Raw genomic sequence first — 57,671 nt, 5'->3', positions numbered from 1 at the left:
TAATCTTACTCTCAACATCTCTATAGAGGCATACCCCGCACATCCTATGTCCTGAGGATCTATCTAGATATATAGCTTTTCTAAAACCACATCTGCTACATAGAATCTGATCCAATAATATCCCCGATCTTTTTTGAGTCAGACCTCACACGGCTCTTCACATTTCCAGACCGAAGTCGCTCATCATCCCATAACATGTTACACAGCCGGGATTATTAAATTAAGCCTACTACTCTAACACCCTCTCCCACATCTCTCTAGCTAGCCTGCCCTCGTATTTGAACACGTGAACTAGTTCTCTAGCTTTCTCCCTCTTCTCTCTATGCTTCTCTAGAAATTCATTTATCCTCTCCACCAGAATCTCCTTCAGTTCACCTGTTAGAAGTCTACCGGATCTATATTCTTCTTCTATTCTTCTTATCTCCCTATCATCATTCTCGAAATACATGTAAAGCCATTGAAATGACACATCTATATCAGGATTACCTCCTAGTTTTCTGTGAAGTTCTATAGTAGGCTGTCCTCCTGAGAATGCGTATCTCATGATCTTATATCTAACAGTCTTAGGATCATCATGAAGATATATAGCTGTCTCGGGTTTAGAAGAACTCATCTTACCTTCGAAACCTGTGAGTGGAGGAAGGAATTTAGAGTGTATTGCAGCTGCTTTATAGTACCCCATTCTCTCCGCTAGATCTCTCTGGATTCTCCAGTAAGGATCCTGATCTATTGCAGCAGGTATCAGACATCTTCTCTTCTCAAAGAATGTTGGCACTATCTGTAGTGCAGGGTAGAATAGAAGTCCTACATTGGTACTTGTATCAAAACCGAATACCGATCTCGCCAGGTTAAAGTTTATCTTCTTAGCTATCTTGAGAGCCATTGGATACATGTTTCTGATATACTCCGTGTCTTGGAAGATAAAAGTCCTCTCAGGATCAAACCCTACCGCTATTATGTCAAGAATATTCTCATAAGCCCATCTCCTAACGTCATTAAGCTCCATACTCTCCTCATGAAGAAACTTCTCGTCATCTGTTATCATTATATACACATTAACTCTGAAGATCTTCTGAAGCCATTGCGTCATTATAAATGGTATTAGATGCCCTATATGCATAGGACCTGAAGGACCTCTCCCTGTGTATAGAAAGAAGCCTTTACCACTCTCGATATCATCAAGAACTTTATCGAAGTCTCTGTGAGAGAAGAAAACACCTCTTCTGAGAAATAGGTGGAGCTCCTCATTAGATACCTTCTTCAGCCTTTCTATTAGATCTTCTGTGATAGGCTGTGTACCAAAGATCTCTATAAGCCTCCTATAATCTACTCTACCTTTAACCTCCCAAGGTGTTACCTTGAACTCCTCTACTCTCTCCCCCTCATCAGCCACAAAAATACATCAACCCATAGAATGTGAGATAGAAGAGCTTAAATATCTTTAAATGAGCTGTGTCATGCTATGCTGACTCTAGATTATGTAGATCTTCTGTATGCTCTTCTTGAAATTCCTCACATGATATATTCATTGCTTTCATCATGTATTCCTTGAGATCATGAGATCCCACATGATACACACCTCCCACATCTCTGAGTAGACCTTCTCTTATGAGAGCTCTAACACATGTATCAGGATCCGATCTATGGTAGGCGCATGCAAAAATCACAAGCTCCTTAGCTTGAGATGTTAGATCTCTTCTCTTCAGATTCTTTATACACATACTAACCAGCACTCCCACCTCTATCAGAATCTCGTGGGGAGCGTCTGTGATAATTCTATCTTTACCATGCTCAGCCTTGTAACCCTGGATCCTTAATATCTCACAGAGAATCGATGGTATTATAGGTCCTTCTACAGCTTTCTGAATTCTTCTCAGCTCTATCTCTCTCAATGCTCCAGAACGAGATCGAGATCTAAGTTCAGAGTATATCTTTCTAATTTCTTCAATCTCTCTCTCAGGATTTATTATATCATCTGAGAATATGATTCTCATCACTCCTCCTGAGACCTCTACAGAGCTGAATTCGATACCCTCCTCACTCATTCTATCTATAAGTTCTTCACATAGATTCTCGCATTTGATCACAAAACTCTTCTTCATAGCATCTCCTTCTTCAGTTCAGACAGCTTATATAGATAACTTCCAATAGGTTTTCTAATCTCACTATAACCACATCGAGGGCATTCTAGCTTCTCCCTGAATCTTCCCATGAAAGAACCGCATCTAGGACATAGAGATACTACTATGCTGGTTTTCTGACTTCTCAATGAAAGAAAATAAGGTTGGTTCTTCGAGATAATCTTAGCGTAGATCACATCGCCTACTCTTATGAGATCTTCAATGAATCTAGTTTTAATCTCGCTAGGTATCTGAGACACGTGAAGAATTCCTGTAAGATTATTCCTGATAGGATTCACTAAACTGAATCCAAGTATTCTGCTCATTGCTATCTCTCCTCTAGTTGATGTTACTATAGCATATACAAAGGATCCCTGGGTGATCCTTTTAATCTCTTTAGAAGGTTTCACATATGCTATCCTACTCTTCATGTCTATGATCAGACTACCTACAATGCTAGATATGAGATAACCATCTCTCTCATATATATTCTCGCCCGGCATGAATTCTTCTATCACACCTATCACACTTCCAGGAGCTACGAGATCTTTTCTGATAATATTTTCCTCCAATTAATACACTCAAGATAAAGATTACATGTGAAATTATAATAATTCTCTTCCTATAGATCTTTATACAATTGTATAAGTTAATTTACATAGATGGCTAAAATTTAAATACGTTGTAAGATAGTATATTCGGTGATATTATACGACGATCAAATCAGGGATTACAGGCTGGGGAGCTTACATACCTCCATATAGAGTGAAAGCAAGTGACATAGCCTCGTTATGGGGTATAGATCCTTACACGCCGAAGGCTATATGGATTGAAGAGAAAGCCGTAGGAGGATTGGATGAGGATACAATCACTATAGGATGGAGAGCTTCTAAATACGCTATACAGAGAGCCGGGATCAGCCCTAGCGATATAGGAGCAGTATTCGTAGGAACAGAATCTAAACCATATTCCGTCAAGCCATCAGCAACAGTAATAGGAGACGCGCTAGGGATCCCAGCATCAAAACTCGCCTCGGATCTCGAATTCGCGTGTAGAGCTGCATCAGAAGCTATTAGAATCAGTATGTCCCTAGTAAACACAGGAGTTGCGAGATACACTCTAGTTATAGGCGCCGACACAGCTCAAGCTTCTCCAGGTGATGTTCTCGAGCTCACAGCTAGCAGTGGTGGTGTTGCTCTCATCATAGGAGGTGTTGAAGATGCTGCAGCAGTTATAGAAGATGCGTATTCTTATATTACAGACACTCCTGATTTCTGGAGAAGATCTCTTGCTCCCTATCCTGAGCATGGTGAAGCTTTCACTGGCGAGCCAGCCTACTTCGATCATATTATAAACGCTGTTAAAGGCTTGTTCTCTAAAGGTTATAAGCCTGCAGATTTTGACTACGCAGTATTCCATCAGCCTAATGGTAAGTTTCCTCTTCAGGTAGGAGCTAAGCTAGGATTCCAGAAAGAGAAGATCCTTCCAGGTCTGGTCACACCATATATAGGAAATACATATAATGGATCTGCTTTAATGGGTCTGGCTAAGGTTCTTGAGGAGGCTAAGCCCGGATCTAGAATTCTTCTAGCACCATTCGGCAGTGGCGCAGGTGCTGATGCCTATGCTATAGTAGTGACAGAGAAAGCTGTTGAGAAAAGAGATAAAGCTCCTAAGGTTTCCGACATGATCTCGAGGAAGATCTATATAGACTATGGTAGGTATGCTAAGATGAGAGAAAAGATCTTGAAATACGAGAGGTGATCAGATGAAAAGCTTCATAGCAGCCTCAGGAGTTATAAAGATCGATAGATATTATGAGAAGAATCTCAAGACATTAGCTAGAGAAGCTCTTGAATCTATTGAGAAAAGCTATGCAGAAGATCTGGTTCCGGATACTCTCATCATATCTTCAATGACCCCGGAACTTGTAGATTATCAGAGTTCTATAGCTGATCTAATAGCAGATCATCTTGGACTCAGAAAGATCAGAGTCTACAGAGTTGAAGCAGGAGAAGCTTCAGGTCTTGCAGCAGTGCAACTAGCATACTCTCTCACAACTTCTAAAGCTAGTAAAAGAGTTCTCGTCATAGGAGTTGACAAAGGATCTGAAATGTCTGTGTCTAGAATGGCTGGTGTCTATGGTTCTATAAAGGATTCAGAGTATATGCAGCTTCAAGGAATCACACCACTAGCTGAAGCTGCTATACTTGCTAAGCTTTATATGAAGAAGTATAACTACTCTTATGAGGATCTATTTATATGGCCTTATACAATGCATCAAAACTCGCTCGAGACATCGCATGCACAGCTTAGATTCAGGATTTCTCCTGATAGCTACAAGGATTCGCCAGTACTAGCCGAGCCTTTGAGATTGCTAGATTCATATCCTCTGGGAGACGGTGCTGCAGCTTTATACATAGTTTCCGAGGATGCTATAGAGAGATCTTCTGATGCCATAGTTTCTATAGAAGGTTTTGGAGGTTCTGTAGATTCTAAAGACATCGCATCAAGAGAAGATCCTCTCTTATTTAGATCTGTTAGAGAAAGCTGGGAGGAAGCTCTATCAATGGCTGGAATTGAGAGAAGAAAGATCAAATATATAGAGATACATGACAACTACACTCCAAACGCCTTCATAATATTAGAATCCATGGGATTAGCTGAGAGAGGTGAAGCTCCTGAGAGATTAGAAAACTCATCAATTGAAGGAGTACACGTCAATCTAAGTGGAGGTCTTAAAGCTAGAGGGAATCCATGGGGTGCTACCGGGATATATCAGATCCATGAGGTCTTCCAAGCACTACTAGGATCTTTTAAGAGCTCTATTCTAGGAGAGATAGAATATGGAGCGGTGCATAATATGAATGGAACAGGAGATTCAAGTTATGTCATTATATTGAAGAGGGTGAGATAAGATGCTCAGGAGATCTCCTGCTAAGATCTGGAGAAGTAGAGATATCCTCTACAGACTTAAGTATGCCACGTGCAAGTCTTGCGGGAAGGCTTTCTATCCTCCACGAGCTAGATGCGTGTATTGCGGATCTCAGGATGTGGAGTATAGATATTCTAGTGGTAGAGGTGTTGTTAAAGAGTACACGATACTATATCAAACTCCCTCAGGATTTGGAGATCTTTCTCCTCTGATCATAGGCTTAGTAGAGTTGGAAGAAGGGTTCAGCATGCTAGCTCAGATAGTTGATGTAGAACCAGATAAGATAACTCCTGGAATGCGTGTTGAAGCAGTTCTAAGAAGACTTGTAGTAGACGGATCTACAGGATTGATCTATTATGGTATAAAATTCGCACCTGCAGAGGGTATGAGATAAGCTATGTCTAATGAGAATATTGATATAGAAAAGATCTCTAATGAGATTCATGAAAAACTTGAGAAAGGAGAGATTAGATTCAGCGAAATCGATGATATTGTTAGAAGCAAGAATCTAGGAACTCTAATCAGGAGGAGATATATTGAGAAGAAGTATGGAGTATCTCTTCCAAGCATAGGACATAACATCCTAGATTTCGAAGAGATCATAGGAAGAAATATTGAGAATGCTATTGGAGCAGTTCAAATACCTCTAGGAGTTGCAGGACCTCTCAAGATCAATGGTGAGAATGCTATTGGAGAATACTATATACCTATGGCAACAACTGAGGGAGCTCTTGTAGCTAGTGTATCGAGAGGAGCTAAGGCTATAACCTTAAGCGGTGGTGCTCATTCTATTGTTCTAAGAGATGGAATGACCAGAGCTCCTCTCTTTAAGCTTCCTAGCGCGAGTAAAGCTAGAGAATTCATAGCTTGGGTTAGAGAGAATTTTAACGAGATTAAGAAGATTGCTGAAAGCACTACAAAACATGGGAAACTTCAATCTATAGAACCTTTCATTATCGGGAATAATGTGTGGCTTAGATTCAGATTTACAACGGGAGATGCTATGGGTATGAATATGGTCACTATAGCAACTGATGTAGCTTGTAGATTTATAGAACAGAGTTTTCCGGAAGCAGATCTGATTGCTCTCAGTGGTAATATGTGTACTGATAAGAAGCCTACATACATAAACACTCTCCTGGGTAGGGGTAAGACTGTTATCTCAGAAGCTGTTATAAGATCTGATGTGGTTGAAAAGATTCTCAAGACAGATGTCAGATCAATGATAGAGGTAAATCTGAGGAAGAACATGCTAGGAACCTCTCTAGCAGGAGGGATCGGGCAGAACGCTCATGCAGCTAATATTATAGCAGCAGTATTCATAGCCACAGGACAAGATGTGGCTCAGGTTGTTGAGAGCAGCATAACATATACATGGATGGAGGAGAGAGAAAACGGAGATCTATATGTCTCAGTAACGCTTCCAAGTCTGGAGGTGGGAACCGTGGGAGGAGGAACATGGCTTCCTACTCAGAGAGAGGCTCTAAGCATTCTAGGAGTAGCAGGTCCTGGAAATCCTCCGGGTTCTAATGCAGTGAAATTTGCCGAGATAATAGCTGCAGCAGTACTAGCTGGAGAAGTGAATCTGATTGCAGCAATAGCAGCAGGACACCTAGCTAGAGCTCATGAAAAGCTTGGTAGAAAGAAGAGTTAGAAGATCTGCTTCAAAAGTTTTCAATAACACTCTATCGGATCATCTTAGTTCTAGTAAAACTTTATCTGATCTATTTCTTCACAAGAATTGAAGTAGTTGAAATACTTCTCTTATTCTCGAGAAAACCTGATCTTATTAGAAGCTCGCAGGATTTACAGATACTCCTTCCAGGATTAGTAGGTTCTCCACATATCTTGCACGTGTCAAGTCTAATATGAGACTCCATAACTCTTCTAGTGTAGAGTTCATCGAATTCTTCCAGCATTTTAAGAAGTATGCCAGGTTTCTCTTCTTCGAGTTTATATAAGATCTCTCTGATTCTAGCTCTTAATGAAGGCATGTGAGATATATACGGGCATTCAATCTCCTGAGGCTTGTATCCTCTGATGAAAGCGTATAATGCTGTTTCATACTCATAGATCTTTCTCAAGGGTTTCACTCTCGGTATGAAGAGATCTGAGGGATTTCTCCTCATAGGATGAATAGATACTATTCTGATCTCATCACCTCTGAGAATATTAATGATGAGAGTCTGAACCTCGTCATCGAGATTATGAGCTGTGGCTACCTTATCATATCCTAGTTCTCTGGCTACGGTATTAATTCCTCTTCTTCTATAGAGTCCGCAGAAGGTGCATGGAGATATTTTCAAACCTTTCTCTCTAGATCCTATTACAAGCTCATCCACGGTATATCCTGCTAGATCTTTAACTCTTACAATATTCAGCTCAACTCCTCTCTCTCTAGCTAAGATCTTTAATCTCTCTAGATCTTCTTCTCTATTATATCCTTTTATACCTTCAATAATCGTGACTCCTCCCAACTTCGAGGGATCATGATTTCTAGATAGAATATCTAGAAGGACAAAACTATCTTTACCTCCTGAGAGAGCTAGCAAAACTCTGTCTCTCTCAGAGATCATGTTATACTTCTTAATCTCTTTCACAACTCTAAATTCTATATCTCTTAGAAAGCATTCTCTACAGAGCTTCAAACCACTATGTCTCTGAAGTATCGATGCCTCACGAGTTCTACATATATCGCATAATACCATTAAAAGCTCATCTATCTACTTTATACAGTCTCTGAGCTATATAATCTTTTTAGGAGAACACCTTGAAAGAAGATCTTTTGATAATGAAGATCGAGAGTCTAATAGATGGAGTTATAATCAGGAGAGTGAATAGATTCATAGTAGAAATCAGTAGAAATAGAGAGAGTATTCTCGCACACAATACTAATACAGGAAGACTTCTCGACTTCATAAGACCTGGCAGAAGAGCTCTACTTAAGATGATTAATGGTGAGAAAATCAAGTACAGACTTATAGCTATAGAAGATCTGGAAGGTTCATTTAGTATAGTAGATACCCTCACCCAAGGAATAGTATTTGAAGAACTTGTGAGAAGAGGATTCATATATTATTTAAGAGGGTGTAGGATCTCTAGGAGGAATCCTAGAGCTATAGATAGTGTTTTAGACTACCAGATAGAGTGTGACAATAATACGATCTATGTAGAGACTAAAAGCGCTGTTTTTAGAGGTCCTGAAGGTGAGGCTATGTACCCTGATGCTCCTACTAAGAGAGGTGAGAGACATGTGAAAACTCTAATAGAGCTTAAGGATAAAGGATTTGACACAGCTCTTATTTTTATAGCTGCTATGAAAAACGTAAAATGTTTCAAACCTTTCGAAGAAGTAGATCCTCTTCTAAGCAATCTAATATATCAGGCTTTGAAGAAGAATGTTCTAGTGAAAAGCCTCTCAATATATATGAGAGAAGATGGATCTATATATCTCGAGAACCCAGATATACCTCTATGCACGAATTGGATCGAGAGTATGAGAAGAAGAGAATTTGAAGAAATCTAGATATGTGATCTTCTGCAAAGACTACAAAAACCTACAACTCTCTCCAACACCTGCTAATAGCCTCTCCCCATCTCTCCCTTTTTATAGAGGTAAATACCTCTATACGCTAATAGATCCTCATCTGAAGATCTTTTCAAGACCTACCCAAGGAAAACTGATTCTCTGACTCTGCACAAGATCGCGAGAGCTTTCAAAATCTTTCTACGATGCTATTCTCAGACGGCAAGAGTGGATCACGAGATTCTCTACGGCTACGGATAGATTATTCCTTCTCTTTCTCAGCTTTTAATCTCTCCTCATAATATCTCTTAAAATCATCTTCACTATAGCTTTTATAGGGTTCTGCAAGAATACCTCTGACATCTTTATACTTCATGAAATAATATACTGAGTAAGAGCATATAGGTATTATCTCTAATCCTTTCTCTCTAGCGATCTCAATAGCTTTATCAACTAGCTTCTTAGCAACACCTTTCCCTCTATGTTGAGGAGGTGTATAGGTTGACTCAAGGATCATTTTACCATTATCTATTTTATAAGTTAGATAGGCTTTTGAACCATCTGAAAACTTTACATATATAACTTCTGAGGTGTATCTAACCTCCAGATTTTCTTCGCTAGACATCTTAGATGAAGCCTCCATCAGATTATAACTCTCTCTCCTGCTTATAAATTTAATATAATTCTTCGATATAATTGTTTTAAATCAACTAAACAAATAGTAAAACATACTTTCTATATAAAAGAAAAATATCTGATCTATAGGCAGAAAATATATTTATTATATGCTACCACTAAGAATTACAGGAGGATCATGATAATACCTCAAACCATAGTTAGCAGGGTTATCGAGACACCTGTCAAAGCTATTCTAGCAAGAAAACTCTCTGAGAAGGGTTTTTCTCAGCCTAGGATTGCCAGGATTCTAGGAGTCTCTCAACCTACTGTAAATATGTATCTCAGAGATCCTGAGTATTCTGAGGAGAGTATTCTTAGAAGAATCAGTAAAATAGGTATTGATGAGAGAGAGATAGTAAGTCTAGTAGATGAGGTTCTAGAGCTTATAATCTCCGGAGATATTATAGGAGGGCTTAGAAGGATCACCTTGTATGGAAACAGTCTTCTAGCAGATCTAAAGCTGTGTAAATATCATAGAAGAATAGATCCTGAGATTCCCGAGAGCTGTAACATATGTTCAGAAATGTTCAGACCTCACGAAGATCTTGAGATGATATTCGAGTTAGAGAGATTCATACAGATCATATCAAGATTCCATGGTATTCATAATCTCATACCCGAGGTAGGTATGAACATAGCGTATGCGAGAAGAGATGCAAGAGATCTTAATGATATAATAGCTTATCCAGGTAGAATTATAAAGGTTAATGAAGCTATAATAGCTGTAGGAAAACCTAGCTGGGGTGCTAGCAGGCATTTAGGAAGTATCCTACTAAAGATCCGTGTTGAAAGACCTGAACTTAGAGCTCTTGCATCTGTAAGAGTTCATGAATGTCTTGATCGATGGATGAAGAACAGTGATATATCGCTTGAGATCTCTGATGATAGAGATAATATTAGGGAGAGTGATATCATAGAGAGAGTATCTAGAGCTTTCACGAGCAGCAGTAAGATATATATAGTAGAAGACCCTGGAGGGAGAGGTTTCGAACCCATAGTATATATAGCAGGTGAAAATCCTCTTAGAATAGCCTTGATTCTAGAGAAGATTCTTAAAACATGTTAATAGTTAGCATATATCTCCTAGAGATGCTACTTCTCAGCTATCTTACTATAACTATGTTAGCAGGAGCATTGATCACTATACTTAGAGCAACACTTCCCAGATTCAGATCCTCATTAATACTCTTACCTCTAGCTCCTAGAACTACAGCATCATAACCTCCTTCGATCAGTGTTTTAAGAATCTCGGTAGAAACACTACTGGTATTAGGATCATACTTTTTATGTATAAAAGATATCTGAACTCTTCTCTCTGAAGCTCTTTTGATGACCTCGCCTCTGATTCCTAGATCCTCTTCACCTTCTCTAGATACATATATAACATCAATCTTAGAACCGTATCTCAACGCGAAGTCTAGAGCTAGTTCTAAAGCTTTATAACTATTCTCACTACCATCTACAGGAACCAGTACTCTTCTAAACATGAAGCTTATTTCATATCTCTTCTCTACAGCCATCTTCCCCTCATCACCCCCAAGTTTTTATCTGTTTTCTCAATACTCTTCATGGGATCTCTCTCTAGCTCTGCTACAGCTCTTACTCCATCAATATTCTCAGGTATAACAATAGCTTCTTGATGTACTGCTTGAACCAGCATAAGCTCTCTACCTCCACCATCAATATGTATAGTATCTTCCCACACTATATTCTCATAAACATCATATCTGCTTCTCCCAAGATCTCTTGAGAACTCCACTATCTCAGCAGTCGATCTTATATCAGAATTTCTGGAGCTTACCAAGAGAATCCGAGGTGTTTCAAGAATCGCTCTCAGCACATCTTCTCTTGATACAGGTGTCTTAAACCTGATCAGGAGGGTGTGGAGATGCATTAGAGTTGTTGGAGATGCTACAGCAATGGTTACAATATCTAGATCTCCGATCACGCTTTTCACATCATATGCATGATGACTCGGGATAGAAGGAGGATCTAGTACGAGACTATTTAAAGGACCTCTCTCTATCTCCTTAGGATCAGATCCTCTTCTCATGATCACAGCTCTCACACTCTCAATACTACCTATCTGTGAGAGACTCCATATAATTCTCACGAGAGCTGTCGTATTACAGCTGACAACTCTTATAAATCTCCTGCCAAGAGCCTTAGTATAGCTAGCAAGAGCGTTGAAACTAGTCTCAGCTACTGAAGCTTTCTCACCACCTTGAAAGATGGCTTTGATGTTATGCTTTTGATAGAGTTCTTTATTTCTAGCTCCAACACCGCCTGGTGATGCGTCTATGGCTATATCTATGTTATCTAGAAGATCTTCGAGAAAACCTTTGAACTTTATTCCTCTCTCATTGAAATCCTTCTCCCTCTCTCTAGGTATATAGAGATCATAACCTCTTCTCAGAGCTATATAGCTTTCATAGTTTGGTCTTGTTTTAAATACTCCTACTAGTCTCATGTCATCTTGTCTGGCTATGGCGTCTGCAACTCTCTTGCCGATTGTTCCAAAACCCACTACTCCAACCCTGATCATTTTGATTCACTCTCCCAGAACTTCTTATATGAGATCTCCAGCGCACTTATAGCTGGAAGATCTGATCCTGATAGAAATTCCAGAAGAGCTCCTCCACCACTTGATACATGAATTCTACCGGAAGATTCCTCTGATATCTCTCCTGCAAACATGTTCAAATGCCCTCCGCCGATTATAACGTATGCATTACTACTGACAGCTGCTTCAACAAGTTTTCTAGTTCCCACAGCAAATCTAGGATCCTCTACATATCCTGCAGGACCTCTCATAACTATCAGATTAGCTTCTCTCATGATAGATATATACATGTCCACAGTTTCATCACCTATGTCAAGCGGAGATCCCGAGATCATGTATGAAGGCTCGTTCGCGATCTCACCATTATCACGAAGAACTCTATAATCTATAGGAGTCTCTATAGGAGCTCCTTGCATCAGCATTCTCCTGGCTCTTGGTATGAGTGATAGAAGACCTCTGCTCTCTAGGAATTTAGTAAGCTTAGAACTTGTTCTAATACCTTTAGCAACTTGAAATACCAATCCCAGCAGTCCTGAGGTGAGTATTCTATCAGCTATTCTTCTTCTAGTTATATTCTCTACTACTCTGAGAGAATCAAGAATCTTAGCACCTCCGAGAACAAAAACTCTAGGAGGCTGAGTCTCCTCACTAATCCTAGAGATAGCTCTGATCTCTCTCATCATAATAGGACCTGCACATGATCTAACCACGGGTGGGAAGCCTACTATGCTTGGCTGAGATCTATGAGCTGTTGCAAATGCATCATTAACATAGTAATCTATCAGAGGAGAGAGCTTTCTAACTAGATATGTTCTAGCTTGAACCTCTGGAGGTGCTTCAATAAGCTCTTCTGAAAGGAATCTAATATTATCAAGCATTATAACCTCTCCAGGCTTTAGATCTCTTATCTCTCTAAGAGCTGTCGGACCGATCACATCTTCAATAAATCTAACACTAACACCACTATACCTTGAGAGAAGCTCTGCATGTTGAGAAAGATCTGTGAAATCCTTATCTCCAGGTCTGCCTTGATGAGATATGATCACGAGACCTGCACCTCTCTTTGATAACTCTCTAACAGTCTCAGAGTGAAATTTGATCCTTGAGTCATCTAGAATCTTTTTCGTCTCAGGATCTATAGGTGAATTAAGATCAACTCTCACTAGAAGTTTTCTACCTCCAATATCTAGGTTATTCACATCTACTACATACCTCATTAAACCACCTAATAATCTTTAATACCAAGTCTTAAAAATATACCCAATATAATATGTATATCATATTATACTTGAGTAAACCTATAATACCTGTTATTATATTATTTTAACGATTTTTCAAAAGCTTTTACATAGTTAAATTCAGAGTGATGAAAAGAAAGTAATGCATACAGACAATATAATCTTAGGATACTAGATCAACTATTTCCTTCGATATATAACCCATCTCAATAAGCTTCTTCTTCTCATCTTTCTCATATCTATATATGACGTCAGCTTTATTCTTCTGATAATCCCAAGGAGCTGCTAGAACAAGATCTCCTGGGGCTATCCAGATCTTTCTCCTAAACTTACCCGGTATTCTACCCATCTTTTCACTACCATCAGCACACACCATCTTAATCCAGTCAGCTCCTACAATCTCGGATACAACGCATATTATCTGACCCTCCGAAGGTAGGAGAAGCTCTCTAGATTTCTCTTCTTTTTTACTCACTCAACCAACCCTATTATCTAAAAGCTTCAAAGCTAATAATGATATGATGCTTACAATCACTGGAAAATACTTCTCTCGAGATATTATCGGTTGAAACTCTACACAAGATATTCTACCCATACATCATCAACATGTCCAAGATTTGGGATGCGGAGAGCAGAGATGAGGCAATGAAATTAATTTACATAAAACTATATCAGAGTTGAACCCCTATGCCAGCAGTTTCGGTTGGATAACTTCTATCTCTTTATTTCTCTGGCTTGAAGAGTTTTCAAGTACATCTCTTTGATCATGTTGATCCTAGACGCGATCTTATTTCTCTCACTAGATTCTATTCTTCTGCTGATCTCTAGAGCTTCTCTTCTGATCATCTCTCTAAAATCTTTTGAAGCATCATACCAGAGAGCCTTATCTCCATTGGTTTTTACAAGGATTCTGATCATCATAGCAGTAGACCTAGCTAGATTTCCCAGATCTAGTAAAAACTTCTCGTCTTTAAGAGGGTCATCTTCACCTGTATAGTATGCGAGAGCCCAAGGAGGTATTATCATACCCATGCTATTTGCTATAGCCATTAGATTCTGTATCACTGCTATAGATCCAACATCATTACCTATGACAACTGCTCCGAAGACCTTACCCTCAAGCCTGCTCCTACCCTCTGTGAATATAGAGTTCTCCATCACTGTAAGACGATCTATCAGATTCTTGAGAGGTCCTGGAATATTATACCAGTATATTGGAGAAACTATTATAAGACCATGACTCTTGTCGAGATACTCATATATAGATCTCGCATCATCATTAATAACACATGGGAATCTGCAGAGTTCTACATTATCAGACACACACCCCATACATGGCTCGATTCTCATTTCATATGTATTGAAAGTTCTCACCTCAAAATCCTCTCCTCTGAGAAGTTCTGCTAATAACTCTGAAATCTTCCTACTACTTCCATAGGATCTAGGTGATGAATAGATTATTGAAATCCTTAGCTTCTCAAGTCTTTCAGCCAACACAAACACCCATTCAAATACGATCTTCTAGAGATTTCCTTAAGATATCTTAGAAATCTATCTTAAAAGTATTATGAGATCCAATACTAATATCATTAGTATGAGAATCACAGCTATATATCTTAAGTCGGTCACCACCCTTACGATCCTCTTCAGAGACGCTCTCACTCTCCACCTACCCACACCCGCTACTCTTCCAATCTCTCTAGCTCCACGTCTCATAGCTTCAGAATGTTTTTTCAAAACCTTTTCTAAAGCTATGGATAAGGTTACATCTCCTGAGACTTTAAATGATTCTCTATAGACTTCTGAACCGCCTTTGAGAAGTCTGAGTTTGTAGGATCCTGTTGGCATCTCTATAAGATTTCTAGATGATGAAATAGTAAAACTCTCATAATACCCTCCTAATCCTGAGATCTCTAGGTGGAGTTTCTCTCTCTTATCTATACCTGGTTTGAATACTATCTCAACTCTATGCATAGAAGGTTTCTCCAGCTTACTACTATAAGAAAAGCCGGTTATAGATCTGGTTCTCAGATAATCTTCGATCTCTGAGAGTATCTTCAGAAGAATCTCATAAACCCTTAGCTTAATCTCATAAGCATATGCTGTCTCGTATAGAAATCTCTCATATGATCTAAGAAGATCTTCTATAGAGCTATTAAGTACGTCCACCGAGCAGAGACCTGAAGGATTCTGACATAACTTCCAAAGCTTTTCACGAAACCGAATCAGCCATTCTCTAACATTACCTTCACCAGCTTCATCACTTAACACAGCTATATACCTATTCACAATCCTTGAAACCACATGATGAACATCCACTCTACCAGTATCAGAGTTCATTCCCATGCCAGAATTCTATTATTCTATGCAAGAAAAAATTTAAAAAGATCCTCATATTAGGAGCCTCTTCCTCCTACTGTGGTGGGCCCGGAGGGATTTGAACCCCCGACCTGCGGGTCTCTCCAGCTCCAGTCCCACATCATCCCTCATCTAGAGGTCTTAAGACCCGCAGAGGACTGGAGCCCGCCGCTCTGCCTTGCTGAGCTACGGGCCCACTATAGGGCATCTACTCTCAATATTATTATTAAGAGTTCAGCTCTTATATTATTATACGTCGATTGATCTCATTGTTCTATCTCTATCCTCCTGAATTAATCTCCTACCTATGTCTCTCGAGGGTGTTCAAAGAAGTGTTGAAACTCTACGTCTATTTCTATCTCTAGTCTGACCTCCTCCCCATCCTGAAGTACGAAGCTCTCATGAGGTGAGGAAGGTTGTCATGATTTTAGCTGAAATAGCTGAAACATGCAATGCAAAAATCTTAGAGAGATACTCTCGCACTACTATCAGTAGGATGATTCTAAGAGATGATATGGATTTAATCTCATAATTTCATTTCACATGCATTGTGATTCAGCGAAGAGCGCGTTAATCATCTCTCATCTTTTGCACCCTTCATCATCTTGTGAATACTCCTACAATGTTATTATCCAGGCTTCTTATAACTTATAAGGTGTGTGGCTTTGAGGAAGAGATACCCTGCTGTAGCCGGATCTTTTTATGAGAGTTCTAGAGACAGACTTCTCAGGAGAATTGAATGGGCTTATACTCATCCGCTAGGTGTTGGAAAACTTCCCGTGGTTGCTGAAAAGAGAGATCCTAGATCAAGACTCTTCATAGCACCTCACGCCGGCTACATGTATAGTGGGCCTGTAGCCTCTCATACCTACTATAGAATCGCAGGAGGAGGAACTCCTCAGGTAGCGATCATAGCAGGACCTAATCATACTGGTATGGGATCTCTCGTAGCCACATCTCTAAACTATGTATGGGAGACACCACTAGGATCTCTTGAAGTTGATAATGAATTCGCGAAAGAGATTATCCGCGAGAGCAGCTATCTCGATGATGATATATCAGCTCATTATATGGAGCACTCTGTAGAAGTTCAACTACCATTCTTACAACATCTCTTCGGAGACTATATAAAGATAGTTCCTATTGTTATAATGCTTCAGAAACCTGATGTTGCGAAAGACCTGGCTAAGGCTATTGTTAAAGCTCATGAGAAGACTGGGAGAGATTTCATATACATAGCATCGAGTGATTGGACTCATTATGAGTCTTATGAAGAAGCATATGCTAAAGATTCTGAAGCTCTGAAATTTGTTCAAAACCTAGATCTAGAAGGATTCTATAGCTATATAGAGAGAGTAGGACACACAGCATGTGGACCGGGTCCTGTGATGATCTTTATAGAACTTGCTAGGCTTATGGGCTTTACGAGAGCTGAAGTGCTTAAATACGCTACATCAGGAGATGTGACAGGCGAAAGAGACATGGTTGTAGGATATGCTTCTGTGACTGCTGTATAGATCTTAAGGTTTTTCAGATGACAGAAGAAGATATCTTAGATCTGAGAGAAGTATATAGGATACCTATACCTATCATAGGTGTTCCAATACCTGGGAGGAACAATCCTATAGCCGTGATAAACTCTAATAATACTATCGATATATATGGAAAGATTGGTATAGGGAGAAGATGTGATCTTAGAATCGAGGGAGGTGTAAGAGTTAGAAGAGATATCATCAGAACTCTGATAAGATTTTTCGAGAGACTTTCTGAAGAGCTTGGAGTGGATATGTGTATCAGAATTTCACTCTCATACGATACGAGAGAAATCCTTTATCTACCTCTGTACATGATTATAACAACAGCCGTGACTTCTCGCATAGTTGGAGAAGTAGATCCCATAGATCTTGCTAAATCTATGATTGTCATAGACAGATCCTTAGGTTTAAACTCTTCACACGCTGAAGGAGTTAGATTCTCAATAGCTGAAAGAATGAGCATAGCTTTCAGAAGAGGTGATGAGATTATCAAGCTACCAGATCCGGGAACTCTCTCTCTTACAATGAAGTTGGTGAGACATGTGAAACTTCGTGAGATCCCTTCCACTCTTCTCGAGAACGAGATCGGAGATCTTGTAACAAAACTAGTCGGGTACACAGCTTTGAAGAGTATCCAGAGTATTAGAGAAGGAGATCTAGATAGATTTATGAGATATCTCGAGATAGAGAGAAGACTATGGACTCTTCTATATGATATGCCTAGAAGCAGATGCTACTATGTGTACGATGAGTGGGGTAGAGCAGCATGTATATCTATATCTTCTCAAAAACACTAGCTATATAATCTATATCATCCTCTGTAAGAGCTGGATGAATTGGAAGACTTAAAATCCTTCGCGAGATCTCTCTAGATACAGGACAGCACTCGCTTGAATACCCGAGTTTTCTATAGAGAGGCTGTTCATTTATAGGTGCTGGGTAGTGTATCGCTGTTTCAATACCGTTTCTAAGTAGATATTCTCTCAATGCATCTCTGGATATAGGAGGATCCTCTTTAAGAACTATTACATACTGATGATAAACATGGTAAGCCCATTCTCTCTCTACAGGAGTTTTAATCCACTCAATCTTTTTCAATCTCTCTGTAAGCATTCTAGCATTGCGTCTGCGAATGTTATTGAATAAATCTAATTTCTCAAGTTGTTTAAGAGCTATAGCTCCTTGGATTGAGGTGATTCTATAGTTTGTTCCAAGTATCTCATGATTATACTTTCCACTCTGACCCTGATCTCTGAATAATCTCATGAACCTAGCTCTTCTAGAGTCGTTAGTGGTAATTATACCACCTTCACCACTAGTTATATTCTTAGTTGCATAGAGACTGAAAATCCCTATATCTCCTAAACATCCTACAGGTCTTCCTCTGTATAAAGCTCCATGGGCTTGAGCTGCATCTTCTAGAACATAGACGTTGGAATCTCTCGCTATCTTAAGAATAGGCTCCATATCTGCTGGATGTCCAAAGAGATGGACTGGTATTATAACTCTAGTATTCCTTCTCACATTATTCTCAACACACCTAGGATCTAATGTGAGTATATCAGGATCTATATCACAGAGCACAGGTCTCGCACCGAGCATCATAGCTGCGTTAGCTGTTGCTATGAATGTGAATGCTGGAACTATAACCTCATCTCCGAAGCCTACGCCAATACTTCTCAAGGCTGTTTCAAGAGCTACGGTTCCGTTGGCTACTGCTATGCCCTCAGAACAAGCGTGCTTCTCTGCGAATCTTCTTTCAAATTCTTCTACTATTCTCCCATGTACTAAGTGTTTTGATCTTATCACCTCTTCAATAGATCTTAATTCTTCTTCTCCTATCATAGGCTCAGCAATCTTAATTCTTCTCATAATCCCTCCTTCCTACTAAAATCATAAGGAGTATAAATATCCTCCCCCTCTTAAGAGTATGTGGATGAAGAGTATATGAAGGATTCTATAGAGGATTTGTACAAGGATATATATAGGATCGCTAGAGAGGCTTCTAGAATAGCATTTGAAAGAGCTAGAGATCCTTCTGAGATCCTTGTAAAAGGCTTAAACAAATCTGGAGACGAATCTAGAGAGATAGATCTAGAGCTTGAAAGTTTTATAGTAGAAGAAATTAGAAGAATTCATCCTAAGGCTATGATTGTCACCGAGGAGAGCGGTGTTTTAGGAGATTTAAAAGAAAACATGATCTTTATAATAGATCCTCTTGATGGAAGCATAAACTATGCTACAGATACACCATATTGTTCTGTTAGCATAGCTGTAGCTATTAGATCGAGTTCTGAAAACAAGCCTGATATTGTTGCAGGAGTTGTTTCCGAGATATTTAGAGAGAGAGTTTACGGATTTGCAAGAGGATTAGGAGCTTATATAAATAATTCTCGTGTAAGGAAGAGAGAGAATCCTGAGAAGGTTGTAATATCATACTTCGAAGATCTTGATACAATAAAGTTATTCTACGATCTATGGATAGCACTTGAAAAACCCAAGATAAGATCCCTAGGATCTGCGGCATTAGATATTGTTAAAGCATCGATCGGAGACTACATGGCATTCATAGATCTAAGGCGGAGACTAAGAAACGTTGATATAGCCGCAGCATATGGCTTCGGAAGATCTATAGGAGCTTTCATAACAGATCACAAAGGTGGAGAGTTAGATCTTGATTTATCAAATGTTTCAAGGATTGGTACGATCATCGTATCCTCAAACAAAGAAGTACACAGGATTATAATAGACAAGCTGAAAAACCTTCATAGCGAGACATAGTAAGAAATAGAATTTTAACCATCCCTTCTCTCGATAGATAGCTGAGAGGCTGGATATAAAAAGCGTGAAAACTATGAACAGCTATCTATCGAGAGAAGGAAACAGAGATGAGGCGATAAAAACAACCGATACAAACCTGCGTAAGAGCTGAACCTCATTACCTACATGAAGGAGAAACTAATAAATTATAAAGCTTGTATCTGCGTATTCCTTGAAGACTATCCAAATAATGCTGAAAGTCCTTCAGCAATCTGCTCCTCAGATACCTCTTCTTTCTTCTCTTCAGCTTTTTCCTCAGCTTTCTTCTCAGACTCTTTCTGCGTAGAAGGCTGTGGAGAGGTTGAGGCTACAGGAGCAGCGACCATAGGTACTCCCATAGCTTGTTTAAGAACATCGTCTATATTGATCTGTTTTACCGCTGCAACAACTTTCTTAAGTTCTACTTCATCTACTGCTACTCCTGCAGCTTCTAGAACTTTTCTAATACTCTCTTCACTAATCTCTTTACCTGCTGAGTGAAGGAGTAGTGTTGCATATATGTACTCCGTTTCAATCACCTACTAATGATGTCTTTTTCTAGTTATATAAGCATTTCTTTCTCTTAAGATCAACAGATCAGGTCGTGCTCAAATATTCTCTTGAATGCTTCGCAACCTGTTATAGATTGTATTCTTCTCTAGATCCTTGTAGCAGATCAGTGTGAAACTGAATTGAGATCTTCTACTCTTACTGTTTTAATGGTAGCCGATAGCATATTAATCAGATCTCATTTTCATCGGGTATGTGCTGGATCACTAGATTATTAAGAGTACTTGCACTCCATCTGAGAAGCTGTTGTTCTGAAGCTCTAGCATTTGGATCTATCTTAAATCTCTTTCGAGCCCATTCAAGCGATTCTATATCTATGCGTCCTTCACCCTTGGAAAGAATCATTCTAATTAGAGAATCTATTTCTGCACTACTGAACCATCTGGTTCTTCTCACGATCTCTTCTACTATATCTTCAGAGTAGTTCTCAACACCATAGTTCTTAAGAACGTTCTCAACTATCATTCTTCTACTCTCTCTATCAGGGTATCCTAATACTATGGTCACATCTATTCTACCAGGTCTTAGCAAGGCTTGATCTATTAGTGCTGGCGTGTTTGATGTAAGAAGAACTATAGGTCTGCTAGGGTTCTGAAGATAGTTAAGAAGTATAGATATCTCGCTTATATGAACTTCGTGTATAGCCAAGGATCTTCCGACTAGAAATTCTGCATCATCTATCAGAAGAGCTATGTCTCTTCTAGATGTGATACTTCTAAGTATTCTATCAAGGATCTTTTCTGTCATTCCATACCACATAGATCTATACACTGAAGGTTTCAGATCCAATATTTTTCTACCTATGCTAGATGCCACAGCTTCTGCCAGAACACTCTTACCAACGCCTGGAGGTCCTATCAGAAGAACTCCTCTAGGTGCAAATTTATAATTCTTTTTTATAGGGTTGACAACAAGTGTTTCAATTTCTGATGCTATCTTCCTTGGGAACATAAGTAGATCCCATGTAGGCTTCCTCAGATCAAGTTTTATAACCAGGTTATCAAAACCTTCTCTAATAACAACCTCAACAGCTTCGCTCTCGCTTTTCTTAAGCCTAATCCACTTGATGGAGAAAGCTTCAGCAGGATATGAGATCTTCTCTAGACCGAGTAATTCTATTAATCTTCTCTCAAGAGCTGTAAGTTGTTCTACGAAGTTTTCGAATAGATCTATCTCTAGATCCTGAAGTCTATCACTTAGATCCTCCTCAGATATTATTGCTATCAAAGGTCTTATCCTTCCACTCTTACAACTAGCACTCTCACATATTCTACCTCCACAGACTCCTGTTATCTCTCTATACATACCGCCTTGAACATAGTATGCCGATAAGCATATTATCTCGTTGCTTAGAAAACTTTCGAAGGTTTTAAGAATCATAGGAAGATCTACATAGGCTATCTTAAGAATCGAGCTATACACAGAGATGAATATATCTCTTCTCCTATATTGTTCTCTAACTGTTAAGACTCTGATCCTTCTTAAAGTTCCCTGATCACTTTCATCCTCGTTAAGATTCTCACTAGAAAGCATGCTTAGAATACTCTCATAAATTCTATTAGCAAGATTTGTGGAGATAGAAATACTCTTGAAATCTCTACCCGTCCACAGAAGAGCTCTATACTTTCTATCAACACTACTACTTATCTCTCTCACATTGCTCGACATCTTCTCAGGACTCATCTCCAAGACCTTGAATTAACCTCCACTCAAATCTGAATTACTACCCTGAATTTATATGTTACTGAGGTTAGAATAGATCAGCAGCATAGGTGTGGAATCTGGCTACTGGAAGCATAGGATCAGTCTTTTGAGAGTGATTGAGTGTGTAGGTATTAGATATTCAATCTTTTGGATTCTTGACCAAGCTCTCTAGTATTTTAAGTGTTTTCAGGAGCAGGGGTTTTTCTAATCCTATGCTCAGAAGGATTCTATCTATAAAACTTATTCTTATTCTAGCTCCAGCAGCTTTCACATGACCTCCTCCTCCTAATGCTTTTGCTATCTCTCTTACATTATAATTCTTAGATCTGAAGCTTATAGAACCATTAGATCTGAGGACTGCAACTATCTCGGCATCATATAGAGAGAGAAGATAATGAGCTAGACTGCTCACTCCAGCTGCTGACGAGCTCTTCTTAACCACAACTACTATCTTGATCCCGTTGACATTTCTTATAATACTCTTCTTCGCATACTGATTATATTCTCTAAGCTCTCTATCAATGGTTTTCTCAACATATGCTCTACCCCATTCAATCAGATCCTCTACTCTATCTGCTTTAATCAAGATCTCCGCAATCCTATTCCTCCATTCATCTCTATCCTCGTATGATATAATCCTCATAAACCAAGGAGCTCTAGGATCTTCGAATTTCCACAGATCTATTGAACATATAACCCTCTCAAGATCTATTGTAAAAAGATCTTGAGAATTAAAGAATGCTCTTACAACACCTGTCGCGCAGGTGTTAGGATCATGATATACTTCAACTCCAGATCTTCTAAGAAGATCAAACCAAGCACCATCCCATACATGATGATCCATCCAGAAAATCTTAATATCAGATCTCTTTAAAATATTAATCTCTTGAACTATATATTCTATAGAATCTTTATTTGGAGCCAGATCCATTATAAAAATCCTTTTGATTCTACCACTAAGTTTTCTTCTAATAAAATTAATAATCCTCCCGAGATCTTCGGGATTCACATATAGCACTCTAGGATTCTCTAGATCTCCTAACCTCATAAGATTAACCAGTGCACCAACACCATCGGCGTCTCTATGAGTTATGATTATATCTTCAGCTTCTATAGTCTTTTCTCTGTCTCTCATCCTCGTGTCTATCATCAACGTAGTTTCTCTCAGCAATATATTGTATCAAAGGTTTTAAATCTCATAGAAAGAACTTAAATCATTTTAGGAACACTAGATCTATTTTATCAAGTCTTCTGAGATATAATAGCAGCATAAAAAGATTAATGTAGAGTACTAGGATCTAGATTATGAAGTTCTCATCTATTCTAATCTCTTTCTAAGAGTAAGTATCTTAGCCGAGATCTCTATGATAATTCTAGAGCCTAACATCGCTGTCACCTCCGAAGGATCGTTAAGAGGATTTAGCTCCATTAGATCGGAGCCTACAACCCTTTGATCTATGATCTCGTCTAACAAGTCTAGAAGCTCCCATGTCATAAGACCTTCAGGTTCCGGCGTTCCAACTCCTGGAGCTACTGAGGGATCTAAAGAATCAATATCTATAGACAGGTATATTCTCTTAAACCTCTCAGACCATCTTACAAATCTCTTAACAATCTCTCTAACACCCTGTCTTCTAAGAGATATAGAGCTCACATACTCGTGCCCAAGTCTTGATAGCTCGTTTAATTCCTCTCTAGATACAGCTCTAACACCTATATAGAAGATACTTCCAGGATCGAGGATCTCGGAGATCCTCTTCATAACCGAAGCATGTGAATATTTTAATCCCAGATAGTTATCTCTCAGATCTAGGTGTGCATCAAAAACCACTAAACCTAGATCACGTCTTGACAAGGCTTTAACTACTGCATAAGTTATGGTATGCTCTCCGCCGACCACTATAGGAAATCTACCCTCTTTGAAGAGTTCTCCTAAAACCTTCTCAACTCTTTCAAGAGTTTTCTCTACATCTCCATGAATCACAGCTATATCTCCTTCATCGTATACCCCATGCTCTTCTACATCGATCTGTTTTCTCATGCTGTAGAGCTCTATATTTCTAGAGGCTATACGGATAGAATCTGGTGCAAATCTAGCTCCAGGCTTGTAGCTTACAGTACTATCGAAAGGAACACCTATGAAGCTTATAGGAGTTTTATCTCTCCTCCAAGACACTCCTCCAAAAATATTAGGTCTGGGGTTTAGATAAAGCTCTTTATAGCTCATCCTAATCTCTCAGATTATCTCTCTATTCTTACTACCCCTCCAGCTTTCTGAATAGCTTCAACAGCTTTCTTGCTGGCACTAGGAGTTATAACCTCAAGAGCGTACTCGATCTTTCCTCCTCCTAATAACTTGTTGAAACCTAGCTCCCTGAGATCTATTCTGATTCTTCCTTCGCTAGTATAGGTAATCTTATTCTCTAATCTGAGTCTTTCAACGAGATCTGATAGATCTCTTAGAGAGATTTCTCTAACCTCTTCTTCATAAGAAGGATTCCTAGGTGTAAAACCTCTCTTACCATACCAATCAGGATAATACTTGACAACCCAAATCCACTTATGCTTATGAAAACCTACAGCACCCCTACCTCCTCTACTCCCCGACTTTCTATGCTGCCCGATCCTCCCCCAACCCATGGTTCGAGTTCTTCCTCTAAGCTTTCTAGATTTCCTCTTCTTCCTCACAACCATTCACATCATCCTCCTAAGCAGCTCGTTTATAGCCTTACCTCTGTAACCTAACTCTCCACCTTCTTTTATAGGCTTTTTAATACTCCCTCTAAAACCTCCCTTAGGAGGGTGTAATCTAAAAACAGGTTTTATAATTCCGCCTAGTTTGTGAAGAAGTATTCTTCCTTCATAAAGCTCTCTAGCGAGGTCTTCAACACTGTTAAGAGAGAGTCTTTCTCTAACGTACTCATCACTAATCCTCCCCCCTCCAGGTATCTCGCCTCTTCTTACGAGCAGCTCTTTAAGAGTATCAAGATCTATTTCACCCCAAGTCGTCCAATGCTGTACTTTTTCAAGCATCCCCTCAAAGCCTGGAAGTTCTCTAGGGTATAATGTTGCGTGAAACTTTCTATAAAGTCTTAAAAGTCTTAGAGTATACTCTACATCGGGATCTACATCAACTCTACCCCTGAGTCTTACTATAGCCACTAGAACCATCATCACTCACCTACTCCAGTCACTCACCGTAGTAAACCTATATGAGTTCTTAAGAGCATTATACACGGCTCTAGCAAAGTTCAGAGATGTAGAAGTCTTTCCCCTAGACCACGTCCATATATCTCTTATACCAGCATATCTGAGAACTATCTTAGCTATATCACCTGCCACAAGACCTGTACCCTTAGGAGCTGGCTTGAGAACCACTCTTACACTCCCCTCCTTTCCAGAGATCATGAAAGGTATGGAGTGAGGCTCTCCACACCTGCACTCCCAGCTTCCACAACCTCTTCTAACAGGTATTATATTAAGCTTCGCATTCTTAATAGCTTTGTCAATAGCTTCTCTAAGCTGAGAAGCTTTACCCACTCCTAATCCCACGTATCCATTCATATTTCCAACTACAACAACAACTCTGAACTTAGTCCTTCTCCCCGCATCGGTCATTTTCTGAACAATATCAATGCTTATGATCTCATGCTTGAGCTCAGGACCTATCAGATAATCTATTATCTCAGGTTCTTTAATGATCTCATTCTTCTCATATATCTCTTTCAGGGAAACTATCTTACCTTCTTTAACAAGTCTTCCGATATGTGTTCTAGGAATCCACTCACTAGTCTCCCTAGCCGTAGGCTCAGAGAATTCACTCACCAACTCTCACCTCTACACCTAACTTCTCACTGTAAGACACGATCTTATTAAAAACATCATTAAAATGATCTGGAAGCTGTCTAGGATCAAGACCTCTTCTAAGATACTCTGAGAAAAGTCTATTAAATCTCTCCACATCTTCTGAGTAGAGCTTTGAAGCATATGAAGCTAGAACCAAGCCTTTAATCCTCTCCTCAGAAGGTATCATATCCTCATCCACGGGAATCTTCAGACCAGCATCTCTAAAAGCTCTGGCAACAGCGAATACTTTAGAGCCTTTAGTAGGTCTCTTCAAACCTATATCGAGAACACAATCATTCACACCCATGAACCTAGCTCTTACTGCTGCGAGAAAACCTGTTAGATAAGATGCTGATGTATTCTTACCGCCAGCTTTCCAGCCAAAGTACTTGTAAAGCTCTCTGCTATGAGCTGCAGCAACTACTACATCTCCTAGTATAGTAGGCTTTACTATCTGAACGCTAACATATTTATTCGAGAATCTCACTACAGCTATATATCTTCCAGAGCTGACAAACCTATATCTCCTGTAATAGTTTGTCTTACCTTCTCTTCTTCTTCTTCTAGGAACCTTGTAAGAAGCATCTCTAGCCATGAACTTCACCCTCTAGATCTTATGATCCCTTCAGCCTCTAGATATTGCTTTAGCGATGCAAGACTTCTAAAATGCCCTCCCTTAGCCATTCTATAGAGTCTCCTGAAAGTCTTCGAATCTATTATCTCAGAGTTCTTAAGATACTTTAGATATCTTCTGATTTTTCTAATTCTGTTAACCCATACCTCTTCTTCATCAGCTCTTGCTCCTCTAGCACCCTTCCTACTACCCTGACCTCTCCTCCTACCTTTTCTCTTCTTCTCTTTAAGAATATTAATTCTGCCTCTGCTATTTCTATGGGGCTTTACATAGTATATGGCTCCATCCTCTATCAAAGCCTTGATCTCTTCTCTTCTGAAGGCTCTTGATATATCTTCTAATCTCTCAAGATTGAATCTGATATTATTCTCTCCCACGCCTAGGATCTCTGCAGCAAGTCTTCTTTGAATACTCAGATCCAATCTAGCCACCACCGCCTCTGTTAGCTATTCTAAACCCTCTCTCCTCAAGAAGCTTAATAAGCTCAATTCTTTTTCTCATACCAACGCTAGAGCTTATATATACAATATGCTTGGAAGGATCTAGTTTTTCAATTTCTTTCATCGAAGATACAACCACAGGTTTCAGACCTGAGGGGTGTAAACCTCTGATTTCTCTGCTACTTCTAAACCCTACCTCAACGATAGGAGGATAACCTTTAAGTCTTAACCTTAGCTTATTATCATTACCCTTAGGCTTTCTCCATGAGGGGTTATTCTTGAATTTTGGAAACTTCCACCATAGATATCTTATAAACTCAGGCTTCTTCTTCATCTTGATAAGCTTTCGTATTCTGCTTCTCTTCTTCAGAACTTCTCTAGAGCTGACACTTGTGCTAGTGCTCAACCTTCTATCACCTCCCTCTTATATATGTATATGCCGTCCATAACAACTCTCTTATCAAATCCTGTGATTCTTGCAGCTCTCTCAATATTTGCAGCGGTCTGGGAAACAGCTTCTAGATCTACTCCTTCAACGATTATATCTCTGTCTTTTATCTCTACCTTAACGCCTTCGAGTATTTTAGCTATTCTAACATCACTACCTCCCAGAATTCTTCTTATAACAACCTTGCCATCTTCTACCGAAACATTCATTGGAAAGTGTGTGAATATTATCTTAAGATAGTATCTGTATCCTCCTCTCACACCTCTCACCATATTTCTTATGCGAGAAGCTATGGTTCTTACAATAGCTTTTTCTCTAGATCTTCCCAGATAGCTTTTCACAATAATCTCATTACCACTCTTCTCAATGATAACACTTCTAGCGAAGCTGAAATCTTTTTCTATAGAACCTTTAGGACCTGAAACCTTTACCCTCCTCCCAGAGATCTCAACACTGACGTTTTCAGGGATCTCGATTCTCTCTTCAAGATAGAGAAATCTAGATGTGCTTCCACCCATTATCATCACCTTTAATACACATATGCTATAGCTATACCTCCAATTCTCGCCTCAACAGCCTCTCTATGAGACATAACACCTTTAGATGTGGAGAGAATTATAATACCTATATCTCTCGAGGGAAGGTATCTCCTGAGGTAGTGAGGCATTTTAAGAAGCTCGAGATATGTAACAGGTGTTCTAGGCTTTATAGCACCTGCATTGTTGATTCTCCCGAGAAGCTGTATCTTAAACTTACCCTGTCTCCCATCGTCTATATACTCAAATTCTCCTATATAGCCATATCTCTGCATAACTCTTAAAGTCATAGCTATAAGCTTTGACGCAGGCCATACTACTACGTTCTCATGAGCTCTTCTCTCTGCATTCACTATAGCTTTAAGAGCGTTTGCAAGAGGATCCATTAGAGTCGTAGAAGACCACCTCAACTATAGATCCTGAAACCTAGGGTTCTTGCAACCTCTCTGAAGCACTGCCTACATAGATAGAGACCATACTTCTGAATAACAGCATCTCTAGAACCACATCTTCTGCAAACCTGCACTCCTCTTCCATATCTTCTCTCTACTCTAGACTTATACTTGCCCATGGAATCAGCCTCTTATGTTTTCCTACTACTAGGTATAATATTTAGATTGAATTTAAGCGCTAGCAGAAGAATGCCCTCCTCTCTGGAGACTCTATGTCTTCTGGGAATTCTAGATCTTGCTCTAATTCTTCTAGCGATTCTATAACCTTTTCTCTCAAGAGTTATACACACATCCATACCAAATATACCTATCTCAGGATCATATCTAGCTCCTGGAAGTATGAGATGCTCTCTAATACCGATAGAGAGATTCCCATGATCATCGAAGGATTCTTCCTTAACTCTATAACCTATAGCTGAGAATAATTTCTTGAGAAATGCTTCAGCCAAGCTACCTCTTAGAGTTACCTTCACACCTATGTTCTCTCCTCTCCTCACATTAAACTCCCTAATAGTTCTTCTAGCCCTCCTAGGCACAGGTCTCGCGCCTGTTAACTCTTCGAGAAGTTTCTGAGCTTTTGAAAGTTTTTCTCCACCTTCTCCAACTCCTATGTTAACTGTGACCTTACTTATGAAAGGAACCAGCATCGGATTGCTCTTCCATCTCTCTAGAACAGTTTTAATCTTCTCTTCGCCAAGCAATCTCAACAGATCCTCGGAAACCTCTATTTTCTCCAGCTCCTCTCTAGATAATGTGATTATCTTCATAGCTTGACACCTATGAGATCCTTATTACAGGCTTTTCCCTACCTATAACATATACATAGTTTAAAGTTGTCTGAAACAGATGTTTGTTATAATCTTCGAGTGTCACAAGAGTTCTATAAGCTCTCATTCCTCTTACTATCTTCACTATTCTTCCAAGCCTCCCTATATTCCTGCCTCCTATTACTAGTGCTAAAACTCCTTCTTCTAAAGGTATGTAATCTTTCACGCTCATATCCCTGAGATCTACTATTACCGTTCCAAAAGTCTTATACTCTATTCCTTCATTTTTCTCGGAATTCTTAGATGATCCCACTAGTATGTTATAGCCTCCATAGAGATTCAGCTGTGTAGCTCCGCCTTTCACTGTTGTCTTATTATCGATCCTGAGAGGCTTTATATAACTTTCATCCTCGTTTATCTCGATATAATCGATAAATCTAACAGGTTTCGGTATGATTCTATAATGCTTTCCAATAGAAATCAGAGATATCACATCGAAGAAGCCTACAGGATACTTGTAGTTTCTCCTAACTCTTCTATCAACCATCACAACACCACTACTAATAATTCTTCTAGCTTCTCTCGATGTATCAGCTATCCTAAGAAGATCTCTTAATATTAACATTAGCGGTAATGAGGAATATATAGAGTGAGGTCCTGGAGAAGGTTTTACAACCCACTTATGCTCCTTCCTATGAATCGGGTAGAAGAAAGGTGCAGCTAAACTCTTTAAATGTCTGCTACCACCCATTCTAGCCACTCTTACTCACCCTCCTCTCAATAATCTTTCTTCTAACATCATCTATCTCACCAAGCTTTGTTATGATAACCTTAGAAGGATGTATAGGATAGTAAACAGGAGTTCCATCAGCTTTCTTTATGGTGACACCCTCAACATGAATCCGCACACGCTTTAGATCCACATCAACAACCTTACCCTCATGACCTTTCCAATCACCTCTCAAGATCTTAACAGTATCACCAGTCCTTACAGGAAGTCTTTTAACACCATATTCCTTCCTAAGATCTTCGGAAAGCTTAGCCGTTAGAAACTTCCACCTGACATGGAGCGGCGCGTTGAAAAATCTCTTTCTAATCTTTCTAGGCTGCCTGCTCAACATGAAGCTCACCTCTAAACTATGAGCGTGGCTAGATTAGCTATGGAACTCCACCTCTCAGCAGCTTCTCTGGCAACAGGCCCTCTGATCTCAGTACCTTTAGGAAGCCCTTCTGGTGTTATTATCACCACAGCGTTATCCTCGAAAACCACTCTAGTTCCATCAGGTCTTCTATAAGGCATTCTCTGTCTAATCACTACTGCCGGCATCACTTGACCTAGCATTTCTGGGTTACCCTTCTTAACACTGACCATCACAAGATCTCCAACACTTGCTGATGGTATCCTTCTAAGTCTTGACTTAACCTCTGGAACACCTATTATCATCGCTATCTTAGCACCACTATTATCAGCTACATTTACTTTAGCACCCAGAGGAAGTCCTCTAGAATAACCTCTTCTAGGATGAGCAGCAGAAGATCTGAGAGTTTTCTTAGCCACTTCCACCACCTCTTCTTATAACTCCTAGAACAACAAACGAAACACTTTTAGCGAGAGGTCTTGTCTCGCCTATAAGTACTCTATCTCCTACTTTCACATCAATACAAGGAGGTAGTCTAGCATGATATTTACTTCTTCTCCTCTCATACCTCATATACTTAGAAGAATATCTCACATACTCTCTCACAACAACAACAGTCTTCTGCATTCTATTCTTCTCAACAACACCTTCAATAAGCTGACCTCTAACACTAAGCCTTCCATGCCAGGGGCATTCAGGATCTTCACATGTTCTTGAGGGTGGTTGTAAGCCTTCATATCTTATACCTATATTTCTAGTTTCAACTCCCATCAGACTCTCACCAGTCTCTTAGCTCTATCAGATGGTCTACCGATTATCTTGTCGCCCATCACGACTACTTCCTCTCCTGTCTCAGGTATTCTGAATTTAAATACACTGCCTAACTTAAATACTGTTCTAATCTTTCCATCACCGCCTAAAATCTTGAGAGTTTTCATAGTCTCATCTACTACGACGCCTTCCAAACCTTCTACACCGGGATCTGTAGATGATAGGATTCTTGCTTCCAGTCCTAGAAGCTCGTGGTATAATATGTTGTCAGCTTTTCTTCTCACTCTCGCCACCTGCTTTTAAAGCTTCTTCTCTTTCAATAGTAAGTATTCTGGCGATATTCTTTCTAACGATTTTAATCCTATGAGGCTTATCTAGAGTACCTGCTGAAGCCTGAGCTCTTAATCTGAGAAGCTCTGTTCTAAGCTCTCTCAAAAGCTTCAGCCTATCTTCTTTGCTCATAGATCTTATCTCGTCAGGGGATAAGACCACTAGCCGCCACCTCCCTCACTTCTCTCTCCACCAACTTCTGTCAAGCTATTCTCGCTACTTCCAGAAGAAGTCTCTATCTTTTCTTCTAAAATGCCTAGCTCTTCAGGAGATTTCTTAAGAATTTCAAGATGATCAGCTGGAGGAGAAGGTTTTACTATGAGAACCTCGATACCATATATCCCTGGGATGAGCAGTGTTGAGAACGTAGCTCTATCAACTATATAATTCACATGATCTCCTGTCTTATAAACCTTGCCAGCTCTAACCTTCTCATACCTAGCTCTCTCAGAAACTATCTTCCCACTTACAACAATCTCAGCACCTACAGCACCTGCAGCCATAACTCTTCTAAGAGCTATGAATATAGCTCTCCTGAAGTGATATCCTCTCTCAAGAGCTTGAGCTATTCTCGATGCTACTACTCTTGCATTAAGTTCGGGATTTTCTATACTTGATACTGTTATCTGAGGATTCTCTATTTTGAAGTGCTTCTCGAATATCATCTGGAGTTTTTTAATAGTCTCACCTCTTCTCCCTATAATCAGAGAAGGTCTATCAGCGTAGATTATAATCCTTGTACCCAGAGGACTGCTTATGATCTCAACCCCTGCAAATTCAGCTCTATAGAATGCTGATGCTAGATATTCTTCAATCATTAGCTTTTTCATGGAGGTGTCAAGAAAGATCTTCTTTTTATCTACTATCTCACTCCACCTCCTTCACAACAACCTCAAAATTAGTATAGGATCTGAACTTAGGCGTAGCTCTACCAAAAGCTCTGGGCATGTATCTTTTAAGATACCTACCTCTATGAGCCGCTGCATGAACTATTACAAGAGCCTCAGGATTTAAACCTTTCTCCTCAGCATTATTCCTAGCGTTCCTGAGAACTCTAAGAATATATCGGGCGGCTTTAACAGGATATCTTCCCACGGGAATCCTCCATCTAGGAAATCTCTCAGAAACACCCCTATGATGCGCGAGCTGCTTGTTATGTCTACTCATGGGAACATAATCTCTAAGCTGTATGACTCTCTCAAGATATTCTATAGCTTTATCAAGCTTCATACCCTTGATAACCTTTGCTATCTCCTCCGACTCTTTAAAGGATATAGGAAGCTCTCTTCCCAAAGCTTTTGCAGTTCTCTCCTTCTCAGCTATCTCTGGATACACCCACTTAGACGGCAATTTTTTCTAGACACCGACTGAATAAAGTTTCATACGGCAATTTAAAAACTTTTTAGGATCTCTTCTCAAGAACCTATGCTCTCGCATGATGAAGAAAATATCTTCACAGAAGATCTATATATTCAATCCATAGAATCTTCTTATAATCTGTTTGATTATCGTTAGCTTTTGTATCTCTGTAGTTCCCTCATAGATCTTAAGGATCTGAGAATCTCTTAGAAGCCTTTCAACCCCAGATTCAGCCATTAGACCAAGACCTCCATGAATATCTATAGCTTTGATAGAAAGCTCCTGCGCAACCTCTGTAGCAAGTATCTTCGCGATCGAAGCAGCTATTATAAAATCTCTCGAGTTTCTATCAGCAAGATATGCCGCCCAATATGTCACAAGCCTTGCAGCCTCAAGCTTTGCAATCATATCAGCTAGGTAGAATTGAATCCCCTGAAACTCTATTATCTTCCTCTCGAAAGCCTCTCTCTTCACAGCATAATCAACGCTCTTCTCGAGAGCAGCTCTAGCAACTCCAAGAGCTTGCCCCGCAATCCCTATCCTAGCTCTATCATAGGTTTCTACAACTACTTTAAACCCGTATCCAGGTTCTCCTATGATATTCTCTTCAGGAACCTTAACATCTTCAAGAACAAGTTCTGCTACGTGAGATCCTCTCAATCCGTACTTCTCAAGAGATCTATTTATTTTAAATCCAGGCCGATCTCTTTCTACAATAAATGTTGTGATACCCCACCACCTTCTTCCTTCTTGAGGAGGATGTGTTCTCGCAGATACTATGAATACATCTGCTACATCTCCTAGAGATATGAATGTTTTAACTCCTGAGATAAGATAGTGATCGTTAACCTTCCTAGCTCTAGATCTAATTCCCGCCACATCACTGCCAGCTCCAGGCTCTGTATTAGCATGTGCAGCGATTATATCTCCAGAAGCTATCTTAGGAAGAAATCTTCTCTTCTGATCTTCTGTTCCGTATAGTAGAAGAGGGTATATGAAGAGATTTTGAACCGCAAATACAACGTACACAGCTGGTGAGATTCTACTGATCTCCTCAGCAAATATCACCTGACTTCTATAATCACCACCCTGACCGCCGTACTCCTGAGGTATTGAGAGACCTAGATAACCACTCTTCCTTATAGAATCCCAGAGATCATCTGGTATTCTATCTTCTCTATCTATTCTATCTGCATAAGGTTGTATGAATGTGGTAGCATAATTTTCAACAGATCTTCTAAATAACTCGTGTTCTTCTTCTAAAACAACTAAGTGATCCAGAATTGACGAGAGAGGATAGACCATGTAAACCCCCTATACATATAAACTAATAGAAAAATATGTATGAATTATCATGAGGAATACAAATTCCAAGAAGATTTGGATTAGATAAAATAATATCTTTAAAGATTTCATCTCGCTACAACCTCGGAAGCAGGAGATAGAGAGTGTAAGATTAATTAATCCTATATGAAGATCGGGATTTTTAGAGGTAAAAAGATGAAGAAGGATTTATTTCTTAAAGACCTTGGCAGCCAGATCTGCGATCTGCATTGGAGTTGAAGCTACAGGTATTCCTATGCTTTCAAAGGCTCGAATCTTTGATTCAGCAGATCCCATTCCCATAGTTATTATAGCTCCTGCATGACCCATTCTCTTCCCGGGTGGAGCTGTTTTTCCTGCTATAAATGCTATTATAGGCTTTCTAAGTCCTGTGCTTCTAATGTATGATGCCAGTCTCTCCTCAGCATCACCGCCTATCTCTCCTATGACTATAATCCCTTTAGTCTGAGGATCTTTAAAGAACATCTCAACAACTTCTATGAAATCCATGCCTGTCACAGGATCTCCTCCTATGCCTACCACCGTGCTATGTCCAAGACCTACTCTAGTTATAGCTTCTGAAATCTCGTATGTGAGTGTACCACTTCTAGAGACTATTCCTATACTACCTGGTGTAAATGATCTCTCAGGCATTATACCCACCTTAGTCTTCTCTCCAGGAGATATCACGCCAGGACAGTTAGGACCTACAACAGTCACTCCCTTAGCTCTTGCATACATTATCATCTTAATCTCATCATGCACCGGGATCCCTTCGGTAATCACTACGATAGTTTTTATACCTGCGTCGACGGCTTCGTAGAATGCATCAGGAGCGAACTGAGCTGGTACGAATATTATAGATGTATTTATCTCAGGATGTTTTCTAACAGCTTCATCAACAGTGTTATATACAGGTACACCTGCTACACTTGTTCCTCCCTTACCAGGTGTGACTCCCGCAACAATCCTTGTTCCATATCTTAGCATAGCCTCTGTATGATAGCTACCTTCTCTACCTGTTATACCCTGAACCAGAACCACTGTATTTCTATCAACTATTATAGCCATCCAACCCCACCTCATCTAGATCTGCTTGCAAGTTCTACAGCGTATTTTGCTGCATCTTCATCACTTGTGAAATAACTGATTCCATTCTCCTCCAAGATCTTCCTACCCTCTTCCTCTCTTGTTCCTACTAATCTTACTGAGAGAGGTTTTTTAATTCCTGACTCTTTTAAAGCTTCTACGATTCCTCTAGCAACTTCATCGCATCTTGTGATCCCTCCATAGACGTTGATAAACACCACCTTGATTCTGGGATCTCTGAGTAGCAGTAAAAGTGCTGCTTTAACTCTCTCAGCCCTAGCGCCACCGCCTATATCCAGGAAGTTAGCAGGTTTACCTCCGTAGTGTGCCACAAGATCTAGTGATGCCATTGTAAGTCCAGCGCCATTACCGATAACTCCTATATCACCGTCTAGAGATACATAGCTGAAACCATATTCTCTTGCTATAACCTCCTCCTCGGTAAACTCTCTAGGATCTGATTTCAGGCTTTCAGCTAATTCTTTGTGTCTGAATAGAGCATTATCATCTAGAGTTATCTTCGAGTCCAAGGCTATAAGACCTTTATCCGTGAGTGCTAGAGGATTTATCTCTACCAGATCTGCGTCGTATGAAAGCATTATCTTGTATAGCGCTTCAGCGATATTCTGAAGAGTTTTAGAAGAATCTTGATCCATACCTAGTTTATCGGCTAAGGCTCTTAGATGATATGATCTAAGACCTATCACAGGGTCTATATAGATTCTTATAATAGCTTCAGGCTTCCTAGCAGCGATCTCTTCAATATCAACTCCACCTTCTGCAGACGCTAGGTAGACATACTTTCTAGCAGATCTATCGATAGTTATTGATAGATAGTACTCTTTCACTATATTAACAGCTTCTTCGACAAGAATCTTTCTAACAGGAACGTTTTTAACTCCTTCTGAGAACATTCTAGAAGCTATTTCGCGAGCCTCCTCTAGAGATCTAGCAATTCTAATACCACCAGCCTTACCTCTCCCTCCGATCAATACCTGAGCCTTGAGAACTGATGGCAGACCTATCTCTCTAACTCTATACTCTACCTCTTCTAGAGAACTCGCTATACCACCCCTAGGCACAGGTATCTTATACTCAGAGAATATTCTCTTACCTTCATACTCGTATAATCTCATGCAAATCTCCAAAGAGTAATTCATAGCCAGGATTTTAAATTAAAATTATATTAGCAAAAACGATCTCTCCAATCTTCGATATCCCTATGAAGATTAGAGGTAGGTTCAGCTGAAAAACTCTTTAAATTAATGTGGAAATACATAGTATCCCGAGAGTGTTAACACTCCTAGAACCAGAAATACTATTCCTAGTATGAAGAGTATGGGTGTCGCGATCTTCCCAGCTCTAGGAGATAGCTCGTATATTATAACTCTCAAACCATTAAACCCGTGGAATAATGCTACTGCTAGAAGAATTGAGAGAACACCTCTATAGAATATGTCTGAGTAGTTGGCTCTAACCTGCTCATAGCTCAGACTCGACTCATAGCTTCCTGGTAGCAGTCTATATATGATGTGGATCGTTAGAACAACTATGAGAGCTAGGGCTGTCCAGTACTGCCACTTCATAATAGAACTATATCTTATCCTCATAATCTCACCCCAGGGTTATCACTCCAAAGAGATATAGAGTTCCTAGTACTGTTAATATGAGAGACAGTGTAAATGTTATGATCAGCATAGTCTTCTGGCATGATGACAGTGACAGAGGTTTTTCGATATATAGTGATGAGGGTATCTTCCTAGGCATACACACATTGAAATACTCTACTAGAAGCAATCTGATCCCGTTTAAACCGTGGAAGAATATTGAGAATACTAGAAAGATCTCTCCGACCTTGATCGGTAGAGAGCTGTAGAGTTGTAATTCGGCTGCCCAAGCTACAGGATTCAATGTATTATGAGTTGATATTATATGAAGCGGTAGATATACTGCCAGGAAGAACCCTGTTATTCTATGAAGCGTGTACGCTATTCTCTCAATATTAATCCACGGATATATCCATCCGATAACTCTTCTTACGAGAACCTGGATCTGTGACTCGCTCAATTAAATCACCTCCTCATAACCAGTCTTCTAAGAAACTGTATTGCTAGAGCAGGATCTACATTTTTAGGACATGAAGCACTACACGCACCAGCGAAGTGGCATCCGAAAACACCGTCCTGAGAATCTACTATCTCAAGTCTGACTAGACCGCCTTCATCTCTGGAATCGGCGATCCATCTATATGCTTGTGAGAGAGGTTGAGGACCTAGAAATCTCGGGTTAGACGCTACAGTAGGACATGCAGCCATGCATATGCCGCATTTAATACACATGCTAAAGATCCTGTATCTATCAACCTCCTCTGGTTTCTGAAGATACTCTTTCTTGGGATTAAACTGTTCTTCAAAATCTTTTCTTATGAGCCACGGCTTAACCTGTTTATGCTTATGAAATAAAGGCTCTAGATCTACCACCAGATCTTTTACTGGCGGGAAGTTTCTTAGAGGTTCTATCTCTATCTTCTCGCCCAAGGATATGGCGTTGGTCATGCAGGCCAGCCTAGGCTTGCCGTTGATAGTCATTCCACAAGACCCGCATATACCCATTCTACAGCTATATCTTACAGAGAGTGTATGATCATTTGTTCTCACAATTTTTAGAAGTACATCGAGAACTGTATCATATCTAGAGACCTCCATCCTATATATAGATGTTCTAAATCTATTCTTCTCAGGATCATACCTCTTGATCTTGATTGTGAGAGTTTTCAAGCCTAGTTTACTTTCTTGAATAAGCATCTCGCTTCTCGCAGTCATTTGAAGCACCTTAATACTTTCTCTCCTCAGGCTTCCACCTAGTTATTCTAACAGGAATATAATCAAGTCTAGGTCCTTCAGGTGTGTAGTATGCTAGAGTATGTTTAAGCCAGTTAACATCATCTCTCTTAGGATAGTCAGTTCTATAATGAGCACCTCTAGATTCGGTTCTTGCCAGAGCTGATACGATGACAACCTCTGCTATGTCAAGCATGTTTCCTAGCTCTATAACCTCTTTAAGATTCATATTATACTTTCTACTTTTATCATCAACTCTAACCCTCGAGAACCTATCCTTTAGATCTCTTACTATTCTACCTGCTTCTAAAAGTCCTTTCTCATCTCTAAAGACATAGACATAGGTATCCATGGTTCTCCAAAGCTCCTGCCTTATAATATAAGGATCTTCTGCATTAAGCTCTGGTTTAAACATCTGATCAAACAACCTCTTCTCCTCTCTCTTAAAGATCTCTTCTACAGTTGATGAAACCTCTAGAAGACTTGAGGAAGCATTCTCAGCATATCTAGCAGCAGATTCTCCTGTGAATCTACCCCATACAACACATTCAGCTAGAGAATTACTTCCAAGTCTATTAGCTCCGTGAAGACTTGTTGCAACAGCCTCTCCCGCACCCCATAGATTCGGGACATAATCAGTGGAGTTAAACATGATATGTCCATATGTATCTGCATGTATACCTCCCATCGTATAGTGTGCAGTAGGTCTAACTGGTATAGGTTCGTGAACAGGATCCACGTTGATAAGCTTCTTCGACAGCTCTCTTATGAAAGGAAGTCTCGTATTGATCTTCTCCTCGCCGAGATGCCTTAGATCTAGATGCACATATCCTAGACCGCTCTCCTCATGTATGAAGCCTCTGCCCTCCTGAATCTCTCTCACTATAGCTCTTGCAACTATATCTCTAGGAGCAACCTCCATTCTCTGAGGAGCGTATCTAGACATAAACCTCTCTCCACTTCTATTGATCAGATACCCACCTTCACCTCTTGCCGCCTCAGTGATGAGAATTCCTGATGGAACTATACCTGTTGGATGGAACTGCATGAACTCCATATCCTTAAGAGGAATTCCAGCTCTATAGCTCATTGCAGCACCATCACCTGTGACAGAGGAGGAAACAGTTGTAAAACCATAGATCCTGGCTGCTCCACCTGTGGCTATTATGCTTGCTTTTCCGAGAAAGACCTTGAGAACACCCTCCTTAAGATCTAGAACTGTAAATCCTTTCACATAACCATTCTCCATAATAAGTGATGTGGCCATATGCTCATGATATATATCTATATTTTCGAATCTAAGAACATTATCATAGAGAGTGCTCATTATAAAGAATCCCGTCTTATCAGCAGCATAAGCAGTTCTTGGAATACTCATGCCTCCGAACATTCTCTGAGCAATTCTACCATCGGGAGTTCTACTCCAAGGAACACCCAGGTGATCTAGGAATTTAAGCTCTTCAGGAGCAAACCTAACGAAAAGCTCTACAACATCTTGATCAGCTAGAAAATCACTGCCTTTAACAGTATCATAAGCATGAAGATCCAGGGAGTCTCCAGTAGCCTCTGGATAGAGAACTCCTGCAATACCACCTTCAGCAGCAACACTATGACTTCTCATAGCGTGAAGTTTTGATATTACTGCAATTCTAATTTTCTCCTTAGAAACAATGGCAGCCTGAATAGCGGCTCTAAGACCTGCAAGACCGGAGCCAAGTATCAGGAGGTCGTATTTTAAAACCTCCATTATTTATACCCTCCTCAGATTCCGATATACATCGATAAATATATATTTTAGTGAGAATATAACAAGTAGTGTATTTTAAGAATATATTAGATTAGATATAAATTCAGCATTGTTAATTCTTACTCTACTATAAGGATCTGAAGATCTTAATTCAGTCAGTCCGGCCAAGCACATCACATATCAGACCCGGTTTCTTTCATCAACCTAATTTATATTGACACTTCAATTCTTATAATAACTTCATTCTTAAACATGCATGCATATATGAAGGTAGAGATCGTTTTAGTTCTTTCATGTTCTACCTTTACACCTTTTAAAACCTCTGCTAGATTCTCTATTAAAATTCGAAAGATCTAGCTATATATAAGATCTGTTTGCAAGGAAATGCTAGAATTCTACCTCGCCTCTGAGCTCCTCTAACGATATTATTCTGATCCCTCTATCTCTGAAGTATCTCTCTATATATTCTATAAAGATCTCTCTCATATACTCTGGTACTTTTTCTATATAATCTCCTACATAATCGCTTACCACAAGCTCAATTATATCTCTTTCATTAAAACCTCTGCTTCTTAGATAAACCATGGTATCCTGATCCATTATAGCTTGCGATGAAGAGTGTACCGCTTCTTCAACTTCTCCTGTTTCAACTAGTAGGAATGGTGTTGTAACGGTGAGAGCTTCACCGCCTACGTTTAATGCTGAAACATCTACGTTAGCTCTTGATTTCTTTGCAGTCTCTCTCTGGGTTATATAACCCTGTACTATGTTCTTGGACTTGCCCAGAGCTAGAGCTCTTGATGTTACATATGATATAGTATTAGATCCTCGGAGGAGAGAACTGTCTATAAAATGAATCCACTCAGAACCACTTGATATAGTGAGCGAATAGCTGGCATGCCTTGAGTAATCTCCCTCAAGACCTACTCTATTCTGAAATCTGCTGGCAGCACCTCCCATAGATAATGTATAGATCTCAAGCGATGAATCTTGAGAGAGAAGATAGTGATTTGAGTGAAAGTCTGCTACTCCGCCCATATTTATCAATCCTATTCTAAGTCCTGCAGATCTATCTATGTAATATTCTCCTACAAAAGTTCTCATACTATTGCTAAGAGGTTCTGTTGCTATGATAATGCTTGCTTCAACTCCTTCCTCGATTAATGTGAGAACGTGTTGCGAGATCTGAGTCTTAGGAAGACCTCCTCCTATAAATATTTTAAGAGGCTTTGCAAGTGTCTTGTGAAGTCTTAGTATAAGTACTGATGATATCCCTCCAATATGTCTAGCATAGATCCTTGACTCTTCGGGGTCTACCAATCTGAAAAGCTTGTCATTAGAATAATCTTTTAATAGATCTCTTCTCTCTAGAAATCCTATCTCAACCCCATTAATATCTCGTTTGAAAAGCTTAGATCCATAGTATACTATATCATAGGAGTTAAGCATAGGACCTATTTTTTTCGGCATATCTTCTGAGAAGATCTCTAGAAGATCTTCTTCTAATTCGCTCACTATACTATACTTATCATATTCAAGCCAGTTAGTATAAGATTTAATAGTAGGCGAGTCAGAAATATGCCTATATGGAATGCTTCTTGAAAGTTCTAGGGATCTCTCTATAAGATCTCTTATCCTCAATATACAAGCACCATCTCAATAGCTAGCCTACTCTACCATATTTAGCAAACTCAAGATCTATAGCTCCTCTTATTATTGAAGCTTGTTCAAATGGAAGTCGTGAGAGGACATCGCTTATGAAACCGCTTATCACGAGTCTTATAGCTTCGCTCTCGCTTAAACCCCTTGATCTAAGATAGAAGAGCATTTGATCGCTAAGCTTACTCACTCTAGCTTCATGACCTATTATAGATGTGGGTTCATCATTCTGCACATGAGGATATGTAGCCGTCTTACTCTTATCATCAAGCAGAAGAGAGTCACATGATGTATAGCTTCTGGAGTTCCTGGCACCTTTGAGAATTCTAACAACACCTCTATAAACAGTTTTACCTCCACCTACCGAAATACTTTTTGATATGATCCTGCTTCTAGTATTAGGAGCTCTATGTATAACCTTAGAACCACTATCCTTAATATGCCCATCTCTCGCGAAGGTTATCACATAGCTCTCCATAGTGGCATTCTCACCTCTTAATATGGCTGAGGGATATACATAGGTGGCTTTAGAACCTATAGAACCTTCAACCCACTCTACATATCCATCTTTCTCCACGATAGCCCTCTTATTATTGAAGTTTATAACTTGAGAAGACCAGTTCTGAAGAGTCGTGAAATTAACATGAGCACCCTCGCCCACGAATATCTCAACCATTCCATCATGGAAGCTATACTTAGAAAGTCTCGGTGCGGCACATCCTTCGATAAAGTGTAGATAGCTATTCTTATCAGCTATGATCAGAGTATGCTCGAAATTACCTTCAGAAGCTCTTCCTATAAGGAAGAATGCTTCAACAGGTGTCTCAATTCTGACATTTGGAGGTACATAGACGAAAACACCGCCACTCCAGAGAGCTCCATGAAGTGCTGCAAACTTATGCTCTGGCGGGAAGATTCTCATGAAATACTCTCTAATCATATCAGGGTATCTGTGAACAGCTTCTTCGAGGGGTATGAAGATCACTCCTTTACTCTTTAGAAGCTCTTTAGTTCTTGTAAATACAGTCTCTGAATCTAGTTGAGCGTTTAATCCTAGGAGGAACTCTGCTTCAGCTTTTTTAATTCCAAGTCTTTCGTAAGCTTCTACAACATCCTTAGGAAGCTCATCCCACGAGTAACTCTTCTCAATACCTGGATCCACGTAGTAGGCTAGATCCTCGAGGTCTAGCTCTTCAACTCCCTCCAACCATCTAGGCTCTGGAAGTTTTTCGAATATTTCTAGGTAGGTGAGTCTCATTCTTCTCATCCAGTCAGGTTCTTTCTTAGCTCTTGATATCTCTTCAACAAGCTCTCTAGAGATCCTACCTTTCAGAATAAAACTTTCTCTACCAATCTCTTGGGCTCCTAGGATCTCTTCTACAGGTGTTATTCCTATGATCTCATCTAGATTCTTCTTATCACTCATAGTCTCACCTTATCTCAGTTTCTTCTACTCTTTTTCTAAAATACTCGTATCCTTTCTCATCGATTAATCTTATAAGATCTTTATCACCGCTGGCAATAATTCTACCTCCGATCAATACATGTACCGCATCAGGATCCACTCCTCTGAAGATCCTGCCTGTATGAGTGATAACAAGCACTCCAACTTTTTTCTCGCGAAGATCTCCTAAGATCCTGCTCATCGCATTAAGACCTTCTACATCAACTCCGCTATCTGGTTCATCTAATATAGCATATCTAGGTTCTGAAAGATACATCTGAACGATCTCAGATCTCTTCATCTCACCACCTGAGAAGCCTTTGTTTAGATATCTATCAAGCACTTCTTCTTTAAGATCTAGATCTCTCATGAGTTTGATAACTCTAGAAAAAGGTATCTTCCTAACTCTAGCAAGCTGAAGATATAGAGTTCTAGTTTTAACCATAGTCTCCGGAGGTATTTGAAAAGCTAGGAAAAGACCTTTTCTATACCTCTCTTCGGGAGGTAGATCTGTGATATCTTCTCCATCAAGATAGATCCTACCACTATAGATCTTATAAAGAGGATGACCCATCAGAGCATATGCAACAGTACTCTTACCACTACCATTAGGTCCCATCAGAGCATGTATCTCTCCAGGTCTTATCATAATCCTTACATCTCTTACAATCAGCTTCTCACCTATACCAGCTGATATGTTGTCTACGAGAAGACCTTTATCATTGTTGTTATTACTCATGGTTACACCCTCACCTGCCTGTATATAATAATTTTATCTAGCTAATAAGCCAGAGCGGAAACATGTATAGACCTTATTTAAAGCTTCTACGTATAGCTAATAGATAGAAATACTTCTCTCAAGATCTTTTTTCAATAGCTGATAGTATCATATCTATGTCATGTGGCGTGTATATCTCTCTTAACATTATATTCATCACCTCAGATCTCATCTCATCATCCTCTTTAAAAACACCTCTTACAGCTCTTGTCACTGTTATTAGAGGTTCTTTAACTCCTCTGTGAAGAGCACATAGATGAATACCTCTCACGACCACTATAACTCCTCTAGCCTTGATATACTCATACACGAAGTCCGCGATCTGATTTGTAAGTCTCTCCTGGATCTGAAGTCTTCGCGCGAATAGCTCTGCTATTCTAGCGAACTTTGAAAATCCAAGGATCTTCTCACCAGGTATATATGCTATAGATGCCACACCTATGATCGGTAGAAGATGATGCTCGCACAGACTTCTTATAGGTATTCCTGAGACTATTATCGTGTCATCAATCTTCTGAACTCTCTCCAGATCATTATCTTTATCTTCATAAGAAAATGTTCTTAGATACTCGCTTGGATCTCTGTAGTATCCGCTTACAAGCTCCTCGATCCACATTCTAGCAACTCTTTCAGGAGTCTCCTTCAAACCTTCTCTATCAGGATCCTCACCTATTAATATTAGAAATTCTCTGAAAAGCTCCTCAAGCTTCTTCTTTCTTAAATCCAGATCCATTCTCAGATTCTTGTTAGAGCTCATTCTAACACCTCGATAGAGGGGTCGCACCCTCAGATATAAAGATTTAAATGCTTATAAGTAACCACCTGATATAATGGCTTAGGTGTTATAAGATTGAGCGTGTATCAAGGAAGTGATTTCAGAAAGATCACCGGAGGATTGAGAAGACCTCATAGGAAGAAGAGAAAGTATGAGATGGGGAGCTTTCCAACAGAAACAAGGCTAGGCAATGAGGATTTCAGAGAGGTTGAGAGAGTGAGAGGTGGTAATATTAAGGTGAGAGTTAGAAGAGCTCTCTATGCTAATGTCCTTGATAGAAAGACTATGAAGACTCAGAAGGTAAAGATAAAAGCTATCTTAGAATCCCATGCCAATAGAGAGTTTGCTAGAAGAGGGATTATAGTTAAAGGTACTATAATAGAGACAGAGATAGGAAGAGCAAAAGTTACATCAAGACCTGGACAAGATGGAGTAGTTAATGCAGTTCTCCTATAGAAGATTCTAAGAAATCTAGGAAGGTATCTTCATGGGTAGAGAGATTATCATATGGCTTCCACAGCTAGATCCTACAATACCTAGAAGACTTGGCAGGAGAATAGCTAGGAATTCTCTCCCTAGAAAACCCAGCTTAGAAGATGTTCTCAGAGCATGTGAGAGGATAGGATTGAAGTGCGAAGCTGAGAGAGAGAAGAGATATCCAAGACTCTGGTATCTTGAAACACCTAGGATTAGAATCGAAACAGATATGAAGAAAAGCTATGTTATAAAAGCTCTTACAGCCGAGTTAAGTAAAATGATGAGTAGATCTGGTTAGGATCTAGATTATAAAACATTCTATCTCTAGAGTTCGCACGTAGGACACGAAGGATCTTCAAATCCTTCTATGTATAGAAACTCTTTATTCGATATCCTGATCCTACCATACTTTGCTGTGGATCTAACCGTCTTTCTTTTCCGCGACACATCAGCTTCTTCTGCGATCTCTTCTACCTCCTCCTCTTCAACATATCTTCTTGCAGGTTTTCTCACGTGTCTCTCAAGAGAGCTTCTCTTCTCTTCTCTTTCAACCTCTCTTTCACGACTCTCCTGACTCTGGGATCCTCCTCCACTTCTTTCTCTGAAGGATTTCAATCCGAAGTATATAACCTGCTGACTCTTAGACTTATCTCTATAGACTGTAGTTCCTTTTATACCTAGTCTCCATGAAAGTCTATAGATCTTATCAATATCCTCTACCGTAGCTTCTGAAACCATGTTTATAGTCTTAGAAACACCAGCATCAACCCATTGCTGCCATGCTGCTTGGTGGAGTAAGTGATAGATGGGATCTACATCATGAGCTGTTCTGAAAACCTCTCTGAGAGTTCTAGGCATGAAGGGGTTGTGTCCTATGGATCCTGTCTCGGCTATTGCCTCAACAACCTCAGGATCATCTAGTTCATATCTTCTCAGATATTCTAGGAATAACCTGTCGATCTCTATGAAGGTTCCAACCGCAACAGATCTCACAAATGCTAGAGCGAATATAGGCTCTATACTTGGTGAAGTTCCTGCGATTATTGATATAGTTCCTGTAGGAGCTATAGAGAGAACCTGAGCATTTCTAACACCATACATTCTCAGCTCTTCATCTAGCTCTCTAGGGTCTACTTGCAGAGCTTTAGCTATTTCCACAGCTCTTGCAGAGATCTTAGGTTCTAATCCTGCTATCTTGAAAAGTTCTTCGAGATCTTTAGAGAAGTTCCATGCAGGATTATACAGATTCGGATCGTATGCTGGAAAAGCTCCTTTCTCCTTGGCAAGCTCTATAGATGTTTTCAAAGCATGATAGTAGAGGAATCTAGCCATATGCCAGGAGAGATATACTGCGTCTGGACTGTCATATCTTATTCCAAGTTTTATAAGAGCATAAGCCCAGCCCATGACTCCGAGTCCTATCTTTCTAGTTCTCTTAGAGGATTCCTCAAGTTGTTTCAAAGGCCATTTCGCTGCATCGATCACGTTATCAAGGAATCTAACCATGATCTTTATATCTTCTGCAAGTCTCTCAGCATCTATATAAGCTTTATCTCCTTCTAAGACCACATAGCTAGCGATATCTATAGAACCTAGGTTACAAGGCTCCCAATCTAGGAGAGGTTCTTCACCGCAGGGATTTGTTGCATTGATCTTATCTATATACCATGCTGTATGTCTCCTATTTATGGTATCAATAAATATAAGTCCTGGATCTCCTGAATCCCAGGCTCCTTTAACAATTTTACTCCATAGATCCTGAGGATCGATCCATTTGACTATAGCTTTTTCATTCTCAGCAATCGCTACAGCTTCTTCCCATGTCACGATCCTACTTTCATCAAGAGATATAGAACCTCCGTTCTCCTCAAGCTCTTTTAATATATACTCCTGCACCCACTCCTCTTCAATACTATACCTAGCTCTGGTCAGAGCATAATATCTTGAATCTCCAGATCCAGGTCTTAACTGAGTTTTTCTCGGATTGATCAGTGGAAACTTCTCTCCTTTCTCAAGAGCTTTCATAAAGCTGTCATAGATCCCAACACTTATATTGAAGTTCTGAAGCTGAATATCTTTAAGTTCTCCACTTTTAGATAGTATGAATCTCTCAATATCAGGATGCCATACATGAAGGATCCCCATGTTAGCACCTCTTCTCTTACCTCCCTGCTTGATCACTTCTGTATTCACGTCGAAGAGCTTCATGAAACTCAGAGGACCTGAAGCTACCCCTGACGTTGATGCCACCACGTCTCCCTCAGGTCTTAACTCTGAGAATGAAAAACCTGTTCCACCACCATACTTCTGTATGAGAGCTTGTGCTCTGAGAGCATCCATGATACCTTCGCCTTCAGGTGTGACCATGGAATCTCTCACTGGTATTACAAAGCATGCTGATAGAAGACCTGATCCTGTTCCTGCATTCATTAAAGTTGGCGAGTTGGGCATGAACCTGAGAGATGATATGAGGTCGTAGAACTTCTCTTCAAGTTCTCTTATAAACGCTTCATCTTTTCCATATCTTCTTTCAACCTCTGCGATGGCTTTAGCAACTCTTCTGAAGAGCATTTGAGGTGTCTCTGTATATCTGAGAGTCTCAGGATCCTTGAGTAGATATCTTGATTCTAAAACTTTTATAGCTTGAAATGTAAGCTTAAGGTCTCTAGGATTATAAGAGCCATCCCATTTCTTACCATATACATCTTGATAGATTCTTCCGAGAGCATATCTCTTAGCTATCTCGAACATAATGCTATTGCTAACCCCCATATTCATAAGATGCTTCTCAATAGTATCAGAGATCATTGTAGAAGGTATTTCACTACACTTCTTCTCATCACAGTATTTCTCAAGATCTTGAAGAACTCTCATTACAAGTTCTTCAGCTTGTGAAAGATTTAGACCTAGTTCCTTAAATATCTTCGCCAGAGATCCTACGATTTTATCGAGGGTGAAAGGCTCTCTAGATCCGTTTCTTTTGACAACTAAAACCTTAGATCTGAGAATCGAGAAACCAGCTCTAGATTCCGAATCATCTGTAGAGATCATTTTTTCTGGTATCATTAGACCCACTATTCCTAAAAATATATATATCCAGAAAAAGTAATATGCGTTATAAAGGTCCGGTATCATATAAAAGCTCTGAAGAAAACTCTAGAGATCTCATAGAGCTTATTATAAAATGCTGTATTACCTATTTATCTGGAGCATATGGAGAATACCAACAGTTCTCTAAGAGGGTGGATGATAGGTATAGATGATGGATTCTTCCCCCCCTATTTTAAAGAGAAGAAAGGTTTTGCTCCTTTAGTCGGTGTTTTAGGGCGAAAATCTATTGTAAAGAATATTTCAATTAAAATGATTCTAGTAGACGAGGAGAGACCTGATGATATTCTCCTAGAACTCATCTCAGATCTTCTGAGGGATTTTTCCAGAAAAATGGTTTCATCTATAGCAACTGATAACATTATATTCGCAGGCTTCTCAATATATGATCCTTGGTCTCTGGAGGATTACATTAAGATTCCTCTGATTATAGTGTTTTCACATGATCTAGATCTTCGAAGAATTAAAAGTGCTCTGGAAAAACATTTCAGAGATCATGAGAGAAGATTTAATTTAATCTCGAAAGCATATAAGAGTAGTAGCATCATTAGAACTCCCAGAGGGCTTCTAAGAATCCTCTGTTTAGGATCTGATCTAGAATATTGTATGAGCGAGGTGATATACAATCAGACTTCTCATAAAATACCTCAACCATTAAGATCTGCTGATTTAATAGCTTCAGCTCTCGGAAGATTTCTTTTTAGAGGAGCTTCTCCTGAAAAGATAGATCTTGATCATTATAAGAGCTGATGCATAGATCAGAGATATTAGTCCTGCTAAAAATCCTAAGAATACTGGCCATAGATCCATTAAGTCCCCTCAGTCCACTGGCTTAGATATCTGATCTGCTCTTCAGTGAGTCTTTCGATCTCCACACCTAAAGCCTCTAACTTCAGTTCTGCAACAAGCCTGTCTATATCCTCAGGCACATTATAAACCCTCTTCTCAAGTTTCTCACTATTTCTATATATATACTCAACGGATAGAGCTTGATTGGCAAAGCTCATATCCATAACCTCGCTTGGATGACCTTCGGCAGCAACTAGGTTAACAAGTCTGCCTTCTGCTAGTAGATAGATTCTTCTACCATCTCTCAGCTTGTACTCTGTCAGATTCTCTCTTATAACTCTCTTCTCAATCGATATATCCTCAAGATCTCTTATAGAAATCTCAACATTAAAATGACCTGCATTTGCTAGAATAGCTCCATCTTTCATTCTAAGCATATGCTCTCTTCTTATCACATCTTTATTTCCTGTAGCTGTTATGAATATATCTCCTATTTCAGCAGCTTTGCTCATACTCGTAACCATGTAGCCGTCCATGTAAGCTTCCAAAGCTTTTATAGGATCTACTTCTACAACTACAACCCTTGCACCCATGCCTCTAAGTCTCATAGCAATACCCTTCCCAACCCATCCATATCCTGCTACCACAGCAGTCTTTCCAGCTATCAGAATATTTGTAGCTCTCAGAAGCCCGTCTACTGTAGACTGACCTGTGCCATATCTGTTATCGAATAGATACTTTGTTTGAGCATTGTTCACAGCTATCACAGGATATAGAAGAACGCGATCTCTCTCCATAGCTTTAAGTCTTATCACACCTGTTGTAGTCTCCTCAGTACCTCCTAGGATTCTAGATCCTATGTCTCTATATTTTGAATGCAGTCTTCCATGAAGATCTGCTCCATCATCGAGAATAATACTAGGATTAGACTCTGCAACAAAATCTATACAAGCCCAATAATCCTCAGAACTCTGACCTCTCCAGGCACATATATTAACACCCTCACTAGCTAGAGCTGCTGCAACATCATCTTGAGTAGATAGAGGGTTAGAACCTGCAGCCCACACCTCAGCTCCACCAGCTATAAGTGTTCTGAGAAGAACCGCGGTTTCCTTGGTTATATGAAGAACAGCTCCTATTCTCACACCGCTAAGAGTTTTCTCTGAAGAAAATCTTCTTCTTATTTTCATTAGAACAGGCATGTGCTTCTCAGCCCATTCTATCTGATCCATTCCTCTTCTATAGAGTCCTGGATCTCTTATCTTAGCCCTCAATATACCACCGCCTTCAACCGTTTATCATTTCTTATAATCAAGTTATTTATTTTGAGATGTTTGATTTAATCTGGTGGAATGTTGAGAGCTAAGATCATAGCTAGTATAGGTCCTTCATCAGAGGATCCGAAGATCATAAGAGAACTCTATATAGCAGGTGTCGATTGTTTCAGAATAAACTTTTCTCACGGAGATCTGGATAGTTGGAGTAGATATATAGAGGCTATAAGAGCTGTAGAGAAAGAGTTTAATGATAAAATATGTGTTCTAGGAGATCTGAGAGGTCCATCAATAAGGCTAGGAGATCTTAAGGAGAATATGAGTATCTCAAAAGGATCTAAAGTTGTTTTCTCGAGAGATCCCTCGAAGGGAATTCCCGTAGACTCTGACGAGTTTTTCAAGATAGTAGACGAAGGAGATATGATCCTCATGGATGATGGTAAGATAAGATTTGAAGTTATAAGGGTAGCATACGAAGAAGTAGAAGCTATAGCTCTAACAGATAGCATTCTCAGTTCTAGAAAGAACATAGCTGTCAGAGGTAAGAGTCTGAAGTCATCTATATTCTCACCAAGAGATTCCAAAGCCATAGAATTCAGCGTTAGAGAAGGGATCACATATATAGGAGTAAGTCATGTGAGAGATCGTAGAGATATAGAGATTATCAGAAAAAGTATTCGAGGATTAGGAGGGAATCAGAGGATTCTAGCTAAGATCGAGAATAGAATTGCTATAGATAATCTAAGAGAGATAATACACTCCTCAGATGGTGTGGTCATAGCAAGAGGAGATCTAGGTATGTCTCTAGGTCTTGAGGAGATCCCTAGAGTTCAAGAGGAGATAGTTAGAGAGAGTAGAAGGCTTGGGAAACCCGTGATCCTAGCTACACAACTACTCGAGTCAATGATCAAATCACCCATACCCACCAGGTCAGAGGTTCAAGACATATACTCCGGAGTACTATACGGCGTGGACGGCTTCATGTTAACAGGAGAGACAGCAGTAGGATCCTATCCTATAGAAGCTGTGAAATGGCTTAGAAAAATCGTTGATACCTCTGAGAAGTATCTTTATGAGAGTGGAAGGAGTTATAATGAGATTAGATATAGAGTTGAAGAGATTTCAGATCCTGCTGAGAAATTCTTCTATGGAGTAGTTAAACTAGCAGAATCTCTGAATGCATACATGCTTCTGTTCAGCTCAAGCGGTTCATCAGCTATAAAAGTATCATCCTTAAGACCTAGAGTTGAGGTGATATGTGGAACTAATAGAAGTGATGTTTTCACAAGTCTAAAGATACTCTGGGGTGTAGAACCTGTATATGTTGATGCCAAGAATCATGAGGATGGTCTGGATAAAACTCTTAAGATAGCTCTAGAGAGAGAGCTTATAGAGAGAGGTCGCATGATAGTACTCGCCTACGCCATACCTTCAGAGGATAAGTATGTGGTTTCTATTAAAAGAGCATTGTAAAAATATCATTGAACTGATAACCCATACCCACCACCACCAGGTGTCTCTATTATAACCTCATCTCCTGGAGCTAGCTCTGCTGAAGCTTTACTCTTCAGCGTTATAACAGATCCTCTGGTTATAATTCTCACAGAACCTGGAGAACCTCTCTCTCCTCCCTCAAGACCCCAAGGACCTATTCTAAATCGATCCGCGAGAACCGAGAATCTTGCTGGAGCGAGAACTTTAAACGATCTTACAATCCCATCTCCTCCTCTAAACCTCCCTCTACCTCCGCTACCTTCTCTAATCATGTATCTAGTGAATATTATCGGATACTCTCTCTCAGCAGTTTCTATAGGAGTATTCAGAGTATTAGTCATGTAAACATGAACACCCGACACACCATCCTCCATAGGTCTTCCTCCACTTCCTCCTCCAATAGTCTCGTAATAAGACCAGTACCTCCCCTCATGAAATCCTCCTAGCATTATATTCATCATAGTTCCTGAGCTTGCTGCAGGAATTTTTCCAGGCATGGCTTTTGACAGAGCTAGGTACACCACATCGACGATCCTATCAGATGTCTCTAGATTTCCTCCTCCTACAGGAGCTGGTTTAACAGGATTCACTATACTTCCCTCAGGAGCTATTACTCTCACCACTCTATAGAAGCCTTCATTAACAGGTATCTCAGAACCCATGAGAGATCTTATTGCGAAAGATGTTGCAGCATAGGTGACTCCTAGAACAGCATTGAGAGGTGCCTCGATCTGTTTATGCGTTCCCGTGAAATCGGCTGTGACACCCTCTCCCTCTATCCTTAATCTAACTCTTATATTCACCAGATCATCATTCCACTCGAGATAGTCTTCTGCCTCGAAAACTCCTTGAGGCCATTTGATAAGTTCTGCTCTAGAGGTTTTCTCACCATACTCAATAGATGAAGACCATCCTCTGATAACATTCTCGAGACCGTATCTATCGATGAGCTGTAGAACTCTTGAGATACCTGTTCTATTAGCCGCGATCTGAGCATTTAGATCTCCTAGAAATACATCGGGAGTCTTTATATTCTCAAGCGCGAAACTCAGGATCTCTCTATTAATCTCGCCTCTTCTAAGAATCTTTGTAGGAGGTATTATAAGACCTTCTTCATAAATCGTTCTAGCATGTGGATTCAGACTAGCTGGCATAGGTCCTCCTACGTCAACATGGTGAGCTTTATTAACTACATAGCCTACTACTCTTCCCTCATAGAATATGGGAGCTAACACCATTAGATCGTTAAGATGAGTTCCAGCTATGTAAGGATCGTTTGTAAGAATCATGTCTCCTTCATCTAGCTTCAAACCTTCTCTCTCGATCCATTTCAGAGTATTTATAACGCCGATTCTAAAAGACCCTAGATGTACTGGTATATGCTCAGCTTGAGAGACTATCCTACCATACTCATCTAATATCGCACAACTGTGATCCATTCTCTCTCTAATATTAGGAGAGAAAGCAGATCTCTTGAGAGCAACACCCATCTCCTCAGCTATAAAAACAGTAGCTCTGTATATAATCTCCCACGAGACCATCTCATCACCTCTCTAGAATGATAGATCCGAACTTCTCTACATAACCACTCCATCCAGGCTTGATCAGGATGGTTGAACTATACTCCTCAATAATTGCAGGTCCTTCGATCTTGAAATTCATGGGAAGACTTTCTCTAACATATACAGGAGCTCTAACCCATTCACCATCTATATACACATGTCTATACTCTCTTATCACAGGATTAAGATCTCTCGAAGGATCTGGAAGTCTTGGCTTCGTATATCTAGCCACACCAAAAAGTCTTATCGTGACAATCTCGATGGGTCTGTCCATGGTGAAACCATACACGCTCTTGTGTTTCTCGTTAAAAAGTTTTGACACGAGATCCATGCTCAATCCCTGACCTGGTAGCTGTATGGTGAGCTCCCACCCCTGCCCTACATATCTAACATCAGCATATCTCACGAAGAAATCTATCTTCCTCATTCTACTTCTCAGAATCTCCTCAAGTCTTCTGAACTCCTCCTCAAGATCTCTCGGATAAGAACTTCTAATCTCCATTCTTTCGTCAGCGAATAGCATTCCTAGAGCGCTGAATAATCCTGGATGTGGTGGTATTAATACTCTTTTGATCCCGAGCTCCTCAGCAATATCTAGAGAGTGCTGAGGTCCGGCTCCTCCGAATGCTACCAGTGTGAAGTCTTGAGGATTGAAGCCTCTCTCTACAGTCACGATTCTTATAGCTCTAGCCATCTCTAGATTCGCTATCTCAAGAGCTTCACTAGCTATATCAATGGGATCCCCCAAAGATTTCAATCCTTTTAATGCTAGTTCTCTGCTCACTCTAAACTCTCCTCCGAGAAGAGTCTCGCCAATTCTTCCAAGAACTAGATTTGCATCTGTTAATGTTGGCATGCTACCTCCTCTACCATAGCACATAGGACCTGGATCGGAGCCTGCACTCAGAGGTCCTACCCTTAGAGCTCCTCCTTCATCTCTCCATATAATGCTACCACCTCCAGCAGATACCTCGGCAAGATCTATGAAGGGGTATCTCACGGGATAGCCTGATCCTTTTACAATCCTCCCATGATGAGATCTTCCTCCTACTTCGTATTCTGTTACTATCTCGATCTCTCCACCCACTATTGTTCCGGCTTTAGCTGTTGTCCCACCCATGTCAAAGCTTATAACCTTATCAATTTTCAGAGCTTCTGCAATAGCCTGAGATCCTATAACTCCTGCAGCAGGTCCTGATTCTATTATCTGAACAGGTCTTCTAATGCTTTCCTCCGGATCTACAAAGCCTCCCGAGCTTGTCATTATATATAGTGAGGGATTTCTAAATTCTTCTAATATGCTTTTTAAAGCTTCTACATATCTCGAGACAATAGGCATTAGAAGAGCGTTCACTACCGTTGTCGAAGTTCTCTCATACTCTCTAGGTTCGGGAGCTACTTCGTATGATGCTGTGACGTATTTAAAGTATTTCAGAGCTTTTTCTCTAGCTCTCATCTCATGCGATGGATTTATATATGAGTGTAAGAATGATATAGCTATAGAAGTAGCACCTAGATCTCTTGCTCTCAATAGTTTCTCCTCAAGATCTCTTTCATCAAGCTCTCTAACGACCTCACCCCTCGCATTAATTCTCTCTTTCACCTCGAATCTCATCTCTCTAGATACCAGGGTTCTAGGCTTTCTAAAGTATATGTTATAAAGCTCAGGTCTGTTCTGTCTCCCGATCTCTATAATATCTCTAAAGCCTTCGGTCGTGAAAAGCGCGACTTTAGGTATCTCAAGACCTATCTGACCTAGTAGTGTATTCGTAGCTATTGTAGTCGCATGAATCACTTCTTCAATTTCTTTAAATCCTCCTCCAATCAAAGCATTTCTAAATCCGATCTCTGGATTTCGAGGAGTGGTGTGAGTCTTATAAAATCTTATGAAACCATTCGAGTCTATTGCAACAGCATCAGTAAAAGTTCCTCCTATGTCTACCGCTAGTCTCAAGAGTATTACCGTATATATTTACGAAGAATAAAAAATTAGTTAAGAGAAGATCAGATATTAATCACTAACTCGATGAGATAAGAGATTCAACCCTTATACAGGGTTTATAGTTTTTCATTGATTCATTCTGGTTTCCATACCTCTTTCATCTTCATTAAGCTTAGGCTATAGGGTTCTTAAGATTCCTAATATTGATAGAGTGAGCATCACTGCAACAAATGAAGTGAATGCTATGAACTTCAGATCTCTGAAATATGTAAACCATGCGAGAGAAGCTAGAACTCTGATATATGGAGTGATAATAATTGCTATAAGACCTATGGATATGATCTTTTGGAGCAGAGGTAGCGAGGGTAAGGCCAGGATCCATCCGATAAGATCTCTATATTTTATGCTTTGAGAGAAATCTATTGAGAAACCATGAGAGTAGCAGTATAGAGCTAGACCTAGTGTTAGAAATATAAGCCCTATTATAACGCCTATGATCAGTATGTATCCGAGCATTACCTCTAGATCCATAGAGATGTGACACCCTTATAGAACATCTGAGTAATCAGGTACAAAACCACGGCTATCGAGAGAATTCTCAGAATTTTCGTACTAATATGAGGAAGCATTCTAGAGCCCAGAATACTTCCCAGAGCAGTACCCAGAGTAAGAGGTCCTCCTATAAATGGATTCACATAACCTGAAGCTATATAGACAGATACAGCTGCAAGTCCTGTCATTCCTACTATAAAATTAGACGTAGCACTTGCAACTCTTGAAGGCAGTCCTAGAATGGTTTCTTGAATCGCTGTTTTAAAAGCTCCAGCTCCGATGCCTAAGGATCCTGCTGCTACTCCTGCGATCATCATCATAGGACCTCCTACAAGAGCTCTCCTCATTCTATATCTTATGAAGCTACGTTTAGAAGGTTCGTATAATTCTCCTCCTATGTTAAGCCATCTTGAAAACCTGTCTAGATCCTCATCATCAGAATCCTGGCTACTCTCATTCAATGAAACTCTTTGAGAGAATAGAAGCATTGTTAGAAGAAATAATGCGAAGAAGAAATAGAGATATACAGCTGGAGTGATTAGCGTTATATACGCGCCTATCAGCCCTCCTAATACTGTGAATACCTCAAGATACATCGCCGCCCTAGGATTGGTAAGTCTATCTCTAACATATGCCGCGGAGGAACCTGATGATGTTGCTATAACAGATATCATAGCATTCGCTATAGAGTACTTGAGAGGCATTCCCAGACCTACTAGGATTGGTGTTATGATAGATGCTCCTCCCAAGCCTGTGAGACTTCCTATTACTCCTGCGAAAAAAGATATGATCAGAAGAGTTATAATGTTTATAAGCTCCATAAGGCTTTCTACCTATCTTCAAGGATATTCTAGAGGTCTCTTTGGAAGCATCACATCTCTCTGCCCTTGATACCTTCCTTTATAAGGCTTTTCAATGGGTGTTGTTGTTTTCATGAGTATGAGATGGAGAAATCTCGATCCTGATCTCAGTCTTACAGGGAAAGAAGATGAGTGAACCTCTATAGTGAGCTGTCCTTCGAAACCGCCATCCACTACCGTGGGAGGTATTAGAAGTCCTAGTCTAGCTAGTGTTGATCTGAGTTCTACTATTCCTACAAGTTCTGGAGGAAGTGCTATGTATTCTAGAGTGTGAAGAAGATACTTTCTCCCAGGTTTCAAGATGTAATCATCACTCTCTCTACACTCATAAAACTTAAGAGGATCCCACTCGGTATAGGGATCTAAAACCTCTTCAGTCTCTTTTAACTCACAGTAACTTCTCCCAAGTCTCAGATCAAGTCCATTCTCTCTTATTATAAGAGGTTCGAGAGGTTCTACTCTAAGTCTTCCAGAACTCAGATAGGCTTTCAAATCGAAGTCTGACAGGATCATCTTACAACCCTTTTCTAAAATAATATCCTAAGTCTGATTTAATAAGTACGAATATTCAGATGAGATAATAGTAGAGTTCCATCTATAGGTTTTTATACGCTATACACATGCTCTTATCACCTTTCTTACTGCTAGTAATCTTCCCATCTCTGATCTCATAGATGATCTCGGCACAATTTCCTACCTCGGGGTCGTGCGTTACGATCACTATGGTATGACCTAGTTTATTAAGCTCTAAAAAAGTCCTCATAACCTCTCTCGCAGAAACTCTATCAAGATTTCCTGTAGGCTCATCGGCTAGTATTACATCAGGTCTTCCTACAATAGCTCTTGCAATGGCAACCCTCTGTTGCTGACCTCCTGAAAGTTGTAGGGGTTTCTTATAGAGCCATGAGATATCTCCTGAGGACATTCTAAGAGCTTCTACAACCATCTTATACCTCTCACTCTTGAGAATTCTTCTAGGTATCAGAGGTAGCTCTATATTCTCATATACTGTAAGTCTGTTAACCAGGTTGAATGATTGAAATACAAATCCTATGCCTCTATTTCTCAGAAGAGCTATCTCGGAATCGCTTAACCTGGTGACATCGAAACCTTTAAAATAAACCTTACCAGAGGTAGGTCTGTCTAGAAGCCCCATTATATTTAACAGTGTTGTCTTACCAGATCCCGAGGGCCCCATAATAGCTATCAG

General features: G+C 39.8%; 67 protein-coding genes and 1 tRNA gene (2 of these 68 running past the window's edge). 13 read left to right on the top strand and 55 right to left on the bottom strand.

Annotation, left to right across the window (positions count from 1 at the left end; all coding sequences use genetic code 11):
* The 4 genes from QXS89_04410 to QXS89_04395 form a co-directional block, all read right to left on the bottom strand.
* Positions 1-115, bottom strand: the 5' portion of a protein-coding gene (locus QXS89_04410) for a hypothetical protein (GenBank protein ID MEM3831417.1). It extends 827 nt beyond the left edge of the window; 115 of the gene's 942 nt are visible here — the first part of the coding sequence; it begins with the start codon at positions 113-115; the stop codon falls past the left edge of the window.
* A gap of 114 nt (positions 116-229) precedes the next feature.
* Positions 230-1,393, bottom strand: a complete 1,164-nt coding sequence (locus QXS89_04405; GenBank protein ID MEM3831416.1) for a tryptophan--tRNA ligase — start codon at positions 1,391-1,393, stop codon at positions 230-232.
* Positions 1,394-1,460: 67 nt separating this feature from the next.
* Positions 1,461-2,102: a DUF2067 family protein gene (locus QXS89_04400; GenBank protein ID MEM3831415.1), complete on the bottom strand. Its 642-nt coding sequence runs from the start codon at positions 2,100-2,102 to the stop codon at positions 1,461-1,463.
* Positions 2,099-2,692 (bottom strand): exosome complex RNA-binding protein Csl4, encoded by a 594-nt coding sequence (locus QXS89_04395; GenBank protein ID MEM3831414.1) that lies wholly within the window; start codon positions 2,690-2,692, stop codon positions 2,099-2,101. Before QXS89_04395 ends, QXS89_04400 begins: the two co-directional genes overlap by 4 nt.
* 145 nt (positions 2,693-2,837) lie before the next feature.
* Here QXS89_04395 and QXS89_04390 point away from each other — a divergent pair, with 145 nt between their 5' ends.
* From QXS89_04390 to hmgA, 4 genes are read left to right on the top strand one after another with little or no spacing between them, the layout of a single operon-like run.
* The gene (locus QXS89_04390) at positions 2,838-3,884 is read left to right on the top strand and encodes a hydroxymethylglutaryl-CoA synthase (protein MEM3831413.1); all 1,047 of its coding nucleotides are present in this window, start codon (positions 2,838-2,840) and stop codon (positions 3,882-3,884) included.
* 4 nt (positions 3,885-3,888) lie between these two features.
* On the top strand, positions 3,889-5,037 hold the full coding sequence (locus tag QXS89_04385) for a thiolase family protein (protein MEM3831412.1): 1,149 nt from the start codon (positions 3,889-3,891) through the stop codon (positions 5,035-5,037).
* A gap of 1 nt (position 5,038) precedes the next feature.
* Positions 5,039-5,449: a Zn-ribbon domain-containing OB-fold protein gene (locus QXS89_04380; GenBank protein MEM3831411.1), complete on the top strand. Its 411-nt coding sequence runs from the start codon at positions 5,039-5,041 to the stop codon at positions 5,447-5,449.
* Positions 5,450-5,473: 24 nt separating this feature from the next.
* Positions 5,474-6,709, top strand: coding sequence for a hydroxymethylglutaryl-CoA reductase (NADPH) (hmgA, locus tag QXS89_04375; GenBank protein MEM3831410.1), 1,236 nt, complete (start codon positions 5,474-5,476; stop codon positions 6,707-6,709).
* A gap of 70 nt (positions 6,710-6,779) precedes the next feature.
* On the opposite strand, the gene QXS89_04370 is transcribed toward hmgA, so the two are convergent.
* Entirely contained in the window at positions 6,780-7,763 is a 984-nt protein-coding gene (locus tag QXS89_04370) for a TIGR00269 family protein (protein MEM3831409.1), read from the bottom strand.
* 62 nt (positions 7,764-7,825) lie between these two features.
* Here QXS89_04370 and sfsA point away from each other — a divergent pair, with 62 nt between their 5' ends.
* Complete coding sequence (gene sfsA / locus QXS89_04365; protein MEM3831408.1) at positions 7,826-8,581, top strand: DNA/RNA nuclease SfsA; 756 nt, start codon at positions 7,826-7,828, stop codon at positions 8,579-8,581.
* Positions 8,582-8,843: 262 nt separating this feature from the next.
* On the opposite strand, the gene QXS89_04360 is transcribed toward sfsA, so the two are convergent.
* Positions 8,844-9,206: a GNAT family N-acetyltransferase gene (locus tag QXS89_04360; GenBank protein ID MEM3831407.1), complete on the bottom strand. Its 363-nt coding sequence runs from the start codon at positions 9,204-9,206 to the stop codon at positions 8,844-8,846.
* Between the two features lie 189 nt (positions 9,207-9,395).
* Here QXS89_04360 and QXS89_04355 point away from each other — a divergent pair, with 189 nt between their 5' ends.
* Positions 9,396-10,325 carry a thiamine-phosphate synthase family protein gene (locus tag QXS89_04355; GenBank protein ID MEM3831406.1) on the top strand — a complete coding sequence of 310 codons (930 nt, stop codon included), beginning with the start codon at positions 9,396-9,398 and terminating at the stop codon, positions 10,323-10,325.
* Positions 10,326-10,362: 37 nt separating this feature from the next.
* On the opposite strand, the gene QXS89_04350 is transcribed toward QXS89_04355, so the two are convergent.
* The 7 genes from QXS89_04350 to QXS89_04320 form a co-directional block, all read right to left on the bottom strand.
* Positions 10,363-10,779, bottom strand: a complete 417-nt coding sequence (locus tag QXS89_04350; protein MEM3831405.1) for a universal stress protein — start codon at positions 10,777-10,779, stop codon at positions 10,363-10,365.
* The gene (locus QXS89_04345) at positions 10,770-11,804 is read right to left on the bottom strand and encodes a type II glyceraldehyde-3-phosphate dehydrogenase (GenBank protein MEM3831404.1); all 1,035 of its coding nucleotides are present in this window, start codon (positions 11,802-11,804) and stop codon (positions 10,770-10,772) included. Before QXS89_04345 ends, QXS89_04350 begins: the two co-directional genes overlap by 10 nt.
* A complete protein-coding gene (gene pgk, locus QXS89_04340) occupies positions 11,801-13,039 on the bottom strand; it encodes a phosphoglycerate kinase (GenBank protein ID MEM3831403.1) in 1,239 nt (412 codons plus the stop codon). The genes QXS89_04345 and pgk overlap by 4 nt, the downstream gene beginning before the upstream one ends.
* Before the next feature lie 184 nt (positions 13,040-13,223).
* Positions 13,224-13,535: a translation initiation factor aIF-1A gene (locus QXS89_04335; protein MEM3831402.1), complete on the bottom strand. Its 312-nt coding sequence runs from the start codon at positions 13,533-13,535 to the stop codon at positions 13,224-13,226.
* Between the two features lie 239 nt (positions 13,536-13,774).
* The gene (locus QXS89_04330; protein MEM3831401.1) at positions 13,775-14,554 is read right to left on the bottom strand and encodes a flavodoxin family protein; all 780 of its coding nucleotides are present in this window, start codon (positions 14,552-14,554) and stop codon (positions 13,775-13,777) included.
* A gap of 57 nt (positions 14,555-14,611) precedes the next feature.
* On the bottom strand, positions 14,612-15,400 hold the full coding sequence (locus QXS89_04325) for a hypothetical protein (GenBank protein MEM3831400.1): 789 nt from the start codon (positions 15,398-15,400) through the stop codon (positions 14,612-14,614).
* Positions 15,401-15,479: 79 nt separating this feature from the next.
* Positions 15,480-15,614: transfer RNA gene (locus QXS89_04320), tRNA-Trp, on the bottom strand.
* 469 nt (positions 15,615-16,083) lie between these two features.
* Here QXS89_04320 and amrB point away from each other — a divergent pair.
* On the top strand, positions 16,084-16,935 hold the full coding sequence (gene amrB, locus QXS89_04315; protein ID MEM3831399.1) for an AmmeMemoRadiSam system protein B: 852 nt from the start codon (positions 16,084-16,086) through the stop codon (positions 16,933-16,935).
* Between the two features lie 17 nt (positions 16,936-16,952).
* Positions 16,953-17,750 (top strand): hypothetical protein, encoded by a 798-nt coding sequence (locus QXS89_04310; GenBank protein MEM3831398.1) that lies wholly within the window; start codon positions 16,953-16,955, stop codon positions 17,748-17,750.
* Here QXS89_04310 and QXS89_04305 read toward each other — a convergent pair.
* A complete protein-coding gene (locus QXS89_04305; protein MEM3831397.1) occupies positions 17,728-18,825 on the bottom strand; it encodes a DegT/DnrJ/EryC1/StrS family aminotransferase in 1,098 nt (365 codons plus the stop codon). The genes QXS89_04310 and QXS89_04305 overlap by 23 nt on opposite strands.
* A 75-nt stretch (positions 18,826-18,900) precedes the next feature.
* On the opposite strand from QXS89_04305, the gene QXS89_04300 reads away from it, so the two are divergent.
* Positions 18,901-19,734, top strand: coding sequence for an inositol monophosphatase (locus QXS89_04300; GenBank protein ID MEM3831396.1), 834 nt, complete (start codon positions 18,901-18,903; stop codon positions 19,732-19,734).
* 218 nt (positions 19,735-19,952) lie between these two features.
* On the opposite strand, the gene rpl12p is transcribed toward QXS89_04300, so the two are convergent.
* The 33 genes from rpl12p to folE form a co-directional block, all read right to left on the bottom strand.
* A complete protein-coding gene (gene rpl12p / locus QXS89_04295) occupies positions 19,953-20,291 on the bottom strand; it encodes a 50S ribosomal protein P1 (GenBank protein MEM3831395.1) in 339 nt (112 codons plus the stop codon).
* 202 nt (positions 20,292-20,493) lie between these two features.
* Positions 20,494-22,005, bottom strand: a complete 1,512-nt coding sequence (locus QXS89_04290) for an ATP-binding protein (GenBank protein MEM3831394.1) — start codon at positions 22,003-22,005, stop codon at positions 20,494-20,496.
* A 160-nt stretch (positions 22,006-22,165) separates the two neighbouring features.
* Positions 22,166-23,176: a DHHA1 domain-containing protein gene (locus QXS89_04285; GenBank protein ID MEM3831393.1), complete on the bottom strand. Its 1,011-nt coding sequence runs from the start codon at positions 23,174-23,176 to the stop codon at positions 22,166-22,168.
* 168 nt (positions 23,177-23,344) lie between these two features.
* Positions 23,345-24,253 (bottom strand): agmatinase, encoded by a 909-nt coding sequence (gene speB, locus QXS89_04280; protein MEM3831392.1) that lies wholly within the window; start codon positions 24,251-24,253, stop codon positions 23,345-23,347.
* A gap of 14 nt (positions 24,254-24,267) precedes the next feature.
* Positions 24,268-24,720: an uL15 family ribosomal protein gene (locus QXS89_04275; GenBank protein MEM3831391.1), complete on the bottom strand. Its 453-nt coding sequence runs from the start codon at positions 24,718-24,720 to the stop codon at positions 24,268-24,270.
* A complete protein-coding gene (locus QXS89_04270; GenBank protein MEM3831390.1) occupies positions 24,721-25,200 on the bottom strand; it encodes a 50S ribosomal protein L30 in 480 nt (159 codons plus the stop codon). It lies immediately after the preceding gene.
* Between the two features lie 3 nt (positions 25,201-25,203).
* Positions 25,204-25,851 carry a 30S ribosomal protein S5 gene (locus QXS89_04265; protein ID MEM3831389.1) on the bottom strand — a complete coding sequence of 216 codons (648 nt, stop codon included), beginning with the start codon at positions 25,849-25,851 and terminating at the stop codon, positions 25,204-25,206.
* Positions 25,844-26,467, bottom strand: a complete 624-nt coding sequence (locus QXS89_04260; protein ID MEM3831388.1) for a 50S ribosomal protein L18 — start codon at positions 26,465-26,467, stop codon at positions 25,844-25,846. Before QXS89_04260 ends, QXS89_04265 begins: the two co-directional genes overlap by 8 nt.
* A gap of 5 nt (positions 26,468-26,472) precedes the next feature.
* Complete coding sequence (locus QXS89_04255) at positions 26,473-26,928, bottom strand: 50S ribosomal protein L19e (GenBank protein ID MEM3831387.1); 456 nt, start codon at positions 26,926-26,928, stop codon at positions 26,473-26,475.
* 1 nt (position 26,929) lies between these two features.
* Complete coding sequence (locus QXS89_04250; GenBank protein ID MEM3831386.1) at positions 26,930-27,352, bottom strand: 50S ribosomal protein L32e; 423 nt, start codon at positions 27,350-27,352, stop codon at positions 26,930-26,932.
* Entirely contained in the window at positions 27,349-27,912 is a 564-nt protein-coding gene (locus tag QXS89_04245; protein ID MEM3831385.1) for a 50S ribosomal protein L6, read from the bottom strand. The genes QXS89_04250 and QXS89_04245 overlap by 4 nt, the downstream gene beginning before the upstream one ends.
* 11 nt (positions 27,913-27,923) lie before the next feature.
* Positions 27,924-28,316, bottom strand: a complete 393-nt coding sequence (locus QXS89_04240) for a 30S ribosomal protein S8 (protein MEM3831384.1) — start codon at positions 28,314-28,316, stop codon at positions 27,924-27,926.
* Between the two features lie 20 nt (positions 28,317-28,336).
* Positions 28,337-28,501 (bottom strand): 30S ribosomal protein S14, encoded by a 165-nt coding sequence (locus QXS89_04235; GenBank protein ID MEM3831383.1) that lies wholly within the window; start codon positions 28,499-28,501, stop codon positions 28,337-28,339.
* A gap of 12 nt (positions 28,502-28,513) precedes the next feature.
* Positions 28,514-29,149: a 50S ribosomal protein L5 gene (locus QXS89_04230; protein MEM3831382.1), complete on the bottom strand. Its 636-nt coding sequence runs from the start codon at positions 29,147-29,149 to the stop codon at positions 28,514-28,516.
* Between the two features lie 10 nt (positions 29,150-29,159).
* Positions 29,160-29,900: a 30S ribosomal protein S4e gene (locus tag QXS89_04225; GenBank protein ID MEM3831381.1), complete on the bottom strand. Its 741-nt coding sequence runs from the start codon at positions 29,898-29,900 to the stop codon at positions 29,160-29,162.
* Position 29,901: 1 nt separating this feature from the next.
* Positions 29,902-30,270 (bottom strand): 50S ribosomal protein L24, encoded by a 369-nt coding sequence (gene rplX / locus QXS89_04220; GenBank protein MEM3831380.1) that lies wholly within the window; start codon positions 30,268-30,270, stop codon positions 29,902-29,904.
* An 11-nt stretch (positions 30,271-30,281) separates the two neighbouring features.
* Positions 30,282-30,707: a 50S ribosomal protein L14 gene (locus QXS89_04215; GenBank protein ID MEM3831379.1), complete on the bottom strand. Its 426-nt coding sequence runs from the start codon at positions 30,705-30,707 to the stop codon at positions 30,282-30,284.
* The gene (locus QXS89_04210) at positions 30,700-31,059 is read right to left on the bottom strand and encodes a 30S ribosomal protein S17 (protein MEM3831378.1); all 360 of its coding nucleotides are present in this window, start codon (positions 31,057-31,059) and stop codon (positions 30,700-30,702) included. The genes QXS89_04215 and QXS89_04210 overlap by 8 nt, the downstream gene beginning before the upstream one ends.
* Positions 31,059-31,343, bottom strand: coding sequence for a ribonuclease P protein subunit (locus QXS89_04205; protein MEM3831377.1), 285 nt, complete (start codon positions 31,341-31,343; stop codon positions 31,059-31,061). The genes QXS89_04210 and QXS89_04205 overlap by 1 nt, the downstream gene beginning before the upstream one ends.
* A complete protein-coding gene (gene rpmC / locus QXS89_04200) occupies positions 31,327-31,521 on the bottom strand; it encodes a 50S ribosomal protein L29 (GenBank protein MEM3831376.1) in 195 nt (64 codons plus the stop codon). Before rpmC ends, QXS89_04205 begins: the two co-directional genes overlap by 17 nt.
* 29 nt (positions 31,522-31,550) lie before the next feature.
* Positions 31,551-32,237: a 30S ribosomal protein S3 gene (locus QXS89_04195; GenBank protein ID MEM3831375.1), complete on the bottom strand. Its 687-nt coding sequence runs from the start codon at positions 32,235-32,237 to the stop codon at positions 31,551-31,553.
* Positions 32,238-32,256: 19 nt separating this feature from the next.
* Positions 32,257-32,739 carry a 50S ribosomal protein L22 gene (locus QXS89_04190; protein ID MEM3831374.1) on the bottom strand — a complete coding sequence of 161 codons (483 nt, stop codon included), beginning with the start codon at positions 32,737-32,739 and terminating at the stop codon, positions 32,257-32,259.
* A gap of 114 nt (positions 32,740-32,853) precedes the next feature.
* Entirely contained in the window at positions 32,854-34,053 is a 1,200-nt protein-coding gene (locus tag QXS89_04185; protein MEM3831373.1) for an acyl-CoA dehydrogenase family protein, read from the bottom strand.
* 207 nt (positions 34,054-34,260) lie between these two features.
* Positions 34,261-35,142 carry a succinate--CoA ligase subunit alpha gene (sucD, locus tag QXS89_04180; protein ID MEM3831372.1) on the bottom strand — a complete coding sequence of 294 codons (882 nt, stop codon included), beginning with the start codon at positions 35,140-35,142 and terminating at the stop codon, positions 34,261-34,263.
* An 11-nt stretch (positions 35,143-35,153) separates the two neighbouring features.
* Positions 35,154-36,296, bottom strand: coding sequence for an ADP-forming succinate--CoA ligase subunit beta (sucC, locus tag QXS89_04175; protein MEM3831371.1), 1,143 nt, complete (start codon positions 36,294-36,296; stop codon positions 35,154-35,156).
* A 126-nt stretch (positions 36,297-36,422) separates the two neighbouring features.
* The gene (locus QXS89_04170) at positions 36,423-36,770 is read right to left on the bottom strand and encodes a hypothetical protein (GenBank protein ID MEM3831370.1); all 348 of its coding nucleotides are present in this window, start codon (positions 36,768-36,770) and stop codon (positions 36,423-36,425) included.
* Positions 36,771-36,774: 4 nt separating this feature from the next.
* On the bottom strand, positions 36,775-37,227 hold the full coding sequence (locus QXS89_04165; protein MEM3831369.1) for a hypothetical protein: 453 nt from the start codon (positions 37,225-37,227) through the stop codon (positions 36,775-36,777).
* Between the two features lie 5 nt (positions 37,228-37,232).
* Positions 37,233-37,982 carry a succinate dehydrogenase iron-sulfur subunit gene (locus QXS89_04160; GenBank protein ID MEM3831368.1) on the bottom strand — a complete coding sequence of 250 codons (750 nt, stop codon included), beginning with the start codon at positions 37,980-37,982 and terminating at the stop codon, positions 37,233-37,235.
* A 10-nt stretch (positions 37,983-37,992) separates the two neighbouring features.
* The gene (locus QXS89_04155) at positions 37,993-39,747 is read right to left on the bottom strand and encodes a succinate dehydrogenase/fumarate reductase flavoprotein subunit (protein ID MEM3831367.1); all 1,755 of its coding nucleotides are present in this window, start codon (positions 39,745-39,747) and stop codon (positions 37,993-37,995) included.
* Positions 39,748-40,134: 387 nt separating this feature from the next.
* Positions 40,135-41,388, bottom strand: a complete 1,254-nt coding sequence (locus QXS89_04150; GenBank protein MEM3831366.1) for a SufD family Fe-S cluster assembly protein — start codon at positions 41,386-41,388, stop codon at positions 40,135-40,137.
* Between the two features lie 22 nt (positions 41,389-41,410).
* Positions 41,411-42,832: a Fe-S cluster assembly protein SufB gene (gene sufB, locus QXS89_04145; protein MEM3831365.1), complete on the bottom strand. Its 1,422-nt coding sequence runs from the start codon at positions 42,830-42,832 to the stop codon at positions 41,411-41,413.
* Between the two features lie 4 nt (positions 42,833-42,836).
* Positions 42,837-43,589 carry a Fe-S cluster assembly ATPase SufC gene (gene sufC / locus QXS89_04140; protein MEM3831364.1) on the bottom strand — a complete coding sequence of 251 codons (753 nt, stop codon included), beginning with the start codon at positions 43,587-43,589 and terminating at the stop codon, positions 42,837-42,839.
* A gap of 118 nt (positions 43,590-43,707) precedes the next feature.
* A complete protein-coding gene (folE, locus tag QXS89_04135; protein MEM3831363.1) occupies positions 43,708-44,385 on the bottom strand; it encodes a GTP cyclohydrolase I FolE in 678 nt (225 codons plus the stop codon).
* Between the two features lie 93 nt (positions 44,386-44,478).
* On the opposite strand from folE, the gene QXS89_04130 reads away from it, so the two are divergent.
* Positions 44,479-44,859: a 30S ribosomal protein S8e gene (locus tag QXS89_04130; GenBank protein ID MEM3831362.1), complete on the top strand. Its 381-nt coding sequence runs from the start codon at positions 44,479-44,481 to the stop codon at positions 44,857-44,859.
* Positions 44,860-44,890: 31 nt separating this feature from the next.
* A complete protein-coding gene (locus QXS89_04125; GenBank protein MEM3831361.1) occupies positions 44,891-45,178 on the top strand; it encodes a signal recognition particle subunit SRP19/SEC65 family protein in 288 nt (95 codons plus the stop codon).
* Positions 45,179-45,204: 26 nt separating this feature from the next.
* Here the strand turns inward: QXS89_04125 and QXS89_04120 are convergent, their stop codons facing one another.
* A complete protein-coding gene (locus tag QXS89_04120) occupies positions 45,205-47,931 on the bottom strand; it encodes an adenosylcobalamin-dependent ribonucleoside-diphosphate reductase (protein ID MEM3831360.1) in 2,727 nt (908 codons plus the stop codon).
* A 195-nt stretch (positions 47,932-48,126) separates the two neighbouring features.
* Here QXS89_04120 and QXS89_04115 point away from each other — a divergent pair, with 195 nt between their 5' ends.
* A complete protein-coding gene (locus QXS89_04115) occupies positions 48,127-48,738 on the top strand; it encodes a DUF99 family protein (protein MEM3831359.1) in 612 nt (203 codons plus the stop codon).
* Positions 48,739-48,797: 59 nt separating this feature from the next.
* Here QXS89_04115 and QXS89_04110 read toward each other — a convergent pair whose 3' ends face one another.
* Positions 48,798-50,051 carry an adenosylhomocysteinase gene (locus tag QXS89_04110; protein ID MEM3831358.1) on the bottom strand — a complete coding sequence of 418 codons (1,254 nt, stop codon included), beginning with the start codon at positions 50,049-50,051 and terminating at the stop codon, positions 48,798-48,800.
* A 78-nt stretch (positions 50,052-50,129) separates the two neighbouring features.
* Here QXS89_04110 and pyk point away from each other — a divergent pair, with 78 nt between their 5' ends.
* The gene (gene pyk, locus QXS89_04105) at positions 50,130-51,524 is read left to right on the top strand and encodes a pyruvate kinase (protein ID MEM3831357.1); all 1,395 of its coding nucleotides are present in this window, start codon (positions 50,130-50,132) and stop codon (positions 51,522-51,524) included.
* Positions 51,525-51,529: 5 nt separating this feature from the next.
* On the opposite strand, the gene QXS89_04100 is transcribed toward pyk, so the two are convergent.
* The 6 genes from QXS89_04100 to QXS89_04075 form a co-directional block, all read right to left on the bottom strand.
* Positions 51,530-53,086, bottom strand: coding sequence for a hydantoinase B/oxoprolinase family protein (locus QXS89_04100; protein MEM3831356.1), 1,557 nt, complete (start codon positions 53,084-53,086; stop codon positions 51,530-51,532).
* 4 nt (positions 53,087-53,090) lie between these two features.
* Positions 53,091-55,067 carry a hydantoinase/oxoprolinase family protein gene (locus QXS89_04095; GenBank protein ID MEM3831355.1) on the bottom strand — a complete coding sequence of 659 codons (1,977 nt, stop codon included), beginning with the start codon at positions 55,065-55,067 and terminating at the stop codon, positions 53,091-53,093.
* Positions 55,068-55,226: 159 nt separating this feature from the next.
* The gene (locus tag QXS89_04090) at positions 55,227-55,580 is read right to left on the bottom strand and encodes a DUF1634 domain-containing protein (protein MEM3831354.1); all 354 of its coding nucleotides are present in this window, start codon (positions 55,578-55,580) and stop codon (positions 55,227-55,229) included.
* The gene (locus QXS89_04085; protein MEM3831353.1) at positions 55,571-56,422 is read right to left on the bottom strand and encodes a sulfite exporter TauE/SafE family protein; all 852 of its coding nucleotides are present in this window, start codon (positions 56,420-56,422) and stop codon (positions 55,571-55,573) included. Before QXS89_04085 ends, QXS89_04090 begins: the two co-directional genes overlap by 10 nt.
* An 18-nt stretch (positions 56,423-56,440) precedes the next feature.
* Positions 56,441-56,974: a dCTP deaminase gene (dcd, locus tag QXS89_04080; protein MEM3831352.1), complete on the bottom strand. Its 534-nt coding sequence runs from the start codon at positions 56,972-56,974 to the stop codon at positions 56,441-56,443.
* Between the two features lie 82 nt (positions 56,975-57,056).
* On the bottom strand, positions 57,057-57,671 hold the 3' portion of the coding sequence (locus tag QXS89_04075) for an ABC transporter ATP-binding protein (GenBank protein MEM3831351.1). The gene runs 111 nt beyond the window's last position; the window shows 615 of its 726 coding nt (coding positions 112-726); its start codon lies off the right edge, out of view; the stop codon is at positions 57,057-57,059.

It is taken from the genome of Sulfolobales archaeon (assembly GCA_038881635.1).
In the GTDB taxonomy this organism is placed as follows: domain Archaea; phylum Thermoproteota; class Thermoprotei_A; order Sulfolobales; family AG1; genus WYEN01.
Note: the sequence above shows the minus strand (reverse complement) of the source record. Positions and strands in the feature narration are given on the sequence as shown.

Coding starts and splice junctions, on each gene's coding strand:
- QXS89_04400 (MEM3831415.1), bottom strand. CDS start 2,102: ATGAAGAAGAGTTTTGTGATCAAATGCGAGAATCTATGTGAAGAACTT.
- QXS89_04385 (MEM3831412.1), top strand. CDS start 3,889: ATGAAAAGCTTCATAGCAGCCTCAGGAGTTATAAAGATCGATAGATAT.
- QXS89_04380 (MEM3831411.1), top strand. CDS start 5,039: ATGCTCAGGAGATCTCCTGCTAAGATCTGGAGAAGTAGAGATATCCTC.
- QXS89_04370 (MEM3831409.1), bottom strand. CDS start 7,763: ATGGTATTATGCGATATATGTAGAACTCGTGAGGCATCGATACTTCAG.
- QXS89_04360 (MEM3831407.1), bottom strand. CDS start 9,206: ATGTCTAGCGAAGAAAATCTGGAGGTTAGATACACCTCAGAAGTTATA.
- QXS89_04355 (MEM3831406.1), top strand. CDS start 9,396: ATGATAATACCTCAAACCATAGTTAGCAGGGTTATCGAGACACCTGTC.
- QXS89_04350 (MEM3831405.1), bottom strand. CDS start 10,779: ATGGCTGTAGAGAAGAGATATGAAATAAGCTTCATGTTTAGAAGAGTA.
- QXS89_04345 (MEM3831404.1), bottom strand. CDS start 11,804: ATGATCAGGGTTGGAGTAGTGGGTTTTGGAACAATCGGCAAGAGAGTT.
- pgk (MEM3831403.1), bottom strand. CDS start 13,039: ATGAGGTATGTAGTAGATGTGAATAACCTAGATATTGGAGGTAGAAAA.
- QXS89_04325 (MEM3831400.1), bottom strand. CDS start 15,400: ATGAACTCTGATACTGGTAGAGTGGATGTTCATCATGTGGTTTCAAGG.
- QXS89_04310 (MEM3831398.1), top strand. CDS start 16,953: ATGACAGAAGAAGATATCTTAGATCTGAGAGAAGTATATAGGATACCT.
- QXS89_04305 (MEM3831397.1), bottom strand. CDS start 18,825: ATGAGAAGAATTAAGATTGCTGAGCCTATGATAGGAGAAGAAGAATTA.
- QXS89_04300 (MEM3831396.1), top strand. CDS start 18,901: ATGAAGGATTCTATAGAGGATTTGTACAAGGATATATATAGGATCGCT.
- QXS89_04290 (MEM3831394.1), bottom strand. CDS start 22,005: ATGAGTCCTGAGAAGATGTCGAGCAATGTGAGAGAGATAAGTAGTAGT.
- QXS89_04285 (MEM3831393.1), bottom strand. CDS start 23,176: ATGATAGACACGAGGATGAGAGACAGAGAAAAGACTATAGAAGCTGAA.
- speB (MEM3831392.1), bottom strand. CDS start 24,253: ATGAGCTATAAAGAGCTTTATCTAAACCCCAGACCTAATATTTTTGGA.
- QXS89_04275 (MEM3831391.1), bottom strand. CDS start 24,720: ATGGTTGTGAGGAAGAAGAGGAAATCTAGAAAGCTTAGAGGAAGAACT.
- QXS89_04270 (MEM3831390.1), bottom strand. CDS start 25,200: ATGATGGTTCTAGTGGCTATAGTAAGACTCAGGGGTAGAGTTGATGTA.
- QXS89_04260 (MEM3831388.1), bottom strand. CDS start 26,467: ATGGCTAGAGATGCTTCTTACAAGGTTCCTAGAAGAAGAAGAAGAGAA.
- QXS89_04245 (MEM3831385.1), bottom strand. CDS start 27,912: ATGGGTGGAAGCACATCTAGATTTCTCTATCTTGAAGAGAGAATCGAG.
- QXS89_04240 (MEM3831384.1), bottom strand. CDS start 28,316: ATGGATCCTCTTGCAAACGCTCTTAAAGCTATAGTGAATGCAGAGAGA.
- QXS89_04235 (MEM3831383.1), bottom strand. CDS start 28,501: ATGGGCAAGTATAAGTCTAGAGTAGAGAGAAGATATGGAAGAGGAGTG.
- QXS89_04230 (MEM3831382.1), bottom strand. CDS start 29,149: ATGAAGATAATCACATTATCTAGAGAGGAGCTGGAGAAAATAGAGGTT.
- QXS89_04225 (MEM3831381.1), bottom strand. CDS start 29,900: ATGGGTGGTAGCAGACATTTAAAGAGTTTAGCTGCACCTTTCTTCTAC.
- rplX (MEM3831380.1), bottom strand. CDS start 30,270: ATGTTGAGCAGGCAGCCTAGAAAGATTAGAAAGAGATTTTTCAACGCG.
- QXS89_04210 (MEM3831378.1), bottom strand. CDS start 31,059: ATGGGAGTTGAAACTAGAAATATAGGTATAAGATATGAAGGCTTACAA.
- rpmC (MEM3831376.1), bottom strand. CDS start 31,521: ATGAGCAAAGAAGATAGGCTGAAGCTTTTGAGAGAGCTTAGAACAGAG.
- QXS89_04185 (MEM3831373.1), bottom strand. CDS start 34,053: ATGGTCTATCCTCTCTCGTCAATTCTGGATCACTTAGTTGTTTTAGAA.
- sucD (MEM3831372.1), bottom strand. CDS start 35,142: ATGGCTATAATAGTTGATAGAAATACAGTGGTTCTGGTTCAGGGTATA.
- sucC (MEM3831371.1), bottom strand. CDS start 36,296: ATGAGATTATACGAGTATGAAGGTAAGAGAATATTCTCTGAGTATAAG.
- QXS89_04170 (MEM3831370.1), bottom strand. CDS start 36,770: ATGAGGATAAGATATAGTTCTATTATGAAGTGGCAGTACTGGACAGCC.
- QXS89_04160 (MEM3831368.1), bottom strand. CDS start 37,982: ATGACTGCGAGAAGCGAGATGCTTATTCAAGAAAGTAAACTAGGCTTG.
- QXS89_04155 (MEM3831367.1), bottom strand. CDS start 39,747: ATGGAGGTTTTAAAATACGACCTCCTGATACTTGGCTCCGGTCTTGCA.
- sufB (MEM3831365.1), bottom strand. CDS start 42,832: ATGAGTGATAAGAAGAATCTAGATGAGATCATAGGAATAACACCTGTA.
- sufC (MEM3831364.1), bottom strand. CDS start 43,589: ATGAGTAATAACAACAATGATAAAGGTCTTCTCGTAGACAACATATCA.
- folE (MEM3831363.1), bottom strand. CDS start 44,385: ATGAGCTCTAACAAGAATCTGAGAATGGATCTGGATTTAAGAAAGAAG.
- QXS89_04125 (MEM3831361.1), top strand. CDS start 44,891: ATGGGTAGAGAGATTATCATATGGCTTCCACAGCTAGATCCTACAATA.
- QXS89_04120 (MEM3831360.1), bottom strand. CDS start 47,931: ATGATCTCTACAGATGATTCGGAATCTAGAGCTGGTTTCTCGATTCTC.
- QXS89_04115 (MEM3831359.1), top strand. CDS start 48,127: ATGATAGGTATAGATGATGGATTCTTCCCCCCCTATTTTAAAGAGAAG.
- pyk (MEM3831357.1), top strand. CDS start 50,130: ATGTTGAGAGCTAAGATCATAGCTAGTATAGGTCCTTCATCAGAGGAT.
- QXS89_04100 (MEM3831356.1), bottom strand. CDS start 53,086: ATGGTCTCGTGGGAGATTATATACAGAGCTACTGTTTTTATAGCTGAG.
- QXS89_04090 (MEM3831354.1), bottom strand. CDS start 55,580: ATGGATCTAGAGGTAATGCTCGGATACATACTGATCATAGGCGTTATA.
- QXS89_04085 (MEM3831353.1), bottom strand. CDS start 56,422: ATGGAGCTTATAAACATTATAACTCTTCTGATCATATCTTTTTTCGCA.
- dcd (MEM3831352.1), bottom strand. CDS start 56,974: ATGATCCTGTCAGACTTCGATTTGAAAGCCTATCTGAGTTCTGGAAGA.